The organism is Phycisphaerales bacterium, from assembly GCA_035627955.1.
Classification (GTDB): Bacteria; Planctomycetota; Phycisphaerae; order Phycisphaerales; family UBA1924; genus JAEYTB01.
Window position 1 is genome coordinate 1 of record DASPKU010000010.1, and the last position, 57,265, is coordinate 57,265.

At 68.8% G+C, this 57,265-nt stretch carries 47 protein-coding genes, 1 tRNA gene, 1 pseudogene and 1 riboswitch (1 of these 50 cut by a window edge); of the genes and pseudogenes, 32 read left to right on the forward strand and 17 right to left on the reverse strand.

What is annotated here, in order from left to right; genetic code table 11:
• Positions 1–199 precede the first annotated feature (199 nt).
• Genes iscX through VD997_08425 form a run of 3 tightly spaced genes read left to right on the forward strand, consistent with a single transcriptional unit; the run spans position 200 to position 2,607 of the window.
• Complete coding sequence (gene iscX / locus VD997_08415) at positions 200–436, forward strand: Fe-S cluster assembly protein IscX (GenBank protein HYE62008.1); 237 nt, start codon at positions 200–202, stop codon at positions 434–436.
• 45 nt (positions 437–481) lie between these two features.
• Positions 482–1,132: an RlmE family RNA methyltransferase gene (locus tag VD997_08420; protein ID HYE62009.1), complete on the forward strand. Its 651-nt coding sequence runs from the start codon at positions 482–484 to the stop codon at positions 1,130–1,132.
• 59 nt (positions 1,133–1,191) lie between these two features.
• The gene (locus tag VD997_08425) at positions 1,192–2,607 is read left to right on the forward strand and encodes an HD domain-containing phosphohydrolase (protein HYE62010.1); all 1,416 of its coding nucleotides are present in this window, start codon (positions 1,192–1,194) and stop codon (positions 2,605–2,607) included.
• Here the strand turns inward: VD997_08425 and VD997_08430 are convergent.
• On the reverse strand, positions 2,570–4,531 hold the full coding sequence (locus VD997_08430; protein HYE62011.1) for an ATP-binding protein: 1,962 nt from the start codon (positions 4,529–4,531) through the stop codon (positions 2,570–2,572). The genes VD997_08425 and VD997_08430 overlap by 38 nt on opposite strands.
• Before the next feature lie 299 nt (positions 4,532–4,830).
• Positions 4,831–5,139, reverse strand: coding sequence for a hypothetical protein (locus VD997_08435; GenBank protein HYE62012.1), 309 nt, complete (start codon positions 5,137–5,139; stop codon positions 4,831–4,833).
• 266 nt (positions 5,140–5,405) lie between these two features.
• Here VD997_08435 and VD997_08440 point away from each other — a divergent pair, with 266 nt between their 5' ends.
• From VD997_08440 to VD997_08450, 3 genes are all read left to right on the forward strand, one after another.
• The gene (locus tag VD997_08440) at positions 5,406–6,497 is read left to right on the forward strand and encodes a hypothetical protein (protein HYE62013.1); all 1,092 of its coding nucleotides are present in this window, start codon (positions 5,406–5,408) and stop codon (positions 6,495–6,497) included.
• Between the two features lie 120 nt (positions 6,498–6,617).
• Complete coding sequence (locus VD997_08445; protein HYE62014.1) at positions 6,618–7,163, forward strand: RNA polymerase sigma factor; 546 nt, start codon at positions 6,618–6,620, stop codon at positions 7,161–7,163.
• Entirely contained in the window at positions 7,160–7,882 is a 723-nt protein-coding gene (locus VD997_08450; GenBank protein HYE62015.1) for a hypothetical protein, read from the forward strand. The genes VD997_08445 and VD997_08450 overlap by 4 nt, the downstream gene beginning before the upstream one ends.
• A 3-nt stretch (positions 7,883–7,885) precedes the next feature.
• Here the strand turns inward: VD997_08450 and VD997_08455 are convergent, their stop codons facing one another.
• Positions 7,886–8,743 carry a TIGR00730 family Rossman fold protein gene (locus VD997_08455; GenBank protein ID HYE62016.1) on the reverse strand — a complete coding sequence of 286 codons (858 nt, stop codon included), beginning with the start codon at positions 8,741–8,743 and terminating at the stop codon, positions 7,886–7,888.
• A gap of 244 nt (positions 8,744–8,987) precedes the next feature.
• On the opposite strand from VD997_08455, the gene VD997_08460 reads away from it, so the two are divergent.
• The 4 genes from VD997_08460 to VD997_08475 all read left to right on the forward strand — a co-directional run bounded on the left by VD997_08460 (position 8,988) and on the right by VD997_08475 (position 12,998).
• Positions 8,988–9,656, forward strand: coding sequence for a LuxR C-terminal-related transcriptional regulator (locus VD997_08460; GenBank protein HYE62017.1), 669 nt, complete (start codon positions 8,988–8,990; stop codon positions 9,654–9,656).
• Positions 9,657–9,906: 250 nt separating this feature from the next.
• Positions 9,907–10,605, forward strand: a complete 699-nt coding sequence (locus VD997_08465) for an ABC transporter ATP-binding protein (protein ID HYE62018.1) — start codon at positions 9,907–9,909, stop codon at positions 10,603–10,605.
• The gene (locus tag VD997_08470) at positions 10,602–11,945 is read left to right on the forward strand and encodes an ABC transporter permease (GenBank protein ID HYE62019.1); all 1,344 of its coding nucleotides are present in this window, start codon (positions 10,602–10,604) and stop codon (positions 11,943–11,945) included. Before VD997_08465 ends, VD997_08470 begins: the two co-directional genes overlap by 4 nt.
• Before the next feature lie 114 nt (positions 11,946–12,059).
• A complete protein-coding gene (locus tag VD997_08475; GenBank protein HYE62020.1) occupies positions 12,060–12,998 on the forward strand; it encodes a DUF3299 domain-containing protein in 939 nt (312 codons plus the stop codon).
• A 119-nt stretch (positions 12,999–13,117) separates the two neighbouring features.
• On the opposite strand, the gene VD997_08480 is transcribed toward VD997_08475, so the two are convergent.
• The 3 genes from VD997_08480 to VD997_08490 form a co-directional block, all read right to left on the reverse strand.
• Positions 13,118–14,404, reverse strand: a complete 1,287-nt coding sequence (locus VD997_08480; protein ID HYE62021.1) for a Glu/Leu/Phe/Val dehydrogenase dimerization domain-containing protein — start codon at positions 14,402–14,404, stop codon at positions 13,118–13,120.
• A gap of 105 nt (positions 14,405–14,509) precedes the next feature.
• Positions 14,510–14,671 carry a small basic protein gene (locus VD997_08485; GenBank protein HYE62022.1) on the reverse strand — a complete coding sequence of 54 codons (162 nt, stop codon included), beginning with the start codon at positions 14,669–14,671 and terminating at the stop codon, positions 14,510–14,512.
• 45 nt (positions 14,672–14,716) lie between these two features.
• Complete coding sequence (locus tag VD997_08490; protein HYE62023.1) at positions 14,717–15,481, reverse strand: hypothetical protein; 765 nt, start codon at positions 15,479–15,481, stop codon at positions 14,717–14,719.
• A gap of 150 nt (positions 15,482–15,631) precedes the next feature.
• Here VD997_08490 and VD997_08495 point away from each other — a divergent pair, with 150 nt between their 5' ends.
• Together VD997_08495 and VD997_08500 are read left to right on the forward strand one after the other, a co-directional pair.
• Positions 15,632–16,177: an NADH-quinone oxidoreductase subunit I gene (locus VD997_08495; protein ID HYE62024.1), complete on the forward strand. Its 546-nt coding sequence runs from the start codon at positions 15,632–15,634 to the stop codon at positions 16,175–16,177.
• A 391-nt stretch (positions 16,178–16,568) separates the two neighbouring features.
• A complete protein-coding gene (locus VD997_08500) occupies positions 16,569–17,306 on the forward strand; it encodes a PEP-CTERM sorting domain-containing protein (protein ID HYE62025.1) in 738 nt (245 codons plus the stop codon).
• A gap of 115 nt (positions 17,307–17,421) precedes the next feature.
• Here the strand turns inward: VD997_08500 and pyrF are convergent, their stop codons facing one another.
• Complete coding sequence (pyrF, locus tag VD997_08505) at positions 17,422–18,285, reverse strand: orotidine-5'-phosphate decarboxylase (protein ID HYE62026.1); 864 nt, start codon at positions 18,283–18,285, stop codon at positions 17,422–17,424.
• Positions 18,286–18,348: 63 nt separating this feature from the next.
• On the opposite strand from pyrF, the gene VD997_08510 reads away from it, so the two are divergent.
• The 4 genes from VD997_08510 to VD997_08525 all read left to right on the forward strand — a co-directional run bounded on the left by VD997_08510 (position 18,349) and on the right by VD997_08525 (position 22,724).
• A complete protein-coding gene (locus tag VD997_08510) occupies positions 18,349–18,693 on the forward strand; it encodes a DUF971 domain-containing protein (protein ID HYE62027.1) in 345 nt (114 codons plus the stop codon).
• Positions 18,694–18,747: 54 nt separating this feature from the next.
• Entirely contained in the window at positions 18,748–20,907 is a 2,160-nt protein-coding gene (gene recG, locus VD997_08515) for an ATP-dependent DNA helicase RecG (GenBank protein ID HYE62028.1), read from the forward strand.
• 135 nt (positions 20,908–21,042) lie between these two features.
• A complete protein-coding gene (locus VD997_08520; protein ID HYE62029.1) occupies positions 21,043–22,320 on the forward strand; it encodes a TlpA disulfide reductase family protein in 1,278 nt (425 codons plus the stop codon).
• Positions 22,320–22,724, forward strand: coding sequence for a hypothetical protein (locus VD997_08525; protein HYE62030.1), 405 nt, complete (start codon positions 22,320–22,322; stop codon positions 22,722–22,724). The genes VD997_08520 and VD997_08525 overlap by 1 nt, the downstream gene beginning before the upstream one ends.
• A 61-nt stretch (positions 22,725–22,785) precedes the next feature.
• On the opposite strand, the gene VD997_08530 is transcribed toward VD997_08525, so the two are convergent.
• Genes VD997_08530 through VD997_08540 form a run of 3 tightly spaced genes read right to left on the reverse strand, consistent with a single transcriptional unit; the run spans position 22,786 to position 26,187 of the window.
• On the reverse strand, positions 22,786–23,607 hold the full coding sequence (locus VD997_08530; GenBank protein ID HYE62031.1) for a type II secretion system protein: 822 nt from the start codon (positions 23,605–23,607) through the stop codon (positions 22,786–22,788).
• Positions 23,604–25,304 carry a PQQ-binding-like beta-propeller repeat protein gene (locus VD997_08535; protein ID HYE62032.1) on the reverse strand — a complete coding sequence of 567 codons (1,701 nt, stop codon included), beginning with the start codon at positions 25,302–25,304 and terminating at the stop codon, positions 23,604–23,606. Before VD997_08535 ends, VD997_08530 begins: the two co-directional genes overlap by 4 nt.
• Positions 25,305–25,350: 46 nt before the next feature.
• Positions 25,351–26,187 carry a hypothetical protein gene (locus VD997_08540; protein ID HYE62033.1) on the reverse strand — a complete coding sequence of 279 codons (837 nt, stop codon included), beginning with the start codon at positions 26,185–26,187 and terminating at the stop codon, positions 25,351–25,353.
• A 213-nt stretch (positions 26,188–26,400) separates the two neighbouring features.
• A riboswitch (cobalamin riboswitch) is annotated at positions 26,401–26,630 on the reverse strand.
• 535 nt (positions 26,631–27,165) lie between these two features.
• Between VD997_08540 and VD997_08545 the strand changes: the two genes are divergently transcribed.
• From VD997_08545 to VD997_08565, 5 genes and pseudogenes are all read left to right on the forward strand, one after another.
• Positions 27,166–27,471, forward strand: coding sequence for a hypothetical protein (locus VD997_08545; protein HYE62034.1), 306 nt, complete (start codon positions 27,166–27,168; stop codon positions 27,469–27,471).
• 216 nt (positions 27,472–27,687) lie between these two features.
• On the forward strand, positions 27,688–28,041 hold the full coding sequence (gene rpsP, locus VD997_08550) for a 30S ribosomal protein S16 (protein HYE62035.1): 354 nt from the start codon (positions 27,688–27,690) through the stop codon (positions 28,039–28,041).
• A 144-nt stretch (positions 28,042–28,185) separates the two neighbouring features.
• Positions 28,186–28,929: a tRNA (guanosine(37)-N1)-methyltransferase TrmD gene (gene trmD, locus VD997_08555; protein HYE62036.1), complete on the forward strand. Its 744-nt coding sequence runs from the start codon at positions 28,186–28,188 to the stop codon at positions 28,927–28,929.
• A gap of 97 nt (positions 28,930–29,026) precedes the next feature.
• Positions 29,027–29,374 (forward strand): annotated as a pseudogene (rplS, locus tag VD997_08560) (50S ribosomal protein L19).
• A gap of 194 nt (positions 29,375–29,568) precedes the next feature.
• Positions 29,569–29,642, forward strand: a tRNA-Arg gene (locus tag VD997_08565).
• A gap of 92 nt (positions 29,643–29,734) precedes the next feature.
• Here VD997_08565 and VD997_08570 read toward each other — a convergent pair.
• Together VD997_08570 and VD997_08575 are read right to left on the reverse strand one after the other, a co-directional pair.
• Positions 29,735–31,666 (reverse strand): hypothetical protein, encoded by a 1,932-nt coding sequence (locus tag VD997_08570; GenBank protein HYE62037.1) that lies wholly within the window; start codon positions 31,664–31,666, stop codon positions 29,735–29,737.
• A gap of 113 nt (positions 31,667–31,779) precedes the next feature.
• A complete protein-coding gene (locus VD997_08575; protein ID HYE62038.1) occupies positions 31,780–34,371 on the reverse strand; it encodes a protein kinase in 2,592 nt (863 codons plus the stop codon).
• A gap of 103 nt (positions 34,372–34,474) precedes the next feature.
• Between VD997_08575 and VD997_08580 the strand changes: the two genes are divergently transcribed.
• Positions 34,475–35,095: a sigma-70 family RNA polymerase sigma factor gene (locus tag VD997_08580; GenBank protein ID HYE62039.1), complete on the forward strand. Its 621-nt coding sequence runs from the start codon at positions 34,475–34,477 to the stop codon at positions 35,093–35,095.
• Between the two features lie 78 nt (positions 35,096–35,173).
• On the opposite strand, the gene VD997_08585 is transcribed toward VD997_08580, so the two are convergent.
• Both VD997_08585 and VD997_08590 read right to left on the reverse strand, forming a co-directional pair.
• Positions 35,174–36,619, reverse strand: coding sequence for a hypothetical protein (locus VD997_08585; protein ID HYE62040.1), 1,446 nt, complete (start codon positions 36,617–36,619; stop codon positions 35,174–35,176).
• Between the two features lie 111 nt (positions 36,620–36,730).
• The gene (locus VD997_08590) at positions 36,731–39,484 is read right to left on the reverse strand and encodes a PA14 domain-containing protein (GenBank protein ID HYE62041.1); all 2,754 of its coding nucleotides are present in this window, start codon (positions 39,482–39,484) and stop codon (positions 36,731–36,733) included.
• 445 nt (positions 39,485–39,929) lie between these two features.
• Here VD997_08590 and VD997_08595 point away from each other — a divergent pair, with 445 nt between their 5' ends.
• From VD997_08595 to VD997_08615, 5 genes are all read left to right on the forward strand, one after another.
• Complete coding sequence (locus tag VD997_08595) at positions 39,930–40,670, forward strand: hypothetical protein (GenBank protein ID HYE62042.1); 741 nt, start codon at positions 39,930–39,932, stop codon at positions 40,668–40,670.
• 90 nt (positions 40,671–40,760) lie between these two features.
• Complete coding sequence (locus VD997_08600) at positions 40,761–41,516, forward strand: hypothetical protein (protein HYE62043.1); 756 nt, start codon at positions 40,761–40,763, stop codon at positions 41,514–41,516.
• A 324-nt stretch (positions 41,517–41,840) separates the two neighbouring features.
• Positions 41,841–42,749: a hypothetical protein gene (locus VD997_08605; protein ID HYE62044.1), complete on the forward strand. Its 909-nt coding sequence runs from the start codon at positions 41,841–41,843 to the stop codon at positions 42,747–42,749.
• A 417-nt stretch (positions 42,750–43,166) separates the two neighbouring features.
• A complete protein-coding gene (locus VD997_08610) occupies positions 43,167–43,829 on the forward strand; it encodes a hypothetical protein (GenBank protein HYE62045.1) in 663 nt (220 codons plus the stop codon).
• Positions 43,830–43,931: 102 nt separating this feature from the next.
• On the forward strand, positions 43,932–44,309 hold the full coding sequence (locus VD997_08615) for a hypothetical protein (GenBank protein HYE62046.1): 378 nt from the start codon (positions 43,932–43,934) through the stop codon (positions 44,307–44,309).
• 113 nt (positions 44,310–44,422) lie between these two features.
• On the opposite strand, the gene VD997_08620 is transcribed toward VD997_08615, so the two are convergent.
• Entirely contained in the window at positions 44,423–45,928 is a 1,506-nt protein-coding gene (locus VD997_08620; protein ID HYE62047.1) for a VCBS repeat-containing protein, read from the reverse strand.
• 192 nt (positions 45,929–46,120) lie between these two features.
• On the reverse strand, positions 46,121–48,187 hold the full coding sequence (locus VD997_08625; GenBank protein ID HYE62048.1) for a hypothetical protein: 2,067 nt from the start codon (positions 48,185–48,187) through the stop codon (positions 46,121–46,123).
• Positions 48,188–48,494: 307 nt separating this feature from the next.
• On the opposite strand from VD997_08625, the gene VD997_08630 reads away from it, so the two are divergent.
• From VD997_08630 to VD997_08645, 4 genes are all read left to right on the forward strand, one after another.
• Positions 48,495–49,445: a type II secretion system protein gene (locus tag VD997_08630; GenBank protein HYE62049.1), complete on the forward strand. Its 951-nt coding sequence runs from the start codon at positions 48,495–48,497 to the stop codon at positions 49,443–49,445.
• 108 nt (positions 49,446–49,553) lie between these two features.
• Positions 49,554–50,900, forward strand: coding sequence for an ABC transporter permease (locus VD997_08635; protein HYE62050.1), 1,347 nt, complete (start codon positions 49,554–49,556; stop codon positions 50,898–50,900).
• Positions 50,901–50,922: 22 nt separating this feature from the next.
• Positions 50,923–52,032, forward strand: coding sequence for a substrate-binding domain-containing protein (locus VD997_08640; GenBank protein ID HYE62051.1), 1,110 nt, complete (start codon positions 50,923–50,925; stop codon positions 52,030–52,032).
• Positions 52,033–52,177: 145 nt separating this feature from the next.
• Positions 52,178–53,788, forward strand: coding sequence for a sugar ABC transporter ATP-binding protein (locus tag VD997_08645; protein HYE62052.1), 1,611 nt, complete (start codon positions 52,178–52,180; stop codon positions 53,786–53,788).
• A gap of 82 nt (positions 53,789–53,870) precedes the next feature.
• On the opposite strand, the gene VD997_08650 is transcribed toward VD997_08645, so the two are convergent.
• Entirely contained in the window at positions 53,871–56,054 is a 2,184-nt protein-coding gene (locus VD997_08650; protein ID HYE62053.1) for a TIM-barrel domain-containing protein, read from the reverse strand.
• Positions 56,055–56,302: 248 nt separating this feature from the next.
• Between VD997_08650 and VD997_08655 the strand changes: the two genes are divergently transcribed.
• Positions 56,303–57,265, forward strand: partial view of a hypothetical protein gene (locus tag VD997_08655; protein ID HYE62054.1) — the beginning only. Its footprint extends 1,935 nt past the window's final position; only the first 963 of its 2,898 coding nucleotides appear in the window; the start codon lies at positions 56,303–56,305; the stop codon falls past the right edge of the window.

Sequence of the window (57,265 nt, forward strand, 5' to 3'; positions counted from 1 at the left end):
CGCCGGGGCTGCAGCGGAACAGCCGGCTGTCGTGCCAGTGCGTGATCGAGAAGGAGGGGCCGATCCAGCTGCGGGTGCCCGCGTGGAACCGGAATGCGGTGAAGGAAGTGCCGCACTAGCGGAAGTGGCGGAGTGGCAGAGTGGCAAAGTGGCGGAGTGGCGAAGTGGCAGAGTGGCAAAGTGACGGAGTGAGGCGCGAGTGGGTGGGCAGGACACGTTCGGATGGCTGGAGACGGAGCTGATCGGGGAGCTGCTGGCGGAGGAGCACCCGGACAAGGACCCGCTGCGCGTGGGGTTCACGGAGCTCAAGAAGCTGGTGGTGGCGCTGCCGGGGTTCGAGGAGGAGCCGGGGCATCCGGTTAACGAGAAGATCCTGGAGCACATCCAGGCGGCGTGGATCGACGAGCGGAACGACATCCAGCGCGACGAAGACTGACGCCTTTCATTTTCACTTTTCGCTTTTTACTTTTCAGTTTCTCCGATGCCCCAGCCCCGCAAGCTCCATGACGAGTACTTCAAGAAGGCCAAGGCCGAGGGGTACGTCGCGCGCTCGGCGTACAAGCTGATCGAGATCAACGACAAGAAGCGGGTGCTCAAGCGCGGCAACCGGGTGCTGGACCTGGGGTGTGCGCCGGGTTCGTGGCTGCAGGTGGTGGATGAGATTATCGGTGATCGCGGCGTGGCCGTGGGGATCGACCTGCAGCGGGTGGACACGCGCTTCTCGCACCGCGTGCGGCTGCTGCAGGCCGACGCGTTCACGCTGGACCCGCAGGCGCTGCTGAAAATGTCGGGCGGGCTGTTCAACGTGGTGCTCAGCGACATGGCCCCCAGCACCACCGGGCACGGGGATGACTTCCTGTCGGTGCGGCTGTGCCGGCGGGTGCTGGAGATGCTGCCCACGGTGCTCGCGCCCGGCGGGAACGTGGTGATGAAGGTGCTCGAGGGGGCCGAGTTCGCGCAGCTGCTCAAGGACACCAAGCGGCTGTTCCGGGAAGCGGGGGCCACGAAGCCCGCGGCCAGCCGCGACGTCTCCCGCGAGATCTTCATCGTGGGGACCGGTTATATCGGACCCGCGCAGCAGCCGACGCCCCCTTCCGCGTCCAAGGGCGGCGAACCAGACAACGCGGGTTGAAGTGAAGCGTGCATTGCTCCGATGTTCCCCACGCTGAGGGGGAACACCCGGAGCTCAACGTGCCCGAAGCTGGCGACAGCTTGCGCTTCTTCCCCGTCCCGATGGACTCGCTGGACTTCCGTGCTCACACGGTGGACCTGTACATCCGCTTCGACGCGACGCCCGGGCAGCCGACGCTGTACCGCTCGGCGGGGCTCGAGTTCACGAAGGCGGACGCCGAGCGGCTCGCAACCCAGGGCGTGAAGTTCCTGTACATCTCTGCGGCGCAGCACGCGGCCTACCGCAAAGCTCTGGCCGAGCGGCTGGAGGCGGCCTTCACGGACAAGGCCGCGGCGACGGAGGAGCGGGCCCGCATTGTGCGCTCGGCGTGCGGCAAGATGATCGAGGATGTGCTGCTGCTGCCGGGGCAATCCGAACCGGTGGCGGCGGTGAAGGAGATCAGCGAGCGGTTCGGCGAGTGGTCCAAGGCCGACCCGCAGGCGTTCACGTACCTGTTGGACATGTCCGGGCACGACTTCTACACGACGACGCACATGGTGAACGTGGGCGTCGGGTGCGGGCTGCTGGCCAAGGAGGCGTTCCCCAACGACGCCGAACTGTTCAAGCTGGTGGTGCAGGGCGGGCTGCTGCACGACCTGGGCAAGCGGAACATCCCCGAGAGCGTGCTCAACAAGGAGGGCAAGCTCAGCGATGCGGAGTGGAACCAGATCAAGGTGCACCCTTCGCTGGGGTTCGAGGAGCTCAAGAACAACCCGGAGATCCCGTCTGCGGTGCTGGAGATGGTGCGCGACCACCATGAGCGGCCGGACGGCAAGGGCTACCCCAACGGCGTCGACGGCTCGAAGCTGTCGATCCCGGCGAAGATCTGCGGGATCGTGGATGTGTTCGACGCGATCACCGCGGCACGCCCGTACCGCGGCCCGACGCCGCCCGCGCGCACGCTCCAGATGATGCAGGACGGGCGGGGGACGCAGTTCGACGCGGACCTGTTCGATGCGTGGACGCGGGTGGTCAACACGATGCTGAAGGAGGACCCGCAGCGGGCGCCGGTCGCGCCGCCGATTGATCCCAAGGCGCCGCCGCCGTCGCTGGCGGCGTTCGCGCAGGTCGCGCCCGAGGGCGTGATCGCGAGCCTGTCGCGTCCGGCGCCGCTGGAGGGCGATCAGCGGCGGCCGTACGAGCGGAAGCGGTGCGACATCGCTGCGATGGCGACGTTCAAGTGGCAGGGGAAGAAGTACACGGTGAGGCCCGGAGAGTTCTTCAGGGTGCGGGTGGTGGACGTCAGCCGCGGGGGGTTGCAGATCGAGACGCCCTGGCCGCTGACGCTGAATGACGTGCTGGTGGTGCAGCTGCCCACGAAGGACAAGCCGATTGCACGCCTGTGCCGCGTGGTACGGGTGCGGAGCGCGGGGGCGGCCTGGTCGGCAGGGGTGTGCTTTATCGACGCGCAGGCGGCGGCTTCTCCGGCGGCATGACGGGCGGGGGCGTGGCAGGCTGAGTCGGCGTGCCCAGCGTGAACCAGAACGTGGCGCCGTTCCCCGGCTCGCTCTCCACCCACACCTCGCCGGCGTGGCGGCGGACGAGCTTCTGCACCAGGGCGAGGCCGGCGCCGGTGCCGCCGCCGTAGGCGTCGGGGGTGTGCAGGCGGCGGAACATGCGGAAGATCTGCTGCTGGTGCTCGGGCTTGATGCCGATGCCGTTGTCGCGGACGAACATGGCGAGCTGGCCGCCCACGCGCGGGTGGGGCTCGCAGCCGACCTCGACCCGCTTGGGGCGGCTGGTGTTGTACTTGATGGCGTTGGTGATGAGGTTGGTGAGGATGCGGGCGACCTGCACGCGGTCGCAGGTGAGGGTGGGCAGCTCGCAGGTGCGCGACACGATCACCTCCTGCTCGTCGATCAGCCTCGTCAGCCCCTCGAGCACGTCGGCGAGGAGCCTGTTGAGGTCGACCTCGGCGAGGCGGAGCTGGGTGCGGCCGGCCTGCGAGACCTCCAGCAGCGAGTCGACCAGGGCGATGCCGCGGGAGGCCAGGCGCGAGATGGTGTGCACCATGCGGCGGCCCTCCTCGGGGAGAGATTCGCCGTGGTCTTCGAGGAGGAAGGAGGCGTAGAGGGCGAGGCCGCGGAGGGGCTCCTTGAGGTCGTGGGCGGCGGCGTGGGCGAACTGCTCGAGGTCGGCGTTGCTGCGCTCGAGCTCGGCGGCCTTGCGGAGCAGCTCCTGCTGGGCGTGCTTGAGGTCGGTGGTGTCGAAGCACTCGACCAGGAGGATGCCGCCATCTTCCGCGCCATCGTGGGGGCCATCGTGACGCACCGGGATCTCGCGGGCGGTGAGCTCAACGTCCAGGACCGTCCCCGTGCGGGTGACCTGACGCGTGGCGATGGTGCCCTCGAAGTGGTCGGCCTTGTCGTGGCGCTGCTCAAGCTCGGTGGGGGGCTCGTCGGGGGGCCGGAGGTCGGCGAGCGTCCTGCTCAGGAACTCCTCGCGGGTGTAGCCGAAGCACTCGATGGCGGCGTCGTTGACGTCCAGGAAGCGGAGGGTTTCCATGTGCACCAGCCACTTGGGCCAGGGGGCCTGCTCGAAGAGGAGGCGGTAGCGGGCGGCGCTCTCGGCCAGCGCGGCCATCGCCTGCTTGCGGCGGGTGATGTCGCGGTAGACCATGACACCGCCGATGATCAGCGGCTTGCCGTCGGGGCCGAAGCAGGTGCGGTCGAAGATGGGGGCGCCGTTGAGCAGCACGGGGATGCGGCTGCCGTCGGGGCGCTCGACGACCAGCTCGCGGTCGAGGATCGGCTCGCCCTTCTCAAGCATGCGGACGAAGGGGCGGTCGGTGTGCGGGATCGCGTCGCCGCTCACCGGGTCGATGGCCCTCCAGGTGCGGGCCAGCTCGTAAAGACTGCGGCCCTGCACCTGCGGGGCGTGGAAGCCGCCCATCTCGGCGCCGGCGCGGCTGATCAGCCGGACCACCCCGCCGGGCATGTCGATGATGACGATGCCCTCTGGGATGGAATCGAGCAGGGCGCGGAGGGTGTTGAGTGCGGTGCGGGACTCGTGCTGGCCGCGGACGTAGGCGACCTCGGCGCGGGCGCGGGCCTGCGCGAGCAGGCACACGACCAGGCCGGTGAAGGCGTACATGACAGTGCCCGCGATGTGCGGCGTGGTGGTGGGCCAGAGCAGCCCGCGCGGCTGGATGAACAGCAGCAGGTGCGTGAAGTAGCAGAGCACGAGGGTCAGCAGCGCGGGGCCGGCGCCCAGCAGCCAGCCGGAGACCACCACCGCGCCATACGCGGTGAAGAAGGGGTACATCTGCTGGGTGACCGGCACGAGGGCGGCGCGGAGCAGCACGGCGCCGGCCACCACGAGGACCGCGGCGGCGTACCGCTGGGCGGGCGGGCGGCCCATCCACCAGCGGAGCTCGGCGTGGGAGGGTTCGGGGCCGACAAGGGGTGGAACGTGGGCTTCGCGGTCCCGCTCGCGGGGCTCGCGCCCGGCGAGGCGGCCGATGCCGCGGGGTTTCTCAGCGTCGGTACCGGCGGGGGAGCGCCCGGCTTGACGGGAGCTCGCGGCGCCCTGCTCGCGTTGACCTGTGCGCCTGTCCGTGCGGCACCTCCCCCGTGGTGTTCAAGGGACGGTACCACCGAAACCGGAGAGATTGGTCAAGACTCGCCCGCGAGCGTGCTGATGCTGGGCTGATGCGGGGTTCAGGATCTCTGGAGGCGCCGGACTTCAAGCTCCAGCCAGGCGAGGCCGTCGGGGGAGTTCACATCGACGGAAAGGAACGTGGAGACGCCGACCGCGTCGGGGTCGAAGATCCACACGACCGAGCTGGTGGGAGTGCGGGTGGGGACGGTGAGCTCGATGACGACCTGGGTGCCGGTGCTGGGGCGGGCCATGGACCAGCGGAAGCCGCCGGACACCGACGTGGGCTCGCCGAAGGCGGCGACGAGCACGGTGTAAGCCGCGTCGCAGCCGTCTCTGGTCCAATCTTTCGTCCTGGTGCTTGAAACCATGTTCGCCTCTCCTTAAGGCTTCACCCGGAATGGCTGTCTTCCTGACGGCTTTATCCGGGTCTAGAGATAAAAACGCGGGCCGGCTGAACGCCGCATGAAAGATCAATAAAGACAAGGACTTGGGGCTAAGAACGCGCCTCGGGGCAACAGATCCCAGCCCGAGAACACCCGGGTCAGGGGATATCGGGGTGCCCGGCGTCGGGTTGGGCTTGGCGTTCCGGGGCACGCCGGTTAGCTTGGTGGGTCCCCAGCTCGAAGGAGGATCGATGTCCCGTGCGATCGTGAGTCTGATCGTCGGCGCGGCGGTGGCCGCCCCCGCCCTGGCCCAGCCCTATGAGTTCACGGTGCGGAGCGCCGGGACGGGCGCGAGCACGATGTCGTCAACTTTCAACGGCACAGCGACGTTCAGCGGGACGTACATCGGCAACTACGACCAGGCGACCAACCCGACGGGCACACGCACGCTGAACTTCAGCCCCTTCTCGCCGCGCCCGGGGCCGCCCACCAACATCTCCAAGACCCTGAGCGGCAACGGGAGCGCGAACGGCAACGCCCCGGGCGCGCCGGTGGGCACGTATGGGCTTGAGGTGAGCGGCGGGACGGTGTCGCTGACCTCGCTCAGCACGAACCTGATCGGGAGCGCCGCCCAGACGCCGGCCCCAGTGAACGCGACGGTGACGTACCAGTCCTTCATGACGGCGGCCCCGGATTACACCTATCCCTATCTGGTGCCGATCACGGTGCAGGTGGGCACGGCGACGGTCGCCGCCGTGAACGTGGTCCAGACCGGGCCGGCATCGGGCGCGATCACAGGGACGGTGAACGGCACGCACTCGTTCTCGCTGTCGGTGCCGGTGGATGTGACCGCCACGGTGGACTTCCAGGGCTCACCGGTAACACAGACCTCCGCGCAGACGCTGGCGGTGAACGGGACAGTGACGCCCAACGGTGACGCGGCGACGGCCTCGCTGAGCTTCCAGCTGAACGTGAGCGCCTCGAGCAACACGCCGCAGCCGCAGCCGACCACGCCCTTTGCGTTCCCGCCGCCCTCGGGCACCGGGGCACCCGCGAACCTGCTGCTGACACTGACGATCAATACCCAGAGCACGTCGGTCACAGCGAACGCCACCCTGCCTGCGGACGGGACGCGCCAGGGGCCGGTGTGCGGCACGTCGGACTTCAACGGCGACGGCGACTTCGCCACCGACCAGGACATCGAGGCGTTCTTTGCGTGCATCGGCGGGCACTGCTGCCCGACCTGCTTCGCGGGCGGGTCGGACTTCAACGGGGATGGGGACGCGGCCACGGACCAGGACATCGAGTCCTTCTTCCGGGTCATCGGCGGGAACCCTTGCTGAGCCGGCCAGCCGGTCAGCCCAGCTGCCTGCCCTTCATCCAGCGTCATGACGGCCCTTTTCCGCAAGACAACCCCGGCCGCCGACATCCAATCTGGGGCAACACCCTCAAGGGGACCGGAGTTGACGCCCGAGGAGTTTGCGCGGAGGTACGAGGAGTGCCATCGGACCCTGTGGTTCATCGCCGCGGCCATCCTCGGCGATAAGACCCAGGCCCATGACGTCGTGCAGGAAGCAGCGGCCATCGCCATGACCAAGCTCGCAGAGTTCAACCCGGCGACCAACTTCACGGCGTGGATGGGCCAGATCGTCCGGTACGTCGCCCTCAACGAGTCGCGGACGCGCCAGCGGCGTCGGAGCAGCACCGCGCCCGACGCGCTGGACTCTGTGCCGGCGGGGCGGTCGGCGGGCCTGGCGACCGGAGTATCGGGGCAGTTGGATGAGCACGTGGCGGCGGGGCTGATGTCGCTGGATGAGCTGCCCCGGACGTGCCTGGTGCTGCGGATCGTGCACGGGCTGGCGTACAGCGAGATCGCGGCGGCGCTGAGCATCCCCGAGGGCACGGCCATGAGCCACGTGCACCGGTCGCGCCTGGCGCTGCGTGAGCGGCTGCGGGGGCGGGAGGATGAGTTGCGGTCGACGCTGGGAACGGGGGGAGGTGCACGATGAACCAGCTGACCCCCATTGAGCTGTCGCGGGTGGCCGCGTACGTGGATGAGGCGATGACCGCGGAGGAGCGGGCGCAGTTCGAGAGCGAGCTGGCGGTGAACGCGGCTTTGCGTGAGGAGCTGGAGATTCAGGCAAGCCTCGACGCGTCGCTGAACCGGTTGTTCGAGTACAGCGCGGCGGAGGCGGGGGCCGAGGCTGTCGCGGCGCCGAGGGCGCTGGCGTCGCCGTTCGTCGGGCGGTCGCGGGTGCGGCGGTGGTCGGCTCTGGCCGCGGCGGTGGTGGTGGTCGGCGTGACGGCGTGGGTGATGACGCGGCGTGACCCCAACCTGATCCCGCCGCAGCAGGTGTGGGCGAACATGGAGAAGGCCAACTTCGTGCCCAACTGGCGGTGCGAGGATGAGCCGACGTTCCGGGCGTACCTCAACTCGCGCCTGGGCGAGTCGTTTGCGATTGACGAGAGCGATTCGCTCAAGGTCGTGGGCTGGGGCTACAGCAGCGATTACCAGTTCTACCCCATCAGCGAGCAGACCCTGACGCTGATCAACAGGGTGGGCGACCAGCACGCGGTGGTGCTGATTGACCGGGCGGAGAACGACCGGGCGCTGAAGGTGCCGGAGGGCTCGGGCCTGCACCTGTACCGCAAGCGCGTGGGCGATCTTGTTCTGTACGAGATGTCGCCGATGTCTGAGGCGCGGGTTCTTCCGCGCGTGCGCAGCTGAGTGCTATTCGGCCTTCGCTTCTTCGAGTTTGACGCGCCGCACGCCCGCGGCGACTTCCGCGGCGCCCACCTCACGCAGCCACCAGCGCGGGCGCGGCCCTGCCTTGAGGCTCTCCTCGTGCGTCTCCAGCCCCCGCACAATCGCGTCGATGGCCTCGTCGGGCGAGTCGGTCACCGTCAGCAGGCGGAGGTCCTCGGCATCGATGGTCCGCGCGGCGAGCAGGGTCTGCTCAATGAACTGGACGAGGGGCCGCCAGTAGTCCACGCCCATGAGCACGATGGGGAACGAGTAGATCTTCTTCGTCTGCACCAGCGTGAGGGCCTCGAAGAGCTCGTCGAGTGTGCCGAAGCCTCCGGGCATGCACACGAACGCGTAGCTGTACTTGACGAGCATGACCTTGCGCACGAAGAAGTAGCGGAACTCGATAAACCGATCCACGTACGGGTTGGGGTGCTGCTCCATGGGCAGGATGATGTTGCAGCCCAGCGAGCGCCCGCCGGCTTCCTTGGCCCCCCGGTTGGCGGCCTCCATGATGCCCGGGCCGCCGCCGGTCATAGTGGTCAACCCCATCTCCGCGATGCGCCGGCCCATGTCGCGGGCCATCGCGTAGTAGGGGTTGTCCTCCTTGAAGCGGGCGGAGCCGAAGACGGTGATGCACGGGCCGGCGAAGTGCAGTGCGCGGAAGCCGCGGACGAACTCGCTGCCGATGCGGACCACGCGGAGGAGCTCGGCCCAGCGGGAGCGGGGGCCGGCGAGGAATCTGCGGACATCGGGGTCCCCTGGGACCTTGGCCCAGCGGGCCCGTCCGTTGGGGCTGCTCCCCTGGGCGTGGGCGTCCGGGAACTTCTGAGTTGGGTCCAAAGCCACGTAATCCACCTGAATGCGGCGGCCGATGCACAGAGCGGGGTGAAGGAGAGGCCGCGACCAAGGTTTTATCGGCCCACCGCATGGAGGGCTGGGAAATTCGCCGGTGAGAACGAATCCACTCGTTACCCCTTGTCGGATTGACTGTTAGGAAAAGAGAAGCCCCCGGCAGCCGAGAGAGCGCCAGTTTGGAGCCGGGGCCCATCGGAGTGAAAACCAAGGCGCAGGGATGCGTAATCACATGATGCAGTCAAGTGTTCGAGACACCACCAGCACCGGCGGCAAGTTCCAGCCGACCAAGGACCCTTTCTGGTCGGCGCTCACGGACGACACCAACCTGCCCGTGCTCATCGTCGATGCCAACGGCGTGATCGAGTTCGCCAACGGCGTCGCCAGCAAGATCATGGGGACCGACCCCACCAACGCGTCGGGCAAGAACCTGCGCGAGTTCTTCAGTGAGGAGCTCGTGACGGAGCGGCTCGGGCTCATTCGAGAGGCGGTCAACACGGGCCGGCCGATCACGATTGAGGGCATGGTCAAGGGGCGGCTGATGCGGGCGGTGTTCCGCCCGATGATGTCGCCCGGCCAGCCGCCGCGGGTGCTGGTCACCAGCCGCCTGGCGATCGGTGATCAGACGGGCGAGGGCGTGGTGCACGCACGGGTCAACGACTCGGGCGCGCTCGCGAGCCTCACCGCGCGGGAGCTGGAGATCCTCAAGCTCATCGGCGTGGGCCTGTCGACGGCGGATATCGCCAAGAAGCTGGGTCGCAGCGTGAAGACGGTGGAATGGCACCGCGTTTCGCTGGGCGACAAGCTGGGCGTGACCAACCGCGTGGAGCTGGCCCGCATCGCCATCGCGGCGGGGCTGGTGGGGCTGGACGAGCCGGTGAGCAAGCACGGCGAGAACTGAGCGGAGCTTCCAATGAGCGTGAACGGCGCTCGCACGAACCAGTAAGGCCGGACGGCTGGACCGGCACAAGCTACTCGGGTTTCCGTTCACCACATCCGAGTTCACACCACCACGGCACGCGTGAAGCGTGCCGTGTGTGCTTTTTGGACTTTGCGTGCCATGGCGACGTCTTCATCGCTATGACTTCGCTCAGGAGAGCGGCGGCGGAACAACAACGGCACGATCCCAAGCCGGTTACCATCCCCACTCGATGAGTGCCGCGCTGAACATCACGGGCCTGTCGTTCTCGTACCAGTCGGGGGAACAGCCATTCCGGCTGGACCTGCCGTCGTTGTCGCTCGCGTCAGGCGAGCAGTGCCTGCTCACGGCGGCGTCGGGGCGCGGCAAGTCCACGCTGCTGGCTCTGATCGCGGGGTTGATCGACCCACACCGCGGGACCATCGAGGTGGCAGGGACGAACATCCACTCGCTGCACGGGCACAAGCGGGACCTGTTCCGTGGGCGGCACATCGGGATGATCTTCCAGACCTTCAACCTGCTCCAGGGCTTCACCGCCCTGGAGAACGTGAAGGCGGCGCTGATGCTGGCGGGCCATTCGCCGCGGGTGCAGCAGGAGAAGGCCAAGGCGCTGCTGGACCGGCTGGGCATCGCCCGCCAGGGGGCGCTGGTGGAGACGCTGAGCGTGGGGCAGCAGCAGCGGGTGGCTGTGGCGCGGGCGATGGCCGTGGACCCGGTGCTGGTTCTGGCGGATGAGCCGACGGCGAGCCTGGACCCAGAGAACGCCGTCGCGGCCATGGACCTGATCCAAGGGCTCTGCCGCGAGAAGAACGCGGCCCTGCTGTGCGTGAGCCATGATCCTTCAATGGCGTCCCGGTTCGCGCGCCGGGAGGCGTTGAACGTGGGCGAGGCGGCGGCGAGCGGCGCGCCGGCCGGGGGGGCGGGGCGATGACCGACTGGACGATCATCCTGCGGAGCATGCGGGCGCGGCTGTTCTCGACCGCGACGACGGTGGCGACTGTGGCGGTGGCGGTGGCGCTCATGCTGGTGCTGCTGACGATGCGGGACGCGGCGCGGCGTGCGTTCGACAAGGGCGGGGGCAACATGCACCTGCTGCTGTCGCGCGACGCCAGCCCGCTGGTGTCGATTCTGAATGGGCTGTACTACGTCAACTCGCCGCGGGCGCCGATCCAGTTCCGCGAGTACGAGCAGTTCGCGACCAACCCGCTGGTGGAGTGGGCGATCCCCATGCAGCTGGGCGACAGCTACCGGGCGCGGTACCCGGTGGTGGCGACGGCGCCGGAGTTCTTCACGAAGTTCAAGCCCGAGCCGGACGCGGAGTGGTCGTTCGAGTCGGGGTACCCGTTCGCGGTGGACTTCGAGGTCGTGATCGGCGCCGAGGTGGCGCGGGAGACGGGGCTGAAGGCGGGGCAGTGGATCACGCTGACGCACGGGTTCCCCGCGCGGGACGGGGGTGGGGCGGGGGCGGCGCACGAGCACGATCAGTTCAAGTACACGGTAGTGGGGGTGCTGAACCCGACGGGGCAGGCGTACGACCGCGCGGTGTTCACCAACCTGATGAGCACGTGGATCATCCATGCGCACGACCGCATCGAGAAGGCGCACGCGGGCGAGGATGAGCACGACCACGACCACGCCCATCACGACCATGATCACGAGGTGGTGACCACGGCGGCTGATGTGACCGACGAGGACAAGAAGATCACCAACGTGTTCGTCCGCGTCAAAGGGCGCGAGGGGTCGGACTCCTCCGCGGTGCTCCCGATGGTCTTCGACCGCCTTCGGCGCGGCCAGCTCTTCCCCGGCGGCGTCACGGTTGCCCAGCCCAAGCAGGAGCTCGACAAGGTCTGGAGCATCGTGGGCAATGTCGATCGCATCATCATCGCGATCGCCGCGGCGGTGCTGCTGTCGAGTGGGATTGCGATCATGCTGGCGCTGTACAACTCGATGGAGCAGCGGCGGCGGCAGATCGCGGTGCTGCGGGTGCTCGGGGCCAGCCGAGGGCGGGTGCTGGGGCTGGTGCTGACCGAGTCGGCGGTGATCGGGCTGCTCGGGGCCGCGGCGGGCGTGGTGCTGGCGGCGGTGGGGGCCCTCGTCGCCGCGACGATCATGAAGCGGGAGGTGGGGCTCACGATTGATCCCACGCTCCAGCCGGTGGCGTTGATCCTCGTGGCGATCGGGACCATTGTGCTGGCGTGCCTGGCGGGGCTGGTGCCCGCGCTCGCCGCGTACAACACGAGTGTGATGCGGAACCTGCGGCCGATTGGGTAAGAACCGCGACCGTGAGGGAGCGGCTGGGTGGGCAGTGAGTTGGAAGGCCAAGGCAGCAAGCCCGCGAGGCGCGGGCTTCCGCTTCCTCACGGGCGCGGTTCCTATTCTTGTTTCATGTGGAAGTTCTGGGCGATCCTTGGGGCCGCGCTGCTGGGCGGTGGTGTGTACGTCGTGGCGCAGTCGCGACCTGCTGGGAAGCAGGTGGTGAAGGAGACGGCACCGGCAGAGCCGGTGCGGCCGTCGCGGCCCGACGTGATAAACCAGGCGCCAGAGGTGAAGCCGGTGCCGCCAGCGCGGCCCTCGACCCCGGAGCCGGCTCGTAACGGCACGCCGGCGCAGCCTCTCGAACCGGAAGCGTCGGCGACCGACGCACCTCCTGAGGCTGCGCCTGTGGAGCCCACGTCTGAGGAGAACAAGAAGCCAGGCGAGTTCGACGAGCTGGTGCCGACCGAGCCCGCGCCGGAGATAACCCCGCCGCCCATCGTGCCCGAGGCGCCCGCGGCCGACGCGGCCAAGGAGGAGCCCGCCCCCGAGAACCTCAAGAAGCTCGGCGCCTTCTCCATCGTGCCCGGCAAGATCGAGAGAAAGGATGACGGCTCGCTGCTGCTCGACGGCAAGTACACGCTGAAGGGCGAGGGCACGCCGCAGAGCCCGTACGTCGTGAGCTGGGACCTGCTGACCTCGGCCGAGGAGGCGTTCGATCCTCAGAACGGCAAGCGGCGGCTGCCCGAGCGGGTCGCGATGCTCGATGGGAAGACGGTTCGACTGAACGGGTACATCGCCTTCCCGATGACAAGCACCGAGCCGCGTGAGCTGCTGAGCATGCTGAACCAGTGGGACGGCTGCTGCATCGGCACGCCGCCGACGCCGTACGACGCGGTGGAGGTGGCGCTCACGGAGACGGTCGAGGGAGATGACCGCTTCGCCACCACGGGCAAGGTCGTGGGCACCTTCCATGTGAAGCCGTACCTCGAGGGCGACTGGCTCATTGGGCTGTACGTGATGGAAGATGCGAAGCTGACGCCAAGGGACTTTGGGCCGGGGGCGAACTGAGCACGACGCCAAGACTGAGCGAGCTTTGACGCGAAGTCGCGGATTGAGAGTTGCGCCGGGAAAGGTGCGTCGCCGCCAATCCGGGACTTCGCCCAGAGCGGCTCAGTCCCGGCTTCGGCTTATTCGGGGATGAACGCCGTGTAGCCGCGCTCGAGGAGGCCGTTGGGGGCGGTGTGCCCGGCGAGCAGGCGGTCGACAGCGCCGTCGATGCGCTGCGCGGTGTCGGCGAGGATCGACTTCTCGTCGGTCTTGCCGCCGGCGGACATGAGGTAGCCGAAGGTACGAGCCATGCCGCAGTTGGCCACGAAGTCGGGGATGATCGCGAACTCCTTGTCGGCGATCTTCTGGAGGGCGAGCATGTCGCTGACCCAGCTCTTGAGGTCGCTCTTGCTGCGGTCGTAGGCGAACGGGTTGTTGGCGCCGCAGGAGACGACCTTGACGCCGCAACGCTTGAGGGCGTCGATGCGAGCCGCGTTGGTGGAGTGGGAGATCGCGCCGGGGATGTATATCTCGGCCTTGTGCTCGAAGAGCTCGTCGCCGCTTGCGGAGTCCACGATCTGCGGGTGCTCCTTGCCGGGGGCGGGCAGCTCGGTGCCCTGGCGGGCGAGGATCAGGGCGTTGACGTTGAGGCCCTTGGCGTCGCTCGCCACGCGGGTGGTGCGGTTCGCACCCCGCGAAGACGCCGCCACCGTCACCACGCCCAGCTTCTGCAGGTAGTACGCGGCGAACGCGCCCACGGCGCCGAAGCCCTCGATGATCGCCCGCTGACCCTCGAGCTTTAGGTTCCGCTGCTTGTAGTAGCGCTCGACGGCGCGGACGACGCCGTAGCCGGTGACGACGTCGGCGATCATCCAGCGGCCGTCGCGGGGGCCGGGGAGGTCGGGCAGGACGACGGGGGCTTCGACGCCGTGCTTGAGGCGCTCGATCTTGGGCGTGGGGCCCTCGGTGTCGGTCCAGGAATGGCCGCGGGCGATGCCTTCCTGCGGGTGCTTGTTGCCGACGACCTTCTCGATGATGGCGGTGGCCTCGGAGACCTCGTCAACGCCGATGTCGCCGCCCGTGCCGTAGCAGCACTTGAGGTAGGGCCCGATGTGGCGGTACCAGCGCTCTAGCACGCCGCGCTTCACGTCGGCGGGGTACTTGTCGTAGTCGAAGTCGATGACGGACTTGCCGCCGCCGATGTCGGGCCCGGCGACGCAGAACTTCACGCCCATGGTCTTGGCGAGGAACACGGCCTCCTGCTGGGTGCCGCCGGCACGCATGCGGGTGCCGCCGCCGGCCGCGCCGCCGCGGAGGGTGTCGATCGCAAGCCAGCCCACGGCGGGCGTCTCGCGGTCGCGCCACTCGACGACGATGGTGGCGGGCCGCTCGTAAAACGCCTGGTACTTGTCGAAGCCGGTGGGCATGGCGAGTTCCTATAGGACCTATAGGACTCATTGGACCTATAGGAGCAGACCAATAGACAACCACGCCGGGGAGGCCCAGCGGCTGAAGGCGGAGTCGATTGCGGCTTACTTGTTGCCGACGAGCGTCTTGGGCAGGCCGAGGGCCTTGTCCTTCTTGGGGTCGAACTTCTTGTCGGTCTGCATCTTCTGGATGCGCTCGGCGCGGGTCATGACGGAGCGCTTGCCGGTGAGGTTGGCGGAGATCTTCAGGCTGCGGTCGAGGCTCATGGTCCAATCCTTCCTTCGTTCGTCAACGCCTTGCCGCGCCGACACTTACTTGAACTTCTCCCACAGGAACTTCTCGAAGTTCGAGCTGCCCCTGTGCTGCTTCTGCCAGATCGCCCCGAGCTTCACGACCTCCGCCTCCATCTTGGTGCGGACTGACTGGCGGTATTCGTCCGAAGTCAGCCCATCACCCACGAAGACGCGGTAAAGACCGGGGCCAGCATTGTTCGCCCCCCCGGCCGCGGATTCAACCGGCACATAGTGGGCATTGAGGCCGTTCTGGCGGAGCCAGCCGACGGTGCTCTCGGCGTCCTCCCGGGGGAGGTTGGCGAGGTACAGGTAGTTTTTCCCCGGTTCGCGGGGGTCGCGACCGGTGGCGGGAGGCAGGGCGGTGACGCCCGAGGACGGGCGCGGGTTCGTGGTAGCGGGGGTGCTTGCCGCGGCGGTGCTGGTAGTACCCATGGGCACCGACTCGTCGGGCTCCTGCACCTTGGGCGGGTCGCGGCGGAGGTCGGCGCTCAGTTCCTTCTCGGCACGCTTCTCGCCAAACCAGGAGCCAGCCGACCACGCGGCCACCAGTGCAAGGAAAGCGACCACCGCGACGACGGACTTGATCCACGCGGGGTATGCCCTGCCGTTCACGTGGACGACTTGCTCGGGCGCGGGCTCAGGGTCGGGTGCGTAGCTCGGCTCGCGGGGTTTGAGCTCGACGCGGACCACGGGCTTGGCCGGGCGCGGCGTGGCCGGTGGCGGAGCGCTCGCCTGGCTCCTGCTCAGCAGGTCGAACAGCGGGGTTTGGCGGCGACCGGCCATGCGGGGATGGTATCAGAGCCGGTGGTGTTGGGGTGACCCTGCGGCGGGCTCTTCTGCCCATTCTGTCGGAGACGGCGTGCGAGTGTGGGCGGGTGCGACGCGGTTGAACGCCGCCGCCGAGTCCAAGAGCACCCCCGTATACTGGGCCCCATGGCCATCCGCGACGAGGACATTCTTCCGCTCAAGATCAAGCCGCTCTCCCGCACGGAGGCGGTCTACATCCCCGAGATCGTGAAGGGTTTCGGCACCACCCTGCGGCACTTCTTTACCTCGTTCGGGCAGGGGCGGACCAGCCGCACCATGCAGTACCCCGAGGTGCGGCGCGAGGACCTGCCCGTGGAAGAGGGCGGGATGCTCAAGTCCAACTTCCGCGGCGTGCACCGCCTCAACCGCGATGAGCAGGGGCGGGTCAAGTGTGTGGCGTGCATGATGTGCCCGACGATCTGCCCGGCGCGGTGCATCCATATCACCGCGGGCGAGAGCCCGTGGGAAGACCGCGAGAAGTACCCGGTCAAGTTCGAGATCGACGAACTGCGGTGCATCTACTGCGGCATGTGCGAGGAGGCGTGCCCGGTAGACGCCATTGAGCTGACCCCCGAGTACGACATCGTCGGGGCGTCCCGCCAGGAGATGATCTTCGACAAGGAGAAGCTCCTGCACATCTACGACGTGACCATCGACAAGAAGCCGATGTAGGGTCGGCGAGGTCGGCGAGGTCTGATGGGCAGGACTTGGTTTGGAGCCCCCGCGACTGCGGGGGTTTTTGCATTTGGGGGCCGGCGGTTCGGAAGCCCCGAACAGACCCGTGCAACCCATTTATTCCTCCCACTCCGTTTGCCCATCCAGCATTCATGGTGTCTCTTCCACCCGGAGAACGGTTCTTTCTGATCGGGGTGCACCCAGTGCGCTGGCGGTCAGGCCGTAGCTCTTGATTGACTGATTCCCGCGGCGAAGCCGGGGCACGTTGTGCCTGCGCTATCCCCTTGCCCACGCGGCCTGGGAGTGGCGGCTGAACCGGGGGGGCGGTTGATCGCTGGGGACGGAGTGCGCCAGCGGTTTGTGCAGAGGGATTGTCAGGAGATCGAGTATGCAGCAGACTATCGCAGTGTCGGCCGTCGCCCTTGCCATCGCGAGCGGCGCCGCCCAGGCCGCGTTCTTCCGGTTCTCGCCGGACACCAATGACAACAGCTGGGCCTTCACGGGCAACGGCGCGAACGTGACGGCGGCCACGGGCAGCACGCCCGTCATCCTGCACATCGATGACAACAACGGGCCCGCGCCTGAGCTGCAGGTGTCTGTGTCCTTCGTGGCGCAGTACACGCTCACCTTCGTAGGGTCGGTGAACCTTCCGGGTGGGGGTCAGTCGCTGAGCTATGCCGCGAACGGCAGCTTCAGCTTCACGGACATCGCCAGCGGCGTGACGCTGCTGACCACGAACTTCTCCAACGCCCTGTTCACTACCCGCGGCGGCGCGAACAACGGCCCGTGGGCGACGACCGCTTCGCTGCAGGTCGATGACGGCCTGGGCGCGGCGGTGTCGATGGTCTGGGGCGGCGCCAACCTGCCGGCCTACGGCCTGATGAATGGCGCTCTGAACGGCAGCCCCCGCGGCTTCGCGTTCGAGATGACGAGCCTGAACTCCAGCGGCGCTCTGCCTTACGCGGGCCAGAACCCCGGCGTGTCGATCAACCCCACGACTCGACTGCCTACGGCTCAGTGGTGGAGCGAGGCGACCTACTCGTCCACGGCCGCGATTCCTGCTCCCGCGACGCTCGCGGCGGTGGGTGTGGGCGCCCTGGCGATGGGCCGCCGCCGTCGCCGCTGAGATCGTCTTTGATCGTCCTCCGAGTTTGAACGGAACTGAAGCACAACACGGCCCTCTGGGGCCGTGCTGTGTTTTTGCAGGTTGTGGTTGTTGTTGCGATAGAGTCGGGCAGCGCTCAGGCGCGGACCACGCCGGCGACCTCGGTGGCGAAGCGTGCCGCGGCGTCGTGGATGTTCTGCTCCCATGAGGCGGAGCCCTGGGCGTAGATGACCGAGCGGCTGGCGGTGACGAGCACGCCGCACTCGGCGATGCTTTTGCCCGGGCGGACCATGGCTCGGATGTCTTCTGCGGTGCCGCCCTGGGCGCCGTAGCCGGGGATGAGGAAGAGCTGGTCCGGCATGCGCTGGCGCATGGCCGCGGCCTCGGCGCTCTTGGTGGCGCCGACGACGGCGCCCAGGGCGCTCAGCTCGCGGGCGGACTTGTACTTGAAGCCGACGCCCTGCACGAAGGACGCAATCATCTCGCCGACGGTGCGGCCGTCGATGAGGGGCTGGCGCTGCACGGCGTCGCTGTCGGGGTTGCTGGTGCGGACGAGGGAGAAGACGCCGAGCCCAGCGTCGAGCAGGGGGGTGAGGCCGCTCGCGCCGAGGTAGGGGCTGGCGGTAATCCAGTGGGCGCCCAGGTGCGTTGCGGCCGCGGCGTAGTGGGCGGCGGTGGTGGAGATGTCGCCGCGCTTGGCGTCCCACACGACGACCAGCCCGAGCCGCACGGCCTCGGCGACGGCGTCTTCCATGACAGCAAAGCCGCGGGAGCCGTAGCGCTCGAAGCACGCGGACTGGAACTTGACCGCGGGTGCGACGCCGGCGCAGGCCCGCAGGACGCCCCGGCAGAACTCGGCGATGGCAGCGGTGGGCTCGTGGTGGCGGGCGCGGAGGTCGGCCGGGAGGTTCTCGAGCACGGGGTCGAGGCCGACGCAGACGGGGGAGCCAAACTTGTCGATCGCGGCCGCGAGCCGCTCGGCGGGGTGCATGGTGGCCATAGGGTGCCCTCAGCTCGGCGCGGTGTGGCCGAGGCACGCAACACTATCCGACTATCCTCGCCCATGGACGCGCCGCGGCACATCGACCTCAAGAAGGACAAGGGGCTGACGGTGGAGTGGCAGGACGGGGCGACGAGCTACTACTCGATTCCCTACCTGCGGCGGATGTCGCCCAGCGCCGATGCGCGGGACCTGCGGGAGAAGCTGACGAAGAACCCGCTGACGGTGCTGCCTGCGTCTCGCTCGCAGGGACCGCTGGTGGCGACGGACGCGGAGCTGGTGGGGAACTACGCGATCAAGATCACGTTCTCGGATGGGCACGCGACGGGGCTGTATTCGTGGAAGTACCTGCGGGAGATTGATCCGGCGGTGAAGGAGCGGGAGGCGCCGCCGGGCGCTTCGGCATAGGACTCATAGGAGTCATGGGACTCATAGGACTGTTGGGCTGTTACCCTGCGGGCTGTGTCTGAGTCGCCTTACCTCTTGACAACACCGCTCTCCGACATCCGCGCGATCACGGATCGGCAGGTGTCGCTGCTCAGGGGGCTGGGGATTACGCGCCTCGGTCACCTGATCGCGCACCTCCCCATGCGGCATGAGAAGATCGAGGCGGAGACGCCGCTAGGTGAGCTGGTGGCGGGGCAGCTGGTGTCGGCGCGGGGGACGATCTCGGCGACACGGCCAGTGCGGAAGGGCAAGCTGCCGCGGCTGGAGCTGGCGCTGATCGACGAGACGGGGCGGCTGGATGTGGTCATCTTCAACGCCCCGCGCTGGCGGATGGAGCAGCTGCACCCGGGCGTGCGGATCCGCGTCACGGGTAAGCCGCAGACACGCGGACCGGGCTTGCAGATGGCTAACCCCAAGATCGACGTGCTGAAGGAGGGGACCGAGGAGCCGGACCTGTCGGACGCGCGGGTGCGGCCTGTGTACCCCGCGACCGAGGAGCTCAAGAGCGCGGAGATCGAGAAGGTCGTGCAGAAGGTGCTCGACGGGGCGCTGCCGCTGCTGGAGGACCACCTGCCGGAGGCGTACCGCAAGGAACGCGGGCTGCCCAGCCTCTCCGAGGCGTACCGCATGCAGCACCGGCCCGAGTCGCTGGAAGAGACCAAGGTATCGCGCCGGCGGCTGGCGTACGACGAGCTGCTGATGCTGCAGGTGGGCGTGCACCTCAAGCGGGCGCTGCTGCGGAACACGCTGAAGGCGCCGGCGCTGAAGTTTAATGACGCGATTGACCGGCATATCCGCGAGCGGCTGCCGTACCAGCTCACGCCGGGGCAGGAGGAGGTCGTGCGCGAGATCGCGAAGGACCTCAGCCAGTCGGTGCCGACGAACCGGCTGATCCAGGGCGACGTGGGCAGCGGCAAGACGCTGGTGGCGCTGTACGCGATGCTGCTGGCGGTGGCGAGCCAGCGGCAGGCGAGCCTGATGGCGCCGACCGAGCTGCTGGCGGAGCAGCACTTCGCGAGCATCTCGCGGATGCTGCACGGCTCACGGGTGAAGGTCGAGCTCCTCACCGGCAGCACGCCCCGGCCCGAGCGCGAGTCGATGCTCGCGCGCCTCGCGGACGGCGAGATCAACATCCTGATCGGGACGCACGCGCTGCTGACCGAGAGCGTGCAGTTCAAGGCGCTGGTGCTCGCGGTGATTGATGAGCAGCACCGCTTCGGCGTGCACCAGAGGGCGGCCCTGCGCGACAAGGCCACCGAGGGGGCGACGACGCCGCACGTGCTGGTGATGACGGCGACGCCGATCCCGCGGACAATGGCGATCACGCTGTTTGGTGATCTCGACATCTCGTCGATTCGGGGCCTTCCGCCGGGGCGGACGCCGATCCGCACGAAGGTGCTGCCGCCCGAGCACCGCGAGATCGCCTACGGCGAGATCGAGGCGCGGCTCGCACGCGGCGAGCAGGCGTACTACGTCGTGCCAGCGATCGACCCCACGCACCAGGACGAGGGGGATTACATGCCCGTGGCCGGCGACGGTGGTGCCGTTGCTGCCCCGCTGCGGGACGTGCGCACGGCGGTGCGGGAGCTGGAGCAGCGGTTCCCGGGGGCGAGGATCGCGGCCGTGCACGGGCAGCTTTCGCGGGCGACGCGCGAGCCGGTGATGGAGCGGTTCCGCAATGGAACGATCCAGATCCTGGTTGCAACGACGGTGATCGAGGTGGGCGTGGACGTGCCCAACGCGACGCTGATGGTGGTCGACAACGCCGACCGCTTCGGCTTGGCGCAACTGCACCAGCTGCGCGGGCGCGTGGGACGCGGCAGCAAGGAGTCGGCGTGCTACCTGATCGCGGGCGAGACCGACCCGGCCAACCCCAACCCCGAATCGGCGGCGCGCCTGGCGATCATGGAGAAGACGACCGACGGCTTCGCGCTGGCGGAGAAGGACCTGGAGATCCGCGGGCCGGGCGAGATGTTCGGGGCGCGGCAGTCGGGGCTGCCGCCCTTCAAGGTGGCGGACCTGATGCGGGACCGCGAGCTGCTGCTGCTGGCGAAGCGGGACGCGGCGGCGTGGGTGGGGGCATCGCCGCGGATGGAGCGGGCGCAGGACCAGCTGCTGCTGCGGCGGTTGACGAAGGCGTTTGGGCGGGAGTTGGGGCTGGCGGATGTGGGGTGAGGGGTGAAGACCCTCGCTTGCGCGTCGGGCTCGTTGGAGGGGATGCGGGGACCCTCGCTGGCACGTCGGGCTCGTTGGGCGTGGTGGACCTTCGCTATTCTGTGGGTGGTACGGATGGCACCTTGGAGATTCACCATGAGGCGTGGCGTGTTGGCGGTGGTGGCGGCGGCGGGGCTGCTGGTTGGGGTAGGGGCGTTCACGGGCGTTGCTAAAGCGCAGGGCTCCAGCGCGGCAGCCAAGGGCGAGGACGCGTCCAAGCTGCTGGAGAAGGCGCGGGCCGCGCTGTCGAAGGTGAACGCGCTCAGCTATGAGGGTTCGGTGGTCGGCGGCGGTGGGCTGAACGCTCCGGAGGTCAAGGCGCAGGTCTCGATGGCCAAGGCCGATGCGGGCGGGTGGAAGGTGTACGCGAAGGGCACCTCGGGCACGACGCCCTTCGAGGTGGCGTACGACGGCGTGCAGGCGAAGTCGGTTCGCGAGGCGGACAAGGCCGTGTACGAGAAGACGCCCAAGGACCACGCGGACCTGATCGTGTTCTTCAGCGGGCAGCAGGCCAAGCACCCGGTGGCGTGGGAGCTGATCGAGGAGTCGCCCCTGCCAGCGACGGGCACGCCCGTGCTGGAGGGCGAGGCGACGGTGGACGGTGAGGCGTGCGATGTCGTGCGCGTGCCGGGCAAGGCGGACGCGAAGGAGGGGGCGCCCGACGCCGACTACGGCTACAGCGTGGCGATCGCACGCCGGGACTCGCTGCCGCGCCGGATCGAGCGGCGGGTGGGGATCGCGGGCACGCAGTCGCGGGTGCTGACGCTGTCGAAGTTCAAGGTCAACGGGGAGTCGGTGGGGGCGCCGTACTCGCTGTCGGTGCCGGACGGGTACGCGGTGCGGCAGGCGGACGTGGTCAAGAAGAAGAAGGGCCCCAGCGGCGGGCCGAAGGAGCCCAAGCAGGCAAAGCCAGCGGGCAAGGTGGATGTGGGCGCGGTGGCGCCGGAGTTCGCGCTCAAGGACGCGAGCGGCAAGGAGCACAAGCTCAGCGACTACAAGGGCAGGGTCGTGGTGCTGGACTTCTGGGCGACGTGGTGCGGGCCGTGCAAGATGGCGATGCCTGGGCTGCAGAAGCTGCACACGAAGTACAAGGGTCGGGGCGTGTCGGTGCTGGGGATCAACGTCAACGAGAACGGCGATCCCGTCGAGTACATGAAGAAGAACAAGTTCACGTACGGGCTGCTGCTCAACGGGGAGGAGCTGGCGCAGTCGTACGAGATCGGGCCGATCCCGATGTTCATCATCGTGGGCAAGGACGGAAAGATCATCTGGAAGGCGGTGGGGTACTCGCCGGATCACCAGCAGGAGATGGCGGAGGTGATCGAGAAGGAACTGGGCAGCAAGGGCGAGGGCGAGAAGAAGGGGGGCGAGTGATGAACGACACCGAAATCGATGTGCTGGCGAACGAGTCGCGGAACCTCACGAACAAGACGGGCGAGCACAACCTGTGGAAGGCGGTGCTGAAGCTGCCGGCGTGGTACTTCGTGGCGCAGGGCAGCGGTGAGGATGTGGAGCCGCTGGTGGCGAAGGTGGGCGGGCGGCCGACGCTGCTGGCCTTCACCAGCGAGGAGCGTGCCACGGCGTTCACGCGCCATCTCGAATCCCGCCAGGGCGGCGCCCGGCGGGGCGTGCTCGACATGGAGGTGGCCGACGCGGTCGCGTACTGCCAGCGGCTGTTCGAGGCCGGGGTGGAGACGATCCACTTCAACAGCGGCGACTACGAGTTCAGCAGCGGGATGATCAAGCTGAAGGACATGGCGGGGCGTTACGGGAGCTGACGAAGCGATCGCCCATAGGTCTAATAGGTCTTCGAGGTCCTCGAGGATCTCCGCAGTTGCGCTACCGCCACTCGTGGGCATCTGGCACGTAGTGCGGCGCGTTGTCGCCCACGGAGCCGATGCGGTGGAGCTCATCAATCATCAACTCGGGGCTGGCGCGCCAGGCGCGGGCGCTGCCGTCCGCGGCCACGGCCATCGACAGGTCGCCCGCGTGCCGGAAGGAGGTCGTCGGCGAGTCGTTGGGCACCCACTCCGTGCCCGACCAGAGCATGGGCGGGTCGAGGAGTGCCGAGTTGCGCGGCGTGCCCGCAGGGAGCATCGCGTCGGCGAAAACGAAGAGGCTCGAGGGCTGCTGGATGTCGGCGAGCCGCCGCCATGGGCGGTGGCCAATGGTGAACGCCCAGCCGGGCGTCTTGCTCGGCGAGAGGTAGTAGCCGTTGTAGCCGTACGTGCTCGTGGGCTCGCGGCTGGGGCCCTGCGGCTGGTACGTGCCCCAGGGCTGCTCCGGGCACTCGTACACCGATCGCTGCGCGAGTGAGGCGTCGAGGTAGGGCGCGATGAAGCCGCGGGCGTGGTCGACGGGGGTGGTGCTGCTGCCGTGCGTGCCCCACCAGTAGATGACGGGGCCGCTGCCGATGTCCTGCGTGGACCAATAGGCGAGGGGGATGGCGCGGTCGGCGTGCGTGCCGGCGTAGAGGGTCCACGCGGCCCCCAGCTGCCGCTGGTTGGCCAGGCAGCGCGTGCCGCGGGCGGAGGCGCGGGCCGCGCCGAGCGAGGGCAGCAGCACGCCCACGAGCAGCGCGATGATGGCGATGACCACCAGCAGCTCGATGAGCGTGAAGGCCCGACGCGTGGTCAGGCTCGTGGTCAGATGCGCGGTCACGGGCGGCCCCCAATCAGCAGGGCGCTCTCGGGGGCGCGCAAGGCGTTGATGAGCAGTGAGCGGTCCGCGGCGGTGGGCTGGCCGTCGCGGTCGAGGTCGCGGGCGGCGGTAGAGAGTGAGGATTCCCACGTGTAGAGGTCGCCCGTGCTAACGACGAAATCCTGCGACAGGTCGAGCATCGCGGGCGTGGGGCCGAAGTGCACGAGACCGGCGGTGCCGACTGAGATTAGAGCGGCGCCGGGGGCGGCGGGGCTGCCGCCGGCGCCGGTGGTGTGGGCCTGCACGAAAGCCGGGCTGAAGGGCGGCGCGTCGAGGTCGAGCACGAACAGCTCGTGCGAGGGGGAGGAGAACGTGCCGCTGGGGGGGATCAGCCCCACCGCCAGCGTGGTGCGTCCGCCGAACGTGCTGGCGACCGGCTGCTGCGTCCAGCCGCCCACGGCGAGGTGCTCGCCGGGGTCAATGAAGCCGTTGAGATTGAGGTCGTTCCATGTCGCGACCGCGGAGTTCCACAGCAGCACGCCGCTGCTGCCGAGGTCCTGGAAGAGCTCGACGGCGGGGAGCGAGCCGAAGCCCTGGATGCCGGTGGAGAGTGCGATGCGCCCGCCGGGCAGCGGCACGGGGATGGACATCGTGCGGTTGCAGGGCGTGGACCAGATAAGCGAGCCGTCGCGGGCACTCACCTTGACGAGGTTTCCGGCGTCGAGGCCGCCGCTGAAGGCGTAGGTGGCCGCGAGGAGGCTGGGGGGCTCGCGGCTACGCGCCGGCGGCAGGACGCAGAGGCCGCCGAAGAAGCCCTCGGGGTGAGGGTTCTCGAAGGTGAAGATCGAAGATGGAACATCGGCGAAGGCGTCGAACGCCTCGATCTTCCCCGCGTTGCCGCCCCCGCCGCCCGCGCCCAGCGTCGCCACGTACACGTGCCCCAGGCCGCCCATTGCAGAGGGCAAGTACGCGGGGCTGTTGCCAGAGCTGCCGCCGATGGGTGCGGACCACACGATTGCCCCGGGCTGGCGCGGGTTGGTCGGCGAAAGCGGGGCCGTGTTGATGCAGTAGAGCTTGGCCGCGGTGCTGAAGCCGTCATAGTCGGTGATGAAGAGCCGTCCGGGGCGGCCCGGCTCGTTGACCACCAGCGGCGAGGCGTTGACGACGCTGCGGGTGAGCTGCGCCTGCCAGCGCTGGGCACCGGTGGCCTGGTCGAAGGCGGTGACAAAGCGCTGCGAGGCGAAGATGACGGTGCCCGCGCGATCGTCGAGCACGGGGCCGGTGTCGGAGTCGAGCACGGTGCTGGCGACGGGCATCCACCAGCGGACGGCGCCGGTGCTGCGGTCGAAGGCGAAGAGGCGGGTCTGGTTCGCGGGCTGGCCGGGCGGGCTGACGCGCCCCACGGCGAACACGGCGTCGCGCGAGACGGCGGTGGGGGCCTGGCCGATGAAGCTGATGGTGTTGCCGTCGGCGTCGGTGGAGCGGGTCCACGTCGCGGCCAGCGGACGGTCGATCGCAGCCAGCGGGTGCGGTGTCGTCGCGAGGCGGGACGGCCCCTGCCCGAGCGTGCTCCACGCCCCCGGCGGCGCGAGGTGCTGCAGCCCGACGGGTCCGCCGGGGTAGGCCGTCTGCGCGCGGAGCGAACATGGAAGATGGAACATCGACGCGAGGATGATCGCGATCTTCGATCTTCGATGTTGCCCGAAGCGCTGCGGCATCAAAGACCGCCCGCGCACCTCTCGGCACGCAGGCGGCTCTCCTCGATCAGTGGGCGTGGCTCATGCGCCGGCGGCGGGTCGCCAGCAGCCCGGCGGCGCCAAGCACCACCACTCCCGCGGGCGCGGGCACCGGCGACACATCGGACATCGCGTCGATCTGGAGGTCACCGCTCGTGCCGAGGTAGGTGATCCGCACGTAGCTGATGGAGCTCAGGCCGGTGCCTGCGAGGTCAACGCCGGTGCCGCCGCCCGAGCCGTCGTAGGCCGCGACGATCTGCGCGAGGTTCAGGCCCGCGGCGTCGAACGCCGGGTTCACCGGCTTGGTGAAGTCGGTGGGGATGAGGCCGTGCGGGCTGGTGAAGGGGTGCGTGACGTCGACGTATCCGAGCGTCGGGAACAGGTGGTCGGGGCGGGCGCCGGTGATGGGGAACCACGTGGTGCCGTTCTGGCTCACCTCGATCACGCCCTGGTCACTGGCGCTGTACATCGAGCCGCTGGTGGTGTCCTCCGCGAGGTCACTGACGTAGAACGCGTTGCCGAAGATCAGCAGGTCGATGCCGAAGGGATTCAGCGGGTCGTCGGTCACGGGCTCATCGAAGCGCATGACCAGCGAGCCGCCCACGCCGATACCCACGAGCTCATTGGGCAGCCAGGGGGAGCTGAAGGGCGTGACCGCGCCGGGCCACTGGCCCTCGCCGGTGTAGCGCTCGGGCGACCCCACTGCATTCGCGGGGTCGTTGTACGCGGGGCTCGCGAGCACGCCGCTGGTGTAGGACACGACTTGGTCGGCCCACGGGTTCTGAGCGCGGGCGGTTCCGCACAGCCCGGCGACCAGCGCAACCGACGACAGCACGAGGCACGAACGAGAAGAACGAAGACGCACACCAACTCCAGACGCCGTGAGACACGGCCTTTCCCTCCGTTTCGCGCGGAGGAAGCCCCAGCCAGAAGACCTCCGGCCGCTCACGGGGGATGGAGTTGAGAGGGCCGCGCTGGGACGGTGCGCGGGTCATCAACGCCGGGTCCCTTGGCACGCGTCCTCATCCGAGGAGCACGATCATGAGGACATGATCGTGGCACGCGGCCCGCGAGGGCCAACCAGCAACACGTTGTCGGCAGGTCTTCCGGCTCCGGGCTCCGCGGGTCCAACCTTCCCAGCCTCTCGGCGATCGCCTTGAGGCCAGTGGCCGGGATAGCTCCTGTTGGAACCATCCCCAGTGGGACCCGCATCAGCACCCGATACGGCGGCGCGTCCGCGGTGGGTTTACACCACACTTCCCTTTCGCACCCGCGGGCGGCGTCAATGCCGACAGCGGGACCAACAACGCGGGCAGCGTATCAGGGCGGGGGCGGGTGTCAACCCGCAGCGACGCGGGTGGCACGACCCGCCCTGGGGTCGTGCTCGGCTCGTCCCAGCAGGTCAGGATGATCAACATCGAACATCACGCCCTCCCTTCAGAAGGAGAGGAATCTTCAATGTTCCGCTCTGGGGAAGGCTGCTGCGCCCACGGCTGAGCAGGAGTCTCAGGAACAAGGAAGATGGATTCTCTCCCTTAAGAGGGAGAGGAATCTTCCATCTTCAATGTTCCGCTTGGAGGAGGGTCATGCGATCCTCTGCGTTCCTCGCCTCCTCTCCGCGCTCCTCAGCTCTTCTGCGTACCCTCCGCGTTCCTGCCTTCCTCTTCGCCTCTGTTGCTCCGCCCGAGACTGGGAGAGAAGAAGGAAGATGGAAGTTCCAGAGGGGAAGGAATCTTCCATCTTCAATCTCTACCGGGTGCCACCCTTCTCAAGCCGGTTTTCATCGCTCCCCGACCCCCGCCATCTACCTTCCACGCGGAGGAACACCCCTGGAGGACCAGAGATGGTGCAGGATCAGAATGACGCTGTGAACACGGCCGCGGGGCGGCTGCGGGGCGATGTGGACCGGTTCCGTGAGGACCTCAAGCAGCTGGGGCAGGACTTCGCCAACCTGGTGAAGCATGGCCTGAGCTCGGGCAAGTCTGCCGGGTCCCGCTTCGGAGGGCGCATGAAGGGCGCCCCGGGCGAGATTGGCGACAAGTTGGGCGGCAAGGTGGGCGACGCCATTGAGAACCGGCCGCTGGCGGTGATCGGGACGGCGTTCGCGGCGGGCATCCTGGCGGGGATGCTGCTCAAGCGGCGGGGGTAAGGTCAGCCTGAAAGCCAACGAGCCCTTTGCGCAAGCAAAGGAGAGTGCTGTTCGCCTGTTCCGGGTGAGCCTATTCCGGTGCTCGCGCACAGGGCTCGTTCGCCTATTGGGTCGCCGTTGCCGACCCTCCCGCCTATCCTTCCAACCCCCCAGCACGTGCCGGGGGAACAACTTGTCGTGGTCGGCCTGCCCTCTCAGGCCAGAAGGAAGGATCCCATGGTTCGTCTCCGCATGCAGCGGCTCGGCCGCCGCAACCGTCCGTTCTACCGCATCGCCGCCGTCGAGAAGCAGACCCGCCGCAATGGCCCGGTCATCGAGGCACTCGGCTGGTACAACCCGCTCGAGAAGGACCCGGCGAAGGCCCTGCAGATCAACGATGAGCGCGTCAAGCACTGGCTGAGCAAGGGCGCCCAGCCCAGCGACACCGTCCGCGACATGCTCGCCAAGCGCGGCATCGGCGACGTGAAGCAGTGGGAGGCCGACCGCGCCGCCGACCGCAAGCTGGTTGAGGAGAAGAAGGCCAAGGCCGCCGCGGCGGCCGCCGCGGGCGAGGGCGAGAAGAAGGCCTGAGCCTGAGTATCTTCCTGGGTACCCCGCCGCTCCGCGGCGGCTCTCACGCAATCTGCTGACTCAAGGCCCGGGCTCAACTCCCGGGCCTTATTCTTTGCCTTCCACTTCGTTACTCGGTCACTTCCACACTTCGTCACTTTCCCAATGCCCCTCCGCATCGACATCCTCACCACCTTCCCCGAGATGTTCGCCACCGAGCCCCCCGCGGCCCTTGGCGTGAGCATCCCCGGGCGGGCGGCGCGCACCGGGCACATCGAGGTTCACGCGACCAACATCCGCGACTTCACGACCGACAAGCACCAGAAGACCGACGACCGACCCTTCGGCGGCGGGCCGGGGATGGTCATGATGTGCCAGCCGCTGTGGGACGCGGTGCAGGCGGTGGAGGCCCGGGACCCCCGCCCGGCGACGCGGATCCTGCTGACGCCTCAGGGTGTGCCGCTGCGGCAGCCCTTGGTGGAGGAGCTGGCCCAGAAGTCCCGGCTGCTGCTGATCGCCGGGCATTACGAGGGGATTGACGAGCGGGTGATCGAGCGGCTGGCACCGCTGGAGGTGTCGATCGGCGACTACGTGCTCTCCGGCGGCGAGCTGGGGGCGATGGTGCTGATCGACGCCGTGACCCGCCTCATCCCGGGGGTCCTTGGCGACGAGTGCTCGAACCTGGAGGACAGCTTCGCCCGCGGCAAGGACGGCCGGCGGCTGCTGGACTGCCCGCACTACACCAAGCCCCGGGAATGGATGGGGGTCCCCATCCCCGACGTCCTGCTCAGCGGCAACCATGCCAGAATCGATCAGTGGCGGCACGAACAACGCCTGGCCCGCACGAAATCCCGCCGACCCGACCTCCTCGCACCCCCCGAACAGGCTCCGCAACCACCTGTCGTATAGCGTACTACGAGGACTATGGGTCGTCTCAGTCCGCTCGCCTCCCTAGAAGTTGCCCGGCGGCACGCCTAACCTTCCCGCCCTACTCCGAGGTATAGCCATGTCCCAGCAGCTCATCGAAGAGATCAATAAGGCCACGCTCAAGACGAACGTCCCCAAGTTCGAGCCGGGCGACACCATCAACGTGCACTTCCGGATCGTCGAAGGCGACAAGGAGCGCACGCAGGTGTTCCAGGGCGTGGTGATCTCCCGCAAGGGGCGCGGCATCGGCGAGATGGCCGTGGTACGCAAGGTCGTCGACGAGGTCGGCGTGGAGCGCATCTTCCCGGTGCACAGCCCGCTGATCGCCAAGTACGAGGTCGTGCGTCGCGCCGATGCGCGTCGCGCCAAGCTCTACTACCTCCGCGACCGCGCCGGCAAGAGCCGCCGCCTCCGCGACCGCCGGCGTGGCCTCAAGCACGACCCGATGGCCGGCATCACCGTCGAGACGCCGGCGAAGAAGGAGAAGGCCGAGAAGGCCTGAGCCCTTTCTCCGCTTTCGATCACCGATCTTCGAACTTGATCTTCCTCCGGACCCCTGCCACGCGGGGGTCCGGTTCGCTTTTGGCCCGGTGGTGAGGCCGCGGCCTAGGCTTGTCTCGTGCGCTCGTAGCTCAGTTGGATAGAGCGGCGGTTTCCTAAACCGCAGGTCGGCAGTTCGAATCTGCCCGGGCGCGTTTCCCACTCGGGGCTGGAACCAGCAAAGAACGAGCCCGGCGCAGCAGCGCACCGGGCCCGTTTCGTTTGATCGCAGGTGATGGTTGCGGACTCAGCAGCTGCCGCCGCCGAGCACGCGGAAGAACGACTCGATGTCCTGGTCGGTGCCGAAGTCACCGTCGCCGTTGTAGTCGCTGGTGCCGCACATCAGGCAGCAGTTGCCGCCCAGGCACGCGAAGAAGGCCTCGATGTCCTGGTCGGTGCCGGAATCGCCGTCGCCGTTGAAGTCCTGCGCGCAGTGGTCGAGCTGGCCTTCGACGAGGTCCTCGGGCTCGCTCTGCGGCGCGCTGGGCGTCGTGTCAGCGGCGGGGCGGGTGAGCGCGAGGGTGAAAGGCTGGCCGGGGGCGACAAGCGTGCCCGCGTAGAGCGAGTTGGACTTCGCAACCCACGAACCCGCGGCGTCCTGCTCGTACTCCTGCACGACGCCGTTGTTGACGAGCATGACCGAGCCGGTGTCGGTCCACGTGAGGCTGCGCGGCTCACTGCCGGCCGGGAGCGCGATGGTCTCCGCGAGCTGGTAGCCGTTCACGCGGTCATACGAGATGCGGTGCACGGCGGGGACCCCGCTGGAGCACAGCAGCACCTCACCGGTCGTGGGGCTCACGCTCATGGCGATGTCGCCGATGAGCGACACCGCGGGCGGGCAGGGCTGCACGGAGTCCTCGGGCTGCGCGAGTTCGAGGGGACGGCGGCACATCACGTAGCTGCCGGTGCTGTCCTGCTGCAGCAGCACAAGACGCCCGGCGGTGTCGTCTTCGCCGATGGCGAGCGTCTGGCGGGCGAGGAGGATGTGCTCTCGCGTCTGTGCGGTCGGGCCGGGGTTGGCGAGGCGGCGGAGATAGATCGCACCGGTAGTGGGCGCGGTCTCCACCACGTAGAGCTCGCCCGTGTGTGCGATGTAGCTGGTGACAAGCGAGTTCTCGAGCTCGTACTGCAGGTGCGACTCGCCACTGCCCATGCCGACGCGGATGAGGCGCGTGGTGTTGCCGGGGCCGGAGGCGAACACCCAGGAGTAGGCAAGACCAGGGTCCACGTGCACCGCCTTGATCTGGCCGGTCCCGGTGGGCAGCTGGCTGTGCGTGTGCGTCGGGTTGAGCTCGTCGGTCAGATTCAGCGGGCGGACGAAGTTGATGCCGCTGGGCTCTTCCCCGACAACCGGCTGGCCGGTGAGCGCGACGGTGGGGATGAGGGTGGCAAAGCCCTCAAGGTAGCGGCGGGTCTGCCAGGTCTCGCCGTTGACCTGCGAGGTGCCGATGGAGTTCGCGTACCGCCAGACCTCGCGGTTCTCCAGTGAGCCGTCAATATAAAACGTGACCGTCTCCTTGTGCAGCGGCTCATAATGCGTGCGGAACGCGGACTGCTCGGTCTGCGATTCGATGTTGCGGTCAGTGTTGGGGTCGCGCATGCTGACGATGGGGTCGACGGCGCAGGGCTCGTGCAGGCCGCGGAGGGCGACGATGTGGCCGCCGTAGCGGATCCACTGGAAGGTGTTGGGCTGGAGGCGGTAGAAGCCGCGGGTGAGGGCGGCGAATCCGCCGGCGAGCAGCACCTCGCGCATTTCGGCGGGGCCGGCAGTCCAGCCGTACGCGCCGCCGACGAGGGCTCCGGGAGCGCGCTCGTCCATCAGCTGCTTGATGCCACTGACGGAGTTGCTGGTGCCGTCGGCGTCGGTTCCCATGAGGAAACCCATGTAGCCGATGAGGGCGCCGGCGACGTTGTAGCTGCTCTCGTCCGTCCAGTCGTAGCTCTGGTTGAGCAGCAGGCCGGGCAGGCCGTGGTCAGAGATGTAGGCGATGTTGTCGGCCCAGCTGGCCGGGACACAGTGGGAGGCGCCGTTCCACGGCAGGCCGAGCTTGTTGGGGGCGTCGATGCGGCGCTGGTCGAGGTCGGGCAGCCCGGTGCGGTAGACGTCCTCGCACTGGGCGTGCGCGTTCTGGCACAGGCCGGCGAGGAGGACGAGAGGAAGAGCGCGGGCGATGGTCATGACAAGTCTCCGAGTACTGAGGTGTTCGCTTGGGGAGCAGGGCAACGGGGCCTGTATCAACCCTCCGACAGCCAGAGCGGAGACTGGGCGCGGGTGTGACACGCTGCGAGCAATTAATTGTGCTGGGGGCTTGTTCGGGCGATGGCAGCCTCGAGGTCCTGCGCCTGCTTCGCCAGCTTTTCGCCCGCGTTGCCCATCGCGCGGGCGTCGGCGCGGACCTGCTTGAGAATGGCCAGGGCCTCGTCGTGCTTCTGGAGGGCCGCGAGTGCGCGTGCTTCGACGACCAGCAGCGGGCCGCGGACCGCGGGCAAGCTGCTCGGGCGGAGGTTCTCGGGGATCGCGGCGCGGGTGAGCTCGGAGGCCGCCGCCGGGTCGCGGCGGACCTTTATTAGAAAGTCGGCCAGGTTCCAGTGAGCGAAGACGGTGCCCGCGTGGTAGCGGCCGTTCACGGCGATGGAGTCGTCCACCAGGGTGCGAAGTGCCTGCTCGGCCTCGTCCATGCGGCCCTCGTCCCAGAGGGCGCGTGCGACGTTGTGGCGGGCATTGAGGGTGCGGACGTCGTCGCGACCGAGCTTCTTGGCCGCGGCGTCTGCGATGGCCTGCCGAAGCTCCGTGCGTTCGCGGAGGCGGTCCTGCTTGTAGTAGAGCTCCGCGAGCCGGCCGCCGACCTCCTGCCACTCCAGCAGACCGATGCCGGGACCGTCGCGCAGCGATCGTTCGGCGCGGGCGAGCAGCGGCTCGGCCTTGCCGAGCTGCCCGTCGGTGAGGGCCCACTGGCCCAGGGCCGCGTAGGCGAGCCCGGTGTCGACATCGCTCTCGCCGAGGGTGGTCGCGCAGAGCGGGGCCACGGTGTTCATCTCTGCGCGAGCACGCTCAAGATCGCCCGCGTGCGAGCGCGCCCACGCCAGCAAGCGGCGGGCGCGGAGCGTGTCCGGCGCATCGATTCCCAGTTGTTCGGCACGCACTCGCACGGCCTCGACGAGGTGCTTGACCGCGCGGTCGTGCTCCTTGTTGGCGATCAATCCTGACGCCAGCACCACGCGCACGCCGGCTTCGATGAGCGGGCGCTCGGAGACGCTGTAGTGCATGCGGCGCTCGGCGAGGTCCAGGGCTTCCTGGATGGTGGGCTTGTCAGTGGGGGAGCTGCGCAGCGCGGCCACGATGGAGTCGGCCGCGTACTGGTTGATGGCCAGGGCCGTGTCGCGCTGGCGGATCGCTTCCTCGAGCTGGCTCAGGGCGTCACCTTCCGCGGCCACCGCGCGCCTCATCTCACGGTCGGCGGCGTGCTCGGCGGTCAGAGCCCGGTCGCGCTCCTCTCCAAGCCGAAGCACGTAGACAGTTGTCGAAACCCCGATCGCCGCGGCGGCGACTGCGCTGACGAGCACGGCGGCGCGGTGGCGGCGGGCGAAGAGCCGGGCCCTGTGCAGCGGCGGGGTGACGCGCGCCGCCACAGGACGCCAGTGCCGGAAGGCGTGGAGGTCCGCGGCAAGCTGGTCGGCGGAGGTGTACCTCGCTGCTGGGTCCGAAGCCGTGGCCCGCTCGATGATGGCGCGGAGGTCGGTCGGGATGGTGGCGGCGAGCGGGCGCAGCTCGGCGCGGCGTGCCTGTTCCAGCACGTCCTCGCGAGCGGAGCTGCTGTGTTGGCCACTGGGTGCATAGGGCGGCGTGCCCGTGAGCAGGAAGCGGAGCGTTGCGCCGAGGGCGAAGACATCGCTCTGCGGGGTCGCGGTCTCGCCCCGGGCCTGCTCTGGGGGCATGTACGCCGGTGTGCCCACAATGCGGGCATCGGCCTCAGCACGCGCCTCGAGGGCCAGGCCGAAGTCGGCGACCATCACGCGTCCCGAAAGGGTGAGCAGGATGTTGCCGGGCTTGATGTCCCGGTGCAGCACGGCGCGGGCGTGGGCGGCGCCGACGCCGCGGCAGGCGGCCTCGATGACACGCGCGGCCTCGCGCGGCGGCATCGGTGCACATTCTTCCAGCGACCGCGCGACACGCACGTGCAGTGGATCATTCCCGGTGGGCTCTGGATCGCCCGCGAGTTGCGAGTCCAGGTATGCAAGGCCGTGGTCCTCGAAGAGGCCTGCCGCGTGCACGCGGACGATGTTCTCGTGGTCCAGGGCCGCGGCGGCGCGGGCCTCGGCGACCAGGCGGGAGTGCCCTGTGCTGCCTCCCGGTCGCACGGGGGCGGCGAAGAGCTTGAGGGCAACGTAGCGGCCCAGCTCGGAGTCGAGTGCCCGCCACACGTGCCCGAAGCCGCCCGAGCCGATGTGCTCGCGGAGCTCGTACTTGCCCAGGCGCGTGCCGGGCGTCAACGCGGGCCCAGCCTCCTCCGCCTCGCGCATGAGCGAGAGCAGCTCCAGCACCTCATCGAGCTCGCCCGCAAGCGAGGGGAAGCGCGCCAGCAGGTCGGTGCGGATGGCGACCATCGGCTCACTGGTGCGGCGGGCGGCCTCGCACATGATGAGGGCGCGGCAGAGATCGCGCTGCTCGGTGAGCCCGGGATCGGCCGCGAGGTACTCCTCCAGGCGGGCGGGCAGGCCGCGGTTCCAGCGCTCCTCGGCGTCCGCAACGACCGGGTCGACCAGCATGACCCCGTTGTCAGAGGCCCTCGCCAGCACCTCGGAGATCGCGGGCGGCCCCGCCGTCCACGAGGCGCGGACCCGCGCCGAGGCCGAAACAGAAGCTGAACGCGTGAACGGGTCCATGCGGGCTCAAGTCTAACGAAGTGGCGGGTCCTCCCGTATGCTGAGAGCGTCGCGGCGGGGCCGGTGTGACACGCCGCCGCATGTTTTTCCCGGAGACGCCCGCGTGCCCGAGCCAACGGACAGCCCGGTGCAGAAGCCGCAGCAGGCGGCGCGGTTGTCGGGGCTGCTGGCGCGGGCGTGCGCGGGGAGCGACCCCCGCGCGCGAGAGGCCGCGTTCGACGAGCTGCTGCGGCTGCTGACGATCTACGTCCGCGCGGGCATGGGCTCGCGCCTGCGCGACCACCGCGAGTCGATGGATGTCTGCCAGTCGCTGGCGAGGTCGTTCGTGGACGACTTCGAGGGTGGCAGGATCGCGTTTGAGAGCGAGGCGGCCCTGGCTGCGTACGTCCGTCAGTGCGTCCGCAGCAAGCTCGCTGATCTTTCCCGCCATGACCGGGCCGCCAAGCGCGGCGGCGGCGCGGTGACGCAGGGTCTGCCAGGGGATGGCCCGCACGGCGGGCCCGGTCCCGCCAGCGCTGCCATCGCCCGAGAAGCCGTCGCGGGGGCACTGGCGGCGCTCAATGAGGATGAGCGCACGCTCCTGCGGCTGCGGTCGCAGGGACTCGCGTGGGAGGCGATCGCGCGCGAGCTGGGACGCACGCCCGAGGCGGTTCGGCAGCAGTTCAGCCGCGTGCAGCGGCGGCTGGCGCAGGGTTCGCAAGAGTCTCCGCCTCCGACGCGCTGACGTAGCCCTGCAGCACGAGCGAAAAGAAAAGGGCCCGGACGCTGGTCCGGGCCCTTGATCCACCGATTGACTCACACGTCAGCAGGGGCTGCCGCCCAGCACGCGGAAGAACGCCTCGATGTCCTGGTCGGTGCCGATGTCGCCGTCGCCGTTGAAGTCGCTGCCCTGGCAGAAGCAGGTCGGGCAGCAGTTGCCGCCCAGGCACGCGAAGAACGCCTCGATGTCCTGGTCGGTGCCGGCGTCGCCGTCGCCGTTGAAGTCCTGCGGCCCGCACTGGTTGCCGGGGCAGAAGGAGATCAGCACGGCCGCGTCGGTGGAGGTGCCCAGCACCACGCGGACGATGAGGTAGCGGCCGTTGTCCGACATGGCGAAGCCATCGGCGATGCCGCGCACGGTGGTGACGGTCTGGCCGTCGACGACAGTCACGCCGTCCTGAATGAGGAGGTCGCCGTTCCAGAACAGGCCGTTGTCGACGTTCGTGCTCGGGTCGTTCCAGTCGCCGTACCACACGACGTTGCCGGAATCGTCCATCTGCACAGGCGCGGAGCCAAAGCCGGTGAAGGCCCAGGGGCCGAGCGCCGCGGGGACAGCCTGCCCCTCGCGAGCCACCACTGTTCCATCGCCCTTCACGATCACCTCGTCGTCGATCGTGTCGCCGGTGAGGTTGCCGCGGACGACCCATGCGCCGCTGTTGTTGAGGTCGAGGGGGCGGTCGTTGAGGATCTCCCACGTACGCCCGGCGATCGGCGAGGGCTGGAGCTCCTGGGCCACGATCGTGCTGCCGACGAAGAGGGCGTCGGTGGTGGAGGCGACCAGCTCAGCGCAGTACATGGGGGTGCCGGACTGGTTCCAGGCGAACGCCGCGGCATCGGTGCTGAAGTCGGCGATGGTGGAGGCGCCGACCGCCTCGCCCTCCTTCGCGAGAACGGTCTCGGTGAAGGTCTGGGTGCTCGAGTTGTAGTCTACCCGTACCAGCGCCCGGTCCACCGTGCTCGCGAGCGCGGGGTCGTCCACGCTCGCCACCATCAGGATCTGGTTCGCGTCGTTCATCTTGCAGCCGAACCACCCGATGTACGGCGTGCTGGGGCTGAAGCCGGTGGCGGTCGAATGCGTGCCTTCCTGGATCAGCAGGCGGTCGTTGAAGAAGATGCCCGAATCGGTGCTGGTGGTCGCGCCCGAGAGGAACCAGTTCCAGCCGCTGTCGCCATTGTTGTTGAGCACGAGGTCGTCGAAGGAGCTGATGCCGATGACACCGTTGGCGGGGGGCGGCAGGATGGTGCCCTGCTGGTAGGCGATGGCGCCGCCGCGGATGATGATGCCGTCAGCCGCGGTGTTGGCGTTGTTCGTGTCACACTCCACCAGCCAGTGGCCGCTGTTGTTCACCATCACGTTGTCGACACTCGTGATCGCGCCGATTTCGGTGAGGTCCCCCTCCCGGACCAGGATGGTCATGGTGAAGGGCGGGGCCGCCAGCGCGGTGGTCGCGGCGGCGAGGATCAGGGCGGCGGCGGGGGCGTAACGCATGCGTGGACCTCCAATCATCGGGGGGATCTGGTAAAGATCGATAGCGTGTGAGAACCTCTCTCTGGCGGACTCTACGCGGGGACCCGATCAGGGGTTGCAGCATTCACCCGATCAGCACGCCCCCCCGCCCAGGACCCGGAAGAAGCTCTCGATGTCCTGATCCGTCCCCGTGTCGCCGTCGTTGTTGAAGTCCGACGACCCGCAGGTGACGCAGCAGTTCCCGCCCAGGCACGCGAAGAAGGCCTCGATGTCCTGGTCCGTGCCCGCGTCGCCGTCGCCGTTGAAGTCCTGCGTGCACATGGCGGCGGGCACCAGCCAGCGCGAGGCGGGGATGACCGCCTTCGTCAGGCTCGGGCTGCTCATGCTCACCTGCACGGCCGCGCCGCCACCAGCCTCGAAGTACTCGATCCGCAGCGGGTGGAAGCCGGCCTTGAGGCCGATCAGGGCGCTGGCCTTCTCGGTGGCCCCGTGCAGGCCGTCGTGGTTGATGATCTCCGTGCCGCCCAGGAACACCTTCGAGCCGTCGTCGGAGGTGATGTAGAAGGTGTAGAGGTTGGTCGCGGGCACCTCCACGTGCCCGACGAACACCACGCCCACGTCGTCGCTGCGCCCGGAGCCCGCGATCACGCCGGTGGTGTTGGGGTAGTTGATGTTCGCCAGCCGCGCCCCGCCGTAGGGGGTGAGCGTCGCGAAGTCCGGCAGCGAGCCGGGGGCGGAGAGGGCGTAGTAGTCGGCGTCCACGCCCGCGCGCACCTGCCCGAGGCTGTCGCCGTTGCGGTAGGTCGCGGGGTTGTAGAGTCGCGCCGTCACCGCCGCGGCCGCGGGGTTGCCGCCCGCGTCGCTGACGGTGTAGTTGAAGGAGTCCAGCCCCTGGGTGTTCAGCGGCGGGGTGTAGGTGAGCCTGTCCCGCCCGCCGGGCCCGGTGCCCACGCTCCGCGTGATGGTGCCGCCGCGCGTGCTCGTCGCGGAGAAGCTCGAGATCGTCATGGGCAGGCCGGTGGAGTGCCAGTCGTTGGCAAGCACGTCGATAGTGACAGGGGTGGCGCTGCTCGTCTGGAAGACGCCCGCGTCGTCGGAGACGGGGTGGCACACGGACTGATCGCTCACGCGGAAGCTGGCGACCCAGTTGCGCCAGCTCGCCGTCGGCCCCGGGTACTCGCCGATCCCCCAGAAGAGCAGGTCGTCGCTGGGGTCGACCGCGATGTGGTAGTAGTCGCCGTAGCGGCCGTCGGTGTTGGCCTCCCCGTCCTTGAGCAGGATGGGCTGGCCCATGCGCCCCAGCGGGTCGGTGGCGCGGCGGCCCGCGATCCGCACGCTCACCCGGTAGTCCGGGCCGGTGGCCCCCATGACCACCGCCACGTCGCCCGCGCTGTTGGCGGCGATGGCGGGGAACATCGTGTGCAGCCCCGGCCCCGGATCGACATCGCCCGACTGCACCCGCGTGACCACGCCGCTCGTCGGCCACGTGTTCGTGCTGAACTGGTGCCAGCGCACCACGTTCCGCGCGGCCGTGCCGCTGCCGGTGCGGGCGTTGTGGCACCAGTAGAGCTGGCCGTTGCGCCAGGTGGGGTCGGTCGAGCCGCCCGCGCTCATGGTGCCCCCGCCCAGCGTGGGCGCGCCCTCGGGGCCGCTGTAGCCGGGCACGGTGACGTTCGTGCTCACGATCGCGGGGGCCGTGAGCGGGCTCAGGATGGAGTAGATCCGCACCGTCGTGGAGTTGATGTCGTCGGTGAAGTAGGGGTGCGTGGGGTTCCCGAAGTGCCGCGCCGGCTGCAGGGTGTACGCCCCCGCCTCGCGCAGCGTGGAGTAGGTCGCCGTGCCGCCGGTGAGCATGGGCGTCTTGTTGAATATTCTGAAACCGCAGCCGCCGTAGGGGCCGCTGCTCATGGCGAAGAGGTTGCTGGTGACGTACCACGCGTTCTGGTCGTAGCCCAGGCCGGGGTAGTCCCACCAGTACAGCGCCCCGTTGATGTTGGTGACGCAGTCGGTGCGGTACTTGTACCACGTGCCGTTGGGGTCGCTGTCGTCGCTCACGGCGATGGTGACGAACGCCTGGTTGCTGCTGGTGTACGCCTCCAGCACCAGCACGATGAAGCGCTGGGCGAAGTGGTCGTACACGACCTTGGGGTCAAAGCAGAACGTCGACCCGCCCACGCCCTCGAAGAAGCCCGGGTTGCCCTGGCTGCCCAGGGGCGCGTTGAACTGCTGCACGCCCGCCTTGGTGTACCACGCCACGCTGGAGTTCACCGCCACCACCACGTGCCCCGGCCCCACCGCCAGCGTCGGGTCCGGAGGGTTCCACCCCGTCGCGTTGATGCTCGGCCACAGCGTCTCCACGCTGGTGCGCGGCTCATCCATCGTCGTGCCCGCCTCCAGCGTGTTCGCCGGCCCTTCTCTGGGCCAGTTTTTGATCTCCTGCTTGTTGGCCTCGTGCGGCGGGAGGTGGTCGCGGACCATCCTGTACGTCCACGAGGGCCGGTCGTCCGCGGTGGGGTCCTCCTCCTGCAACTGCGGCATGGTGCGGGTGTCGATGATCTCGACGGGGGTCGTGCCCCAGGCGACGGCGCCCTTGGGGCCCAGGTCCGTCATCTGCGCGAGGTCCCGCGCGTTGGCCTCGCCCGCGCCCGGCACCGGCTGCCCGCCGCCCGACGGCCGCATGGGCGTTGGCGCGAAGGCGTCGCTCTCCTCGGCGGTGGGGGCGCCCGATCCAACCGCCCCCGCGCTCGACGCCAGCGCGCTGGCCCCCCCGCCCCGCGCCGAGCGGGCGCACCCCGCCGCCCCCGCCCACGCCAGCGCCGCCACGCTCACGCCCAGGGCCACGCCCACCTTGGAAATACTGATCACGCCACGCCGACGCACGCTCATGAACTCACCCCTGCAAAGGACAGACACAGGCCCCACCGCGCCAGCGTAGCAGACGCCGCAACCCCCGCCATCCCCGCGCCCCACGGGCATGGGGGGCTGGGCGCCGCCGACTCCCGGCTGGGTGCCACTGATCCCCGGCTCTGCGGCAATCAGTGGTGGGCGCACGTTGCTCACAGATCGCGCGGACCGCTTGCCTTCAGCAGGGAGTCGCAAGAGGGGCGGCAGCCCCTTTTGCATGCGCGGAACGAGAACCGCGCCGAGCTTGCCCAAGACTCCAAGGCAAAGCAGACAAGGCGTTGGCTCCGGTTGGGCACTCGGGGAGAGGGCCCGCAAAGCCCGGGCCCCCTCCCCAGCGCCCAAAGTCCCGGGGGCGTTGCCGTCAACCGTGCGCACCAGTGGGCGCGCGGCCCTCGCCGCATCGGAGCGCCCGCGGTAGGCTGCGGGCATGCAGACTCCCGCTGCCGCCGGCCGGCCGAGCAACCCCGCTCCCAAGCGCCGCCGCTTGCCATGGCTGGCGGCGCTCGCGGCCGCCCTGACACTGGTGGTCGGCACCGCCATCGTTTTCGCGCGGCGTGAGGTCGCTTTGCTGGGCTTCAGCCCCGGCGTTTTCCGCACCGCCTCCAGCACGCAGGTGGAGCAGATCGCGCCGGGGCCTAACGCCTACGCCGCGACGCTCCCGCTCAGGCCCGGCGAGACCCTCTTCGCGACGCTCAGGTACACCAGGGCTGACCGCGCGTGGCCGGTGCCGAGGGAGGACCCGCCGCGCTTCGGGGACCGCCTGCCCGTGGGCACCCTGCACAGCCTCACCGTCTCCTACTTCGCGGCGGGCGGGGCCGAGGGGAAGCGGGACATCACCGAGGCGGAGCTCCCGCGCGGGCTGCGGCAGTGGCTCGCGGGCGTCCTCGAGGGCCGCACGCCGCCCGCGACCACCGTGGCCGGCCTGCTCCGCGACAGCGACGGACGACGCACGGAGTGGGCCGCAGACGGAGTGCTGCGGGTGCTCGCAATCTGGCTCAGCGCCTACTGGTGGGCCGCCGCGGCCGCCCTCCTCGCGCTGGACGCGGCGGTAGTGGCCCGCGTGCTCCGCGCCCGCCGCCGGCGCTCGCAGGGGCGCTGCGCCTGCGGCTACGACCGCCGCGGGCTCGCCGCCGACGCCCACTGCCCCGAGTGCGGCCTCGCACCTTAGGCGGGGAGTCGCAAGTGGGGCGGCAGCCCCTCCTGCGCCAGCGGGAGGAGGATGATGCAGGACGCGGCCCCCGCGCGGTAGGATGCCGCGATGGGACGCACTCGCGCCGCACCGCCGCCCCGCCGCCGTGTGGTGGTATCGCTGGCCTTCGGTGTGCTCGCGACGGCTGCGCCGATGGCGTGGGGCTGGAGGCTCGCGGACGACCGGCGGCCCGGCGCCGCGCCGCTCAACAGCGGGCCCGCCGCGGCCCTGGGCTCCTTCATCCACCCCAACGGCGCCGACGTCTGGACCTGGGGCGTCTGGGAGAAGCCGTTCATTACCAGCTGCTGGGCCGCGGGGCGCGACCCGCTCATCGTTCCCGGCCAGCGCCTCACCGTGCAGCAGCGCAAGCGCTCGTGGGAGATCAACCGTCACCCCGACGGCTGGCCCCCAAGTTCATCGGGCGTAACCGCCGACCTCCTCGCACAGCACCCGCACACGGTCGCCGAGGGGTACGCAGTTGGCTTTCCGTTCCGCTGCGGCCGGGCCGTGATCCTGCGCGCCGCCCCCGGCGGCGACCCCGCCGACCACGTAGCGGCGCACGGGTATGACATGGGCATGGCCGCCTACACCGAGCACCTGGGGCGCGTGGTCCCCACCAGCGTCATCTGGCCGGGGATGCTCGGGAACATCGCCGCGTACACACTGCTCCTGCTCGCGCCCTGGCACGCGGCCGCCTGGTGGCGCACCAGGCGAGCGGCGCGACTCAACCGCTGCCCCGCCTGCGGCTACGACCTCCGCGCCACTCCCGCGAACGCCCCCTGCCCGGAGTGCGGCGGGACGCGCGTGGTCTCCGCAGGTCTGTGAGCCGCGCATCCGAGAGGGGCTCCAAGGCCGCCCCTCTCAAGGTCTCCGGGCCTCTGCGTGCACACCGCGCCCGCCGAGCGCGCGAGCGATGTGCCTTAAGCAGGGAGTCGCAAGAGGGGCGGCAGCCCCTTTTGCACTAGCGGAACGAGGACGGCGCAGGGCGCGCCCAGCACCCTCAGTGTGAAGGATGTCGCGCATCCGAGAGGGGCTCCAAGGCCGCCCCTCTCGGGCTCTCCTGGTTTGGCGACGGTGACGTGCTTGCTCAAGCGAATGGGAACAAATCACTAGGTGGGTTTGTAAATGGGTTCGCCGTAAACTCGGCTCATGGCCGTGACCACATTCATCCTTGGAGCGGGCGCGAGCAAGCCCTACGGGTTCCCCATCGCATCCGAGCTACGAACGGCGATCTGCAATGCCCCCCCAGTGTTCATCGACCGCATGTGGGAGGGCGACAAGATGATGACTCAGATGGCGAAGGAGCAATCAAAGAGGATCGCCACGGCTCTCCGCGCGAGCGGCCAGGCCTCGATTGACGCCTGGCTGGCCCAACAGCCGCAACACGCGGAATGGGGGAAGACTGCGATTGCCATGCACCTGCTGCCGGTAGAGGCCCGTTGTCTGGCCTCCGATACGGAGGACTGGTACAGCTGGTTCTTCCGCAGGTACCAAGTCAAAGGCGGCCTCAACTTCGCCAACGTACGGGTGGTCACCTTCAACTACGACCGCAGCTTGGAAATGTTCCTTGTTCAGGCGTGCATGAATAGTTTCGGGATGACGCTCGATCAGGCGGTCTCGCACGTAGGACAACTCCCACTCGTGCACGTGTACGGAACCTTCGCGGCACCCGCGCTCCAGTCGCACTTCACCAATCGGGTGCGATTGCACCTCGAGGTGTTTGTCGAGGCGTCGAAGGGCATTCTCACCATGAACGATGAGCGTGAGGCGGCGGACCGCGCCGTCGCGACAGCTAGAAAGTTCATTGACGAGGCACGCCATGTGGTCTTCCTTGGTTTCGGCTTCGACGAAGCGAACCTCGCTCGCATCGGCGCGCACCGGGCAAGAGCCGCATGGGTGATGCGGAAGGGTCAGGTCGACTGCTTGGGTTCGGCCTATGGCATGCTCGAGGGAGAGCGGATGCTTGCTCGCATGCGCATAGGAATCGAACCCAAGTTCGGCATCCCGACCTATGGGTGTTACGAGCTCCTCCGATCGGCCGTGACGTGGGAGGACTAGCTCAAGAGACCGCGATCCGCTGCGGGGGCGGCCGCGACCCACGCGCGGAACTTGGGGACAGCTTCCAACGTCGCGTTCACGACTGCGGTGAACTCCGCTGCGGCCACGAACGAGGGATTCGCCACCTCGAACAACCTCTCCGCAGCTTCGTCTAGCCCGCTTGCCGCCTCCGACAACCCCCCCGCACCCTCCACGAACCCGTCCGCACCCTGCGCGGGTTTTCTCGCACGGGGCGGGGGTTTGTTGGCGTGGGGCGGCGGTTGTTCCGGCAGGCCTTGCGCGTTCCCGGCCCGGCCACGCGCGTCCTCGGGGCGCTGACTGAAAAAATCAGAAGGTGCACCGAAGTCCCCCTCCATCCTCGCCGAAACCTCTGTACCGCGGGGCAATGACGCTCCCGCTCATACGGAGTGTTCCACCATGTCCAGCTGGCTGCCCATCACTGATTCTGGTTTCGATGCGTTCTACCTCAACTTCAAGACGCTGATCGCGGCCAACCCCACCAACTATGGCTTGCAGGCCAGCGACGGCACGGCCCTGGCGGCCGACTACACGGCGTGGCACAACGCGTACCTCGCGGCCACGCAGGAGACCACCCGCACCAAGGCGACGGTGGCCACCAAGAACACGCAGAAGCGCACCAGCATGTCGCTGGTCCGCGGCTACGCGGCCCAGATCCGCGTGAACCGCGCCGTCACCGAGGCCCTCAAGATCGGCCTGGGCCTGCACATCCCCGACACCACGCCGTCGGTCATCCCGCCGCCCGCGACCAAGCCGGTGCTCTCGATCGCCCGCATCGAGCAGGGCAGCCAGCAGGTGCGCGCCACCGACGAGGCCACCCCCAACAAGCGCTCGCGGCCCGTCGGCAGCGCGGGGATGCTGCTCTACCGCGCCATCGCCACCGACGCGGTGAACGACCCGGCGCAGGCCACCTTCGTGGGCTTCGTGGGCCGCCCCGACTTCACCTGCGAGTTCACCTCCGCCGACCGCGGCAAGACGGTGACGTACTTCGCCCGCTGGACCAACGCCAAGGGCCAGACCGGCCCCTGGAGCCAGGGCGTGTCGTCCTCGATCGCCGCGTAAGCACCCGCACACTCTGGGAGACGCGCCCGGGCGGTGGTTGCCTGTTTACGCCGCCCGGGCGCACGCCCACCCGACGTTGATTCGCCCCCGCGGAGGTTCCCCATGACACCGCAGAGCGGCGCGGCCGTGCGCCCGCGCAGCAATAAACCCAGGTCCATCCTCGAGGCGGGGCTGCCCGACCCGAGGCCGGTGACTACCTACAGCGTGGAGGTGGTGGGCACGAACCACCTGCTGGTCACGCTGGACCAGCCCTGCGTGATCCGTTCACCCGCGTGGTCGCTGGTGGACTCGATCACCGGCGAGGTGCTCACCGCCACCGGCGTCGAGATCGTGAGCCCTAAGCAGTTCACCCTCGAGTTCTCCAGCACCATCAAGGACAGCATGGGCTTCGTCGAGGTGCCCTACATGGACACCAGCGTGCAGAACTTCGCGGGCGGGTTCGTGAAGCCCGGGGCGCAGTGGTTCCGGGCGGCGGGGTAGGCCCCGCCGGGGTGATGTCGGATGTCGGAGGTCGGATGTCGGACGGTCAGGAAGCCGTCGGCGGCGCCGTGCTGCACCTCCGACATCGCACATCCGACATCCGACATCCTTCTCTAGCAGGGCCCGCCCCCCAGGATCCTGAAGAACGCCTCGATGTCCTGGTCGGTGGCGTAGTCCCCGTCCCCGTTGAAGTCGCTGCCGCAGGGGCAGCACGTGGTGCAGCAGAAGCCGCCGATGCAGGCGAAGAAGGCCTCGATGTCCTGGTCGGTGCCGAAGTCGCCGTCGCCGTTGAAGTCGCTGGTGCCGCACCCGGGCAGGTGCAGCAGGAGGCTCAGGTTCAGCCGCCAGCGCGCCCGCGGCGTGCCGCCGTGCACCTCCGTGGTCACCAGGTCGGGCAGGCGGTTGTGGCCGATGTCGCCCACCCCCGCGAGCACCCGCCCCATGGTGTCAAAGCCGATGCCGGCGCGGTTGGCGTAGCCGCCCATGCCGTCGTTCACCCACACCTGCCCGAAGGCGGAGGCGTTGGGCACCTTGAGGATGTGGGCACGCCCGCCGGTGAAGCCGGCGACGGCGATAGTCGCGGTCGATTCGTTGTCCTCGGCCCGCGTCTCCCGCGCGGTGAGGGTGAACTCGCCGTTGTCCCCCGCGAGCAGGACGTAGAGGCCGCCCTCACCGCTGACGTCGCCGCGCTCGCCGAAGACCACGAGGTCGGCGCGGGCGTCGCCGTTGAGGTCGGTGAGGTACGCGCGGGCCTGGCCGGTGCGGACGTTGGTCAGGCGCACGTCGAGGGTGAAGGCGGTCTGGAAGTGCACGGCGCCCGAGCCGTCGTTGAGGTTCACGGCGACGGTGGTCTGTGCGTGCGCATCGCTGCCGGTGTTCACGAGGGAGACCACGTCGGGCACGGCGTCGCCGGTGACGTCGGCCAGCAGCGTGATGCCCCCGGCGCCCACGCCCGAGCCCCAGCCCGACTGCAGCGGGGGCATGAAGGTGCCGTTGCCGTTGCCGCGGAGGACGGAGAAGGCGTGGTCGCCCGCGGGCGAGACGATGTCGGCCCTGAGGTCCCCGTTCATGTCGGCGATGGCGACGCTGCGGCCGCCCGGGCCGCGCGGCGTGGTGTCGGTCCAGCTGTTCACGAGGTTCACCTGGCCGGCGAAGCCGCCGTTTTCCTGGCCGAAGAGGATGGCGAGGTTGGGGCGGACGCCCGACTCGGGGCTGAACCGCGCCAGGCGCGTGGTGACGAGGTCGGCGCGCCGGTCGCCGTTGAAGTCCGCGAGCGCGAGGGCGATCTCGCCGAAGTCCGCGCCGTCCAGCTGGGGCGTCGTGGTGATGGGGGAGGAGAACACGTCGTCGGAGAGGTTGAGCAGCGTGGTGATGACGGGCACGCCCGCGGCGATGTCGGCGATCACGATGTCGGCGCGGTTGTCGCCGTTGACGTCGGCGACCTCGATGCCGGCGCCGGGGGCCCGCGCGGCGGGCGTGAGGGCAACGCCGGGCGGGGCGGCCGCGAACTGCGGCGGCCCGCCCTGGGCCAGCGCGGGGGCGGTGAGGGCCGGGGCGGCCGCGGCCGAGGTGAGAACGAGGCAGACCCTGACGCCCGCGTGCCAGCCTGTGTAGCCCATGTGCGCGCCCTCCTGAGGAAGCGGCGTTGGCCCGCCCACAAGCCCGCCGTGCAAGTGTGCATGCGGCGGCGCGGGCGTGCGCGGATCAGCGGCGCGGATTGCGGGCGCGGTAAAAAAAGCACGCGGCCCGCCGACCCGGTGCGGGTGGTCGGCGGGCCGCGTGGGATGAATCAGCCGGATGCTACGGACGGCTCAGCAGGGGTTGCCGCCCAGCACGCGGAAGAAGGCCTCGATGTCCTGATCGGTGCCGAAGTCGCCGTCGCCGTTGAAGTCGCTGCCCTGGCAGAAGCAGGTCGAGCAGCACGTGCCGCCGAGGCAGGCGAAGAAGGCCTCGATGTCCTGGTCGGTGCCGCTGTCGCCGTCGCCGTTGTAGTCCTGCGGGCCGCACTCGTTGCCGGGGCAGGGCGGGGCCCCGCCGATGGTGACGAACTGGTCGCCGGCGATCGCGGTGAAGTCGACCACCGCGGACTCGCCGAGGCTGGGGGCGTAGGGCTCGCCCGCGGGCGTGGGCAGGCCGCCGATGACCTGGTTGGACACGAAGTCGTGGCCGGTGCCGTTGAGGAAGCCGGCGACGCGGATGGGGCCGTTGTCCCAGCCCAGCTCCGCGAGGTCGATCTCCAGCTCGATGCCGGTGGTGACGCTGGCCGCGCCGGAGGTGCTCGGGGTGCCGTCGATACCGCTCACGCCCGCGACGTTGGAGTTGTTGATGGCGACCTTGATGAGGCCGGGGGTGAGCTGGCCGTTGAACGCGGCACGGGGGGCGCCGTCGGTGTTCAGCGGGTCGGTGCTGACGAAGTCGGGCTCGTCGCGGTAGGTGGCGGGGAAGTTCATGACCGGCAGCGTGGACTTGGGCCCGCCGCTGGTGGCCGAGTAGTCCATGATGTAGCCGGAGCTGTAGATGGGACCGTCGGCGCGGAGGATCGCGGCGTTGGTGTAGTTCTCCACCGGGTAGCTGCCGTTGGTGATGCCGATGAAGTAGTCGGCGGCGAAACCGGACTCAAACTTCATGCCGGGGCGGGTGGCGTCGCCGCCGCCGCCGGTACCCATGCGGTTGATGCCGTTGTAGTCAACGTCCACGTTGTCCATGCGGAGCACGTTCTGGCCCTCGCTGGCGTTGACGTCGATGAACAGGTCGAGCTTGTTGAAGTTGGTCTCGAGGTTGCCGGTGATGAGCAGGTAGAGCTTGCCGTTGCTGACGGTGCCGTAGAGGCCGTCGATCTCGGAGCCCGCGGCCACGTCGTTGTTGGGCAGGGTGATGCCGGTGACGCCGCCGCCGACGCCGGCGGTGTTGCCGTTGTCGAGGGAGCACTGGAGGGCGGGGGCGCCGGCGTCGCCGCCGGTGAGCACGCCGTTGCTGAGCGGGGCCGCGGTGCCGCAGTACCAGCCGGGGCCGCCGCCCGCGGGCAGCAGCTGCGCAAAGTTGGTGTAGAGGGCGGTGGGGGCGCCGCCGGTGGTGACGCCCGCCCAGTAGCCCGGGGTGAACGCGGCATCGAAGGTGAGGCCGGGCTGCGTGCCGTTGGTGCCCATGCGGTTGAGGCCGCCGCCGTCAACGCCGTTGTTGTCGGAGCGGAGGGTGTTCTGGCCGCCGGTGCCGGTGTCGAAGAAGATCTCGAGCTTGTTGAAGTTGCTCTCGAGGTTGCCGGCGATGAAGACGTAGAGGATGTCGTCGGCCGTGTCGGCCTCGGTGCCGTTGTTGTAGACCACGGCGTAGAGGGCGTCGATCTCCGAGCCGTTGGCGGTGACGCCGGTGTTCTGGGTGTTGTTGCCGAAGCCGGTGTAGTTCTGCTGGAGGAAGCGCGGGCCGCCGTAGGTCGTGGCGTCGCGCGAGCCGTCCACCACCGGTGCGACGGCGCTGCGGGTGAGGTCGAGGGTAACGAACTGATCGCCCGCGATGTTGGCGAGGTTGATGTTGCGCGGCTCGGCGAGATTGCCGGTATTCACCGGCAGGCTGCCGATGAACTGGTTGCTGGCGTAGTCGTGGCCGCCGCCGTTGACAAAGCCTGCCACCTTGATGGACGTGGGGTTGCCCAGCGCGCTCATGGGGATGACGAGCTCGACACCCTTGGTGACGTTGGCGGGGTCGCCCACGGTGCCGAGTGTGCCCGCGGCGTTGTTGCCGAAGGTGGTGGGCTGGTTCTGGACCCAGAGGATGCTGCCGTAGGGGTCGGAGCCGAGCTGGCCGTCAACGACGGGCTGGGCGTAAGCGGCGCCGGCGCAGAGGGCCAGCAGGGCGGCGGACATCGTGGGCTTCATCTTCATCTCTCCAGTCGTCGGTCGCGCAGGAAGTGCGGACGCGAGCAGTGCATTGAGGGGTCGCGGTGCGCGCGCACCACGACCCGCAATGGGCCACTGTACAGGAGGTGTCAAGCCGCTCAGATAGGGTGAATACCCCATGGGGCCCTTGGGCATGAGTGGCGTGCGGAAGGTTTCTGTATGGAGCGCGCCGGTGACTGGAACGAGCATCGCGGCCTTCGCCGCTCCAGATGGCTCCAGATACGAGTGTAGAAGCGGCGGCATCGGCTACACTGGTGGTTGGAGCGCACTCGTCGCCCACCGGGAACTCTTTATGAAGGCTTCGGCGCGTCGGTCCGGCTTCACGCTCATCGAGCTGCTGGTGGTGATCGCGATTATCGCGCTGCTGATCGGCATCCTGCTGCCGGCGCTGGGCAAGGCCCGCGAGGCGGGCAAGCTCAACAAGTGCCTGAGCAACACCCGGCAGGTCGGGCTGGCGATGACGTACTACGCCAACGACTGGAAGTACTGGTACCCGATCATCCCGTTCAAGCCGCCGCCCAGCCCCAGCAACGGATGGACGCAGTGGAATCAGCCTCCGAGCGGCTACCGCGCGCTGACCGATCAGTGGGTCCGCGGCGGCGTTGCTGGCCTGTTCAGCCTCAACCAGGTTGGCGACGGCGTGAGCACCGGGTTCTACGGCCAGTCGATCGCGGAGGGTGACCCGCTTGAGAAGTACCCCGACGGCAACACCACCCCGCTGATGCGCGGCTACCTCGACGGCTTCGGCACGCTCACCTGCCCCTCGGACAGCGAAGACCGCTATTACCGCAACGGCATCTCCAACCCGCCCCTTGACGGGATGTACGCTACCGCGGCGGTGAAGAACCCCAAGGTCTGCGGCAGCGAGTCGGACGTGATTTCGTACAACATCAGCTATCTCTACATCGCGGGCATGAAGTCGGACGACCCGCAGATCCTGGCGCCGGCGCCGATCTGGGGCGACGAGACCAACGGGCCCGACATCAGCACGGATGCGTGGTACGGCGACAACCCCGGGGGTTCGGCGACGGCGAACGCGACGCAGGCGGGCACCACGCCCGGCATGTTCTCCAAGTTCGACAATCACAAGACCTCGGGCGGCAACTACACCTTTACCGACGGTCACGCGCAGTTCCTCACCGGGCGCGTGTGGTACAACTTCTTTTCGAGCGACAACACCGCGGGGACGAGCATCAACGTGGTCAACCCTCGCCGCAGCGACGCGACGCAGACCATTGATTGAGGCGTGACACACGCGGGGTTGTCCCCAGGCCCTGACAGGATGCACGGGCGCGGGTAGGCTATCGACCCCCTCCGCCGGCTGAGCCGCGGGGCGGGTTGGAGGCTGTGATTGGCCGCAGGGGCGACAACGGGTGCAACGGGCGCGGGGCGGTCGCTGCTCAAGCGCGTGCTGCTGGCGCAGGAGATCGGGCTGGTGGCCGTGATCCTGCTGATGGCCCTGGGCCTGACGCTGTTCGGCGGCACGAAGAACAAGCGGGTGCAGACCGAGAGCGGCCAGTGGGAGGTCGTGCAGGTCAATAAGTTCCTCGACGCCCAGAACCTCGTGCTCTTGGCCAAGGACGCGAGCTTCGTGGCGATCATGGCCGTGGGCATGACGGGGGTGATCGTCATGGGCGGCATCGACCTGTCGGTGGGCTCGGTGTACGCGCTGTGCGCGCTCGTGGGCGGGATGTTCCTGCGGTACAACTGGGCCAACGGGCCGCCGCCGCTGTCCTTGGGGGGGCACGGGTGGCTGGCGTGGACGCTGCTGGTCGCCGGGCTGTGCGCCGCGGCCGCGTCGGGCGCGGCACTCAAAAGCGCGGGCTCGGCGGAGGGGACGAAGAAGGCCAGGGCGGGCGGGCTGACGCTCGCGGCCATCGGCGGAGCGGCCGTGCTGGTCGTGATCGGCGCGTTCGTCGTGTCGGTCCGCGATGAGGGCGCACCGGCGGCCGCGGCCTACGGCTGGAAGACGTCAACGATGCTGTCGGTGGTGGTCGGCGTGGGCGTCTGCTGCCTGGTGGGGGCGATCTGCGGGCTGATCAACGGCTCGCTGGTGGTCGGCCTCAACGTGCACCCGTTCATCATCACTCTTGGAATGATGACGGTCGTCCGCGGCATCGCGTTCGTGCTGACGGACGGGCTGTCGGTGAGCGGAGTGCCCGAGGGGTTCACGCGCGGGTTCTTCAAGGCGGGGTTCTGGGAGCAGGCGATCGGGGTGCCGGTGTACCCGGTGCCGGTCGTCGTGATGATCATCGTCGCGCTCGCGGGCGCGTTCGTGCTGGCCCGCACCGTTTATGGACGGCGCGTGTACGCCATCGGCGGCAACGAGACGGCCGCGCGGTACGCGGGCATCCCCGTCGGCCGCGTGAAGATCCTGACATTCACGCTGATGGGGCTGCTGGCGGGGCTCTCGGCGTGCGTGTCGCTCGGATATCTCGGCTCGGCCTCGAGCAATGACGGCATCGGCTATGAGCTGAGCGTGATCGCCGCGGCGGTGATCGGCGGGGCCTCACTCAGCGGCGGGCGCGGCTCGGCGGTAGGGGCGGTGCTGGGGGCCGTGCTCATCCAGCTGATCAACAACGCGATGATCATCCTCGACATCAACACCAACTACACCAACATCGTGATGGGGGCCGCGATCGTCGCGGCCGTGGTGCTGGATCAGACCAAGGCGCGGCTGTTGCCGGGCGGCCGATAGCGGCAAACACAGGAGTGAATCCATGAAGACTCTGAAGCGGTTGGGCGCGGCGGCCCTGATGGGCGTGCTGGCGCTGGGCGTGAGTGCAGGCCTGGGCGGGTGCGAGAAGAAGCCCGCGGCCAACAACACAACCCCCGCGCCCAAGAACGCGGGCACGAACTCCGGCGCGGGCAACACCACTGCGACCGGCGACACGAGCAAGACGGGCAACAACGCGGCCGCGCCCGCGGCCGGCAAGAAGAACCTGACCATCGGCGTTATCGCCAAAAGCACGGGCAACCCAGTCTTTCAGGCGGCCAAGACCGGGGCGGAGAACGCCTGCCGCGAGCTGGGGCAGAAGTACGGAATCACCATCGAGATGAAGTGGCTGACGCCGGTGGACGAGGACGCGGCTAAGCAGGCGCAGAACGTGGAGCAGCTGGTGTCGCAGGGCGTGGACGGGATCTCGATCTCGTGCAGCAACGCGGAGACGCTGACAGGCGTGATCAATGACGCCGTCGACAAGGGCGTGGTGGTCGTCACGTTCGACAGCGACGCCCCCAACAGCAAGCGGATGGCGTACTACGGCATCAATGACGTGGAGTGCGGCCGCGCGGTGATGCGCGAGCTGGCGAAGGCGATGGGTGACAAGGGAGGGACGGTGGCGATCCTGTCGGGCAACCAGACGGCGCCGAACCTGAACGCGCGTATCCAGGGCGTCGAGGAGGAGCTGGCGAAGCTGAAGGACAAGGGCTTCACCCTCAAGGGCAAGTGGAACACGAAGGAAACGCCCGGTGACGCCGCGGCCATGGTGCAGCAGGTTCAGGGCGCGAACCCGGACATCGCCGGCTGGGCGATGGTGGGGGGGTGGCCGCTCTTCACGCAGAACGCGCTGGACAACGTGAACGCGAAGGTGGTCTCGGTGGACACGCTCCGCGAGGAGCTGGACTACGTGAAGGCGGGCAAGGTGCAGGCGCTGATCGGGCAGGACTGCTACGGCTGGGGCTACGAGTCGGTGCGGATGATCGTGGAGAAGCTGGTGGAGGGGAAGACGCCCGCCAAGCCGATCAACAACTTCGAGCTCGCGGTGGTGACGCCCGCGAACGTGGACCAGTACTACGGGAAGTGGGAGGAGTGGCTGGGGAAGAAGTGAGCGGAAAGCGGAAACCGGAAACCGGAAACCGGACGTCGGAAGTCGGAAGTCGGATTGATCGCGAGCGCCGGTCTGCAAGGAGCGGCGCTCGTATTCGAGCATCGAACCAACCCACCCCAACCCCTCCCTCTGGGAGGGGCTTTCAATGCAGGAACACCACGACAACTTCCTCGTCGCGAGCGGCGTGTCCAAGCGCTTCGGGATCACGCAGGCGCTCGATGACGTGTCGGTGTCGTTCCGGCGGGGGGAGGTGCACGCGCTGATGGGGGAGAACGGCGCGGGGAAGAGCACGCTCGGCAAGGTCATCGCCGGGCTGCACCGGGCCGACAGCGGGACGGTGACGCTGGATGGGCGGGTGCTCAAGCCGGGGTCGCTGGACGACGCGTTCGACGCGGGCGTGCGGCTGGTGCACCAGGAGCTGGCGCAGTGCCCCAACCTGTCGGTGGCTGAGAACCTGTGCCTGCACGACCTGCCGCGCCGGTACGGGCTCGTGGACGACCGCGAGATGGCTCGACGCGCGGCGGCGCTGGTGCACAAGCTGGACGCGAGCATCGATGTAGAGGCCCCGCTGGGGCTGCTCAGTCCGGGGCGGCGGCAGATCTGCCAGATCGCCGCGGCGCTGGAGGAGCGGGCGGGCAAGCCCGCGGCGCGCGTGATCGTGCTGGATGAGCCGACGAGCTCGCTCTCGATCAGCGAGGCGGACCGGCTGCTGGAGATCACGCGCGGGCTGGCGGCGCAGGGGATCACGGTGCTGTACGTGAGCCACCGCATGGGCGAGATCTTCGCCGTGTGCGACCGGGTGACGGTGCTGCGGGATGGGAAGTTCGTCGCGACGAGCGTGACCAAGGAGATCGACGAGCCGACGCTGGTGGAGCAGATGATCGGGCGGCGGATCGAGACGGCGCGGGCGCGGGAGTTTTCAAGGGGTGTCGTGGCGGGCAGCGCGGGGGCGGAGTCGGCGGGAATCGCGGCGCTCGCGGGCGGGGAGCACCACGGGCGGCCGGGCGCGGTCACACTCGAGGTGCGAAACCTCTCGAGCAGCAAGGTGAAGGGCGCGTCACTCCAGGTGCGTGCGGGAGAGATCGTGGGAATCGGCGGGCTGGTTGGCGCGGGGCGGTCGGAGCTGCTCAACGCGATCTTCGGTCTGGATCCGACGGCCAAGGGCACGGTGCTGGTGGAGGGGCGCGAAGTCTCGATCGCAAACCCCGCGGGACCGATCCGCGCGGGGATCGGCTATGTGCCCGAGGACCGGCGGAACCAGGGGCTGTTCTTCCAGCTCGGCGTCGACGAGAACATTCTGATGCCCTTCATGGCCCGCTTGGCGCGGGTGATGGGCGTGCGGTCGGCGTCGCGCGAGGCCGCGCTGGTCGGCGGCAGGCTTAGCGAGTTCCGCGTCAAGGCCGCGGCTACGAGCAGCCTGCCGGGCGAACTCTCGGGCGGCAACCAGCAGAAGCTGCTTATCGCGCGGTGGATGGGCAAGCAGACGAAGGTGCTGCTGCTGGATGAGCCGACGCGCGGCATTGACGTGGGGACGAAGGCGGAGATTTACAAGGCGGTGCGGCAGGCCGCGGACGCGGGCGCGGCGGTGCTGCTGGTATCGAGCGAGATGCCGGAGCTGCTGGCGTTGTCGGACCGCGTGCTGGTGATGTGCGGCGGGCGGATCACGGGGGAGCTGGCTGGCGAGGCGATGACGCAGGCGGGGATTTTGCGGCTGGCGACCTCGGACGACGTTCGGAACGAGCCCCGAACGAAGTGAGCGGGCAGAGTCGCGATGGAGCCGCGTCGCACGAAGAACCCCTCACTGCGTTCGGGGCTCGTTGCGAACGCCACAGGCGAACCTACTTCGCCGTGACGGGCGTGCCGTCCTGCCCTTCGCCGTGGAGCTCCTTGTCTCCCAGCACGCGCACCATCACGGCCCGCTTGTCACGCGGGCGGCTGCCCTCGGTGTTGACCACCTGCACCTCGACGCTGCCGTCGGGGTTGCGCGTCGCCTCGTACGTCGTCAGCAGGTACTCGCCCTTCTGGAATCCGTAGCCATCGCCCGCGTCCTCGTACAGCGTGCCGCTGGCGCGCCCCTTGTCGTCGAGGTTCACGAGGAGCGTGAGGGGGTTGAGCGGCTTCTCGTCCACGTACTGGATCTCGGGGCCGATGGGCACAATGGCGCCGGGGCGGACGAACAGGCGCGGGTTGTCCTTGCTCCGGGGCTCGAGCACTTCTCGCCACGAGCCCGCGGGCATCTTCGGTGACTTCCCACCCTCCTTGCTTGTTTGCGCCACAACCAGCACATCGCCGCCGATGAGGAAGGAGTCATCCTCCGCCCGCAGCGCTGCATCCTTCGGATCAGCGAAGAACGTCGGGCGCGCCACCGGCAGGCCCGTCACGTGCGATTCGCGGAACACCGTGTAGTAGTACGGCATGAGGATGTACCGGCGCGTGATCGCTTCGCGGCAGCTCTCCTCCACCTTGGGACCGAAGGCCCACGGCTCCTTGTTGATGCTCTCCTTGGCGGTGTGGCCGCGGGGGAAGGGGAAGAGGGCGCCGAAGCCCATCCAGCGGGCGAAGAGCTGGCCGTCGCCGTTGCCGTTGAAGCCGCCGATGTCGGGGCCGCTGAAGGGCTGGCCCGACAGCCCAAGGTTCAGCACCATGGGGATGGACATATCAAGGTGCGGCCAGTCGGCGTTGTTGTCGCCCGTCCACGAGGCCGCGTAGCGGTGGCCCCCGATGTAGTTCGCGCGGCTCAGCACGAAGGGCCGCTTGTCGGGGTTGGCGGCCTGGATGCCCTCACGGCTGCCCTTGACCATCAGCATGCCGTAGACGTTGTGGTAGCGGGCGTGGTCCCCCGCCGCCTTGTCGCCCTGCGGCTTGCCCGCGGGCGTGAGCATCGCGGGGTCGCCCCGGTGCCGGTTGTCCTCGGGCATGGTCTTGGACTTGACGTTGAACACGGCGGGCTCGTTCATGTCGTTCCACACGCCGGTGATGCCTTGGGCCATGAAGTCCTGGTAGAAGCCGGCCCACCACTGGCGCACTTCAGGTGAGGTGTAATCGGGGAACACGCACCAGCCCGGCCACACCTCGCCCTTGTACGTCTCGCCCTTGGCGTTCTTGACCCAGACATCCTGCTTGGTGCCGGTGTCGTAGATCTGCGTAACGCCGGACTCTTTCTCGGCGTGCACGCCGGGGTCGATCATCCACACGTTGTGGAACCCGTCCCTGAGCAGGTCGTCGTTGAGCTTCTTGGGGTCGGGGAAGTGCTCCTTGTTGAAGGAGAACACGCGGAACTTGTCCATGTAGTCGATGTCGTACCAGATGACGTCGCAGGGGATCTTCCGCTCGCGGAAGTTCTGCGCAATCTCGCGGGCCCGCGCTTCGGGGAAGTACGAGTAGCGGCACTGGTGGTAGCCGATGGCCCACTTCGGCGGCATCGGCATCGGCCCGGTGAGCTCGGCGAGCGTGCTTACCACTTCCTGAGGCGACTGCCCTTCGATGACGATCACCGGGAACGAGGGCCCCTCGGCGTGGAAGATGATCTGGTCGGCGCGGGTGGCGCCGGTGTCGATGGTGCAGCGGTAGGTGGTGTCGGCGAGCACGCCGAAGGCGGTGCCGTCCTTGCGCACGGCCAGCACCCACGGGTGCGACTGGTACAGCGAGGGGTAGCTCTCGGTGTAGCCGTAAGCATCCGTGTTCCAGGTGACGACCTTGCGGCCGTTGCGCAGCAGCGGGCCTGCGACCTCGCCCGTGCCGTAGAGGGACGTGCCCTCGGGGATCTGGATGTTGGCCTTGTGGGTGCCGTCCTTCTGGGTGCTGAAGCCGATGGCCGACTTCACCGCGACCTCGCCCGCGATGGGCTTGACCGTGTCCAGCAGGGCGTAGGAGGGGAGGGCGGCCTGGCGGGCGTCCTCACTCTCGAAGAACCGCACGGCGTTCTTCGCAAGGCGCTCCTTCACGATCTGGGCGGTGGCGCTGGTGCCGGCGGCGAGCAGGATGGCGAGGGCGGCGAGGCTGCTGATGACAGGACGGCGCATGCGAGGTTCCTTGAAGCCCCGATAACCCGTGCCGGGTGGGGGTTGGGCAGCGTACAGCCGGATCAACGGCTCGGCCAACCCCCTGACCAGATGGTCCGGACCTCTCGCCGATAGAGCACGCCCGCGGAACCGCGTAGATGCGCTTCCAGAATCGATCTTTGGGTGCGATACTCGGGGGTGATCGCTGCCCGCGGCCGCGCCGTTCATGCTGCGCGCCCCCCGACTTCGTCTGCTTGAGGAACTCTTCGATGACCGCACGTTCGTTCGTGATCGCCCGCTGTGCCGCCTCAGTCACGGTCCTCGCTGGCGCCGCGGCCGCGGCGCACGCCCAGGCCTGGGACGAGAACCCCCCGCCCATGCTCCAGTGGTTCGAGTGCCGCTGGTACGACATGGAGCACCGGATGAGCGACTTCTTCGTGGCGGGGTACGGTTCGGCGTGGCTGCCGCCGCCCAGCCGCGGGTACATGCCGCCGACGAACCCCAACCAGAACAGCAGCTCGGCGGGGTTCGACGTGTTCGACCGGTTTGATCTCGGCAAGCCGGGGGCGACATCCGCGTACGGCACGGAAGCGTCGTTCCGCGCGGTGGTGGATGAGTTCCACAGGGCCAATGGGCTGGTGTACATCGACGCCGTGCTCAACCACAACGCGGGGCGGCAGACGGGCGTGCAGTTTCAGCAGGAGGGCGGCTACCCCGGTTTCTGGATGGCGTCGACCAACCCGATCACCAACAAGACGCCCACGAGCAACTGGGGCGACTTTCACAACGGCAACGCCAGCGGCTACTACCAGAGCCACGACCCGAATGGCGCAAACTACTGCCTGCTCAAGGGCGACCTGGTCGCGCTGGTGGACATCAACCACGCCACGACCAACATGTTCATCCGCCAGCCGGTGAGCGCGGGCAACCCGCAGAACATCCCCGCCGGCACCTACTTCAACAAGCCTGACCCGAGCAACGCCCGCTTCTACCCCGACCAGGCCCTGGGCAGCGAAACGGTGAACAACCCCGGGATGTGGTTCGCGGGGCCGCTGAACACGGGGATCTTCGCGCCGCCCTGCGATGTGCCCTCGCGCAACGAGCCGGCCAGTAGCGTGCAGATGGGCCGCTTCAACCTCGCCAACCCCATGGCCGGCGACCCCGTGCCTGAGAACGCCACCGGCTACCTCATGCGCTGGGTGCAGTGGATGATGGACGTGCAGAAGGTCGAC

What these genes read in the sequence shown, in the direction of transcription:
- VD997_08535 (HYE62032.1), bottom strand. Translation starts at nt 25,304, where the DNA reads ATGCCGCAGCGCTTCGGGCAACATCGAAGATCGAAGATCGCGATCATC.
- VD997_08610 (HYE62045.1), top strand. Translation starts at nt 43,167, where the DNA reads ATGTCCAGCTGGCTGCCCATCACTGATTCTGGTTTCGATGCGTTCTAC.
- VD997_08520 (HYE62029.1), top strand. Translation starts at nt 21,043, where the DNA reads ATGAGGCGTGGCGTGTTGGCGGTGGTGGCGGCGGCGGGGCTGCTGGTT.
- VD997_08625 (HYE62048.1), bottom strand. Translation starts at nt 48,187, where the DNA reads ATGAAGATGAAGCCCACGATGTCCGCCGCCCTGCTGGCCCTCTGCGCC.
- VD997_08590 (HYE62041.1), bottom strand. Translation starts at nt 39,484, where the DNA reads ATGAGCGTGCGTCGGCGTGGCGTGATCAGTATTTCCAAGGTGGGCGTG.
- VD997_08440 (HYE62013.1), top strand. Translation starts at nt 5,406, where the DNA reads ATGTCCCGTGCGATCGTGAGTCTGATCGTCGGCGCGGCGGTGGCCGCC.
- VD997_08465 (HYE62018.1), top strand. Translation starts at nt 9,907, where the DNA reads ATGAGTGCCGCGCTGAACATCACGGGCCTGTCGTTCTCGTACCAGTCG.
- VD997_08595 (HYE62042.1), top strand. Translation starts at nt 39,930, where the DNA reads ATGCAGACTCCCGCTGCCGCCGGCCGGCCGAGCAACCCCGCTCCCAAG.
- VD997_08650 (HYE62053.1), bottom strand. Translation starts at nt 56,054, where the DNA reads ATGCGCCGTCCTGTCATCAGCAGCCTCGCCGCCCTCGCCATCCTGCTC.
- VD997_08575 (HYE62038.1), bottom strand. Translation starts at nt 34,371, where the DNA reads ATGGACCCGTTCACGCGTTCAGCTTCTGTTTCGGCCTCGGCGCGGGTC.
- VD997_08475 (HYE62020.1), top strand. Translation starts at nt 12,060, where the DNA reads ATGTGGAAGTTCTGGGCGATCCTTGGGGCCGCGCTGCTGGGCGGTGGT.
- VD997_08460 (HYE62017.1), top strand. Translation starts at nt 8,988, where the DNA reads ATGATGCAGTCAAGTGTTCGAGACACCACCAGCACCGGCGGCAAGTTC.
- VD997_08645 (HYE62052.1), top strand. Translation starts at nt 52,178, where the DNA reads ATGCAGGAACACCACGACAACTTCCTCGTCGCGAGCGGCGTGTCCAAG.
- VD997_08630 (HYE62049.1), top strand. Translation starts at nt 48,495, where the DNA reads ATGAAGGCTTCGGCGCGTCGGTCCGGCTTCACGCTCATCGAGCTGCTG.
- VD997_08510 (HYE62027.1), top strand. Translation starts at nt 18,349, where the DNA reads ATGGACGCGCCGCGGCACATCGACCTCAAGAAGGACAAGGGGCTGACG.
- VD997_08600 (HYE62043.1), top strand. Translation starts at nt 40,761, where the DNA reads ATGGGACGCACTCGCGCCGCACCGCCGCCCCGCCGCCGTGTGGTGGTA.
- VD997_08545 (HYE62034.1), top strand. Translation starts at nt 27,166, where the DNA reads ATGGTGCAGGATCAGAATGACGCTGTGAACACGGCCGCGGGGCGGCTG.
- VD997_08430 (HYE62011.1), bottom strand. Translation starts at nt 4,531, where the DNA reads ATGGGCCGCCCGCCCGCCCAGCGGTACGCCGCCGCGGTCCTCGTGGTG.
- VD997_08480 (HYE62021.1), bottom strand. Translation starts at nt 14,404, where the DNA reads ATGCCCACCGGCTTCGACAAGTACCAGGCGTTTTACGAGCGGCCCGCC.
- VD997_08615 (HYE62046.1), top strand. Translation starts at nt 43,932, where the DNA reads ATGACACCGCAGAGCGGCGCGGCCGTGCGCCCGCGCAGCAATAAACCC.
- VD997_08620 (HYE62047.1), bottom strand. Translation starts at nt 45,928, where the DNA reads ATGGGCTACACAGGCTGGCACGCGGGCGTCAGGGTCTGCCTCGTTCTC.
- VD997_08485 (HYE62022.1), bottom strand. Translation starts at nt 14,671, where the DNA reads ATGAGCCTCGACCGCAGCCTGAAGATCTCCGCCAACCTCACCGGCAAG.
- rpsP (HYE62035.1), top strand. Translation starts at nt 27,688, where the DNA reads ATGGTTCGTCTCCGCATGCAGCGGCTCGGCCGCCGCAACCGTCCGTTC.
- VD997_08450 (HYE62015.1), top strand. Translation starts at nt 7,160, where the DNA reads ATGAACCAGCTGACCCCCATTGAGCTGTCGCGGGTGGCCGCGTACGTG.
- trmD (HYE62036.1), top strand. Translation starts at nt 28,186, where the DNA reads ATGCCCCTCCGCATCGACATCCTCACCACCTTCCCCGAGATGTTCGCC.
- VD997_08500 (HYE62025.1), top strand. Translation starts at nt 16,569, where the DNA reads ATGCAGCAGACTATCGCAGTGTCGGCCGTCGCCCTTGCCATCGCGAGC.
- VD997_08525 (HYE62030.1), top strand. Translation starts at nt 22,320, where the DNA reads ATGAACGACACCGAAATCGATGTGCTGGCGAACGAGTCGCGGAACCTC.
- VD997_08435 (HYE62012.1), bottom strand. Translation starts at nt 5,139, where the DNA reads ATGGTTTCAAGCACCAGGACGAAAGATTGGACCAGAGACGGCTGCGAC.
- VD997_08605 (HYE62044.1), top strand. Translation starts at nt 41,841, where the DNA reads ATGGCCGTGACCACATTCATCCTTGGAGCGGGCGCGAGCAAGCCCTAC.
- VD997_08470 (HYE62019.1), top strand. Translation starts at nt 10,602, where the DNA reads ATGACCGACTGGACGATCATCCTGCGGAGCATGCGGGCGCGGCTGTTC.
- VD997_08495 (HYE62024.1), top strand. Translation starts at nt 15,632, where the DNA reads ATGGCCATCCGCGACGAGGACATTCTTCCGCTCAAGATCAAGCCGCTC.
- VD997_08490 (HYE62023.1), bottom strand. Translation starts at nt 15,481, where the DNA reads ATGGCCGGTCGCCGCCAAACCCCGCTGTTCGACCTGCTGAGCAGGAGC.
- VD997_08420 (HYE62009.1), top strand. Translation starts at nt 482, where the DNA reads ATGCCCCAGCCCCGCAAGCTCCATGACGAGTACTTCAAGAAGGCCAAG.
- VD997_08585 (HYE62040.1), bottom strand. Translation starts at nt 36,619, where the DNA reads ATGCGTTACGCCCCCGCCGCCGCCCTGATCCTCGCCGCCGCGACCACC.
- pyrF (HYE62026.1), bottom strand. Translation starts at nt 18,285, where the DNA reads ATGGCCACCATGCACCCCGCCGAGCGGCTCGCGGCCGCGATCGACAAG.
- VD997_08640 (HYE62051.1), top strand. Translation starts at nt 50,923, where the DNA reads ATGAAGACTCTGAAGCGGTTGGGCGCGGCGGCCCTGATGGGCGTGCTG.
- VD997_08570 (HYE62037.1), bottom strand. Translation starts at nt 31,666, where the DNA reads ATGACCATCGCCCGCGCTCTTCCTCTCGTCCTCCTCGCCGGCCTGTGC.